Source organism: Candidatus Arsenophonus triatominarum, assembly GCF_001640365.1.
GTDB lineage: Bacteria > Pseudomonadota > Gammaproteobacteria > Enterobacterales > Enterobacteriaceae > Arsenophonus > Arsenophonus triatominarum.
In genome coordinates, this window is sequence record NZ_LWMI01000005.1 from 115,344 (window position 1) to 160,303 (window position 44,960).

The following is a 44,960-nucleotide window of genomic DNA, read 5'->3' on the forward strand; positions in this document are numbered from 1 at the left end:
TTTTCAGGCCAAAACAACGGTGACCTTTTGGGGAATAGCCGTGAGTTCGTGGAGTGTCATGTGAAAAACCACTTTCATCAATAAAAACAACAGATTTATCTTTTTTTTCATACTGTTGTCTTTTTTGCTGATGTGCCAGCCTGTCGCTTTCGTTGGTTTTTGGATGGAATAGAGTTTTTTTTATAGGTTAATCCCAGCTTTTTAAGGGATTGCCAAATAGTCTTTTTACAAACACCGAATCGCTCTGCCCGTTCCTTTTGGTAAGCATCTGGATACTGTTCCACATCTTTTGCTAAAGCATTTTTATCGAGCTTCCTCTTACGTGGCGTTGAATTTTTTGGCTCTGGTCGTTTAAGCCAACGTACTAAAGACGCTTTTCCAATACGGAATTGTTTCGCAGTTTCTCGAATTGTTAAACCTTCGGCTTTCCTTACAGATATTACTTTACGTCGAAAATCAATTGTATAACTCATAACACACCTTGTAATCAAAATTAAGTCGCCTAGCTATATGCTTTTATTGTGGTTTAATAAGGCAACTGTTTATTAACCTGAGTTCGGGATAAGCATTATCAATTATGCTTGAAGATATGTTCCTGCCACCAGTATCTTTGGTTTAGATGGAATTAAACAATATGCAACCCGCCCTGCTAATAAATTCACTACAAAGTTAGCTGGAGAGCGGTGCCGCGTATGCGCTATCTGACAAAGATTTTTTAACTCATCAAATACCGTTTCAATGACAGAACGATGACGCAAGATGGCTTTGTCGAAACAAGTCTGTTCAACAGGCTTCATTTTCTTCTTGATATTCGTTATAAGGTTAATTCCCATTGTTTTCAGTTGCTGTTTCAGTGAAGCCGATAAATACCCTTTATCCGCATACAAACAACCAGAAAGATCTTTTATCAGCTCAGGTAATGGTTTCCGATCATCTGTGTTTCCTGGTGTAAGTCGAAAACTGAGTATTTCCCCCAAATGATTGATAATTATAGCTAGGCGACTTAATTTTGATTACAGCATATGTATTAAAAACAGGTCATCGATAGTGCATCCTGTTTCCATCTTTTTACGTTTAGCTTGAGACCATTTATGTTCTATAGGATTTAAATCTGGTGAATACACAGGCAAATATTCTATCTGGTGTCCTGCGTTTATAATTGCCTGTTCAATATTCTTACCTTTGTGAAAGCTAGCGTTGTCCATAAAAATAACAGAATTTTCAGGAAGTTCTGGGAGCAATATTTTTGTGATCCAAACATAAAAAACATCACGATTAATATTGCAATCAAATAATCCGATAGCAAAAAGGGTTGTTCCCAATAAAGCGCCAATAACATTTGTTCTTCCCTTAGCACCCCAGTTTTTCAGGCCAAAACAACGGTGACCTTTTGGGGAATAGCCGTGAGTTCGTGGAGTGTCATGTGAAAAACCACTTTCATCAATAAAAACAACAGATTTATCTTTTTTTTCATACTGTTGTCTTTTTTGCTGATGTGCCAGCCTGTCGCTTTCGTTGGTTTTTGGATGGAATAGAGTTTTTTTTATAGGTTAATCCCAGCTTTTTAAGGGATTGCCAAATAGTCTTTTTACAAACACCGAATCGCTCTGCCCGTTCCTTTTGGTAAGCATCTGGATACTGTTCCACATCTTTTGCTAAAGCATTTTTATCGAGCTTCCTCTTACGTGGCGTTGAATTTTTTGGCTCTGGTCGTTTAAGCCAACGTACTAAAGACGCTTTTCCAATACGGAATTGTTTCGCAGTTTCTCGAATTGTTAAACCTTCGGCTTTCCTTACAGATATTACTTTACGTCGAAAATCAATTGTATAACTCATAACACACCTTGTAATCAAAATTAAGTCGCCTAGCTATAGTGCATCCTGTTTCCATCTTTTTACGTTTAGCTTGAGACCATTTATGTTCTATAGGATTTAAATCTGGTGAATACACAGGCAAATATTCTATCTGGTATCCTGCGTTTATAATTGCCTGTTCAATATTCTTACCTTTGTGAAAGCTAGCGTTGTCCATAAAAATAACAGAATTTTCAGGAAGTTCTGGGAGCAATATTTTTGTGATCCAAACATAAAAAACATCACGGTTAATATTGCAATCAAATAATCCGATAGCAAAAAGGGTTGTTCCCAATAAAGCGCCAATAACATTTGTTCTTCCCTTAGCACCCCAGTTTTTCAGGCCAAAACAACGGTGACCTTTTGGGGAATAGCCGTGAGTTCGTGGAGTGTCATGTGAAAAACCACTTTCATCAATAAAAACAACAGATTTATCTTTTTTTTTCATACTGTTGTCTTTTTTGCTGATGTGCCAGCCTGTCGCTTTCGTTGGTTTTTGGATGGAATAGAGTTTTTTTTATAGGTTAATCCCAGCTTTTTAAGGGATTGCCAAATAGTCTTTTTACAAACACCGAATCGCTCTGCCCGTTCCTTTTGGTAAGCATCTGGATACTGTTCCACATCTTTTGCTAAAGCATTTTTATCGAGCTTCCTCTTACGTGGCGTTGAATTTTTTGGCTCTGGTCGTTTAAGCCAACGTACTAAAGACGCTTTTCCAATACGGAATTGTTTCGCAGTTTCTCGAATTGTTAAACCTTCGGCTTTCCTTACAGATATTACTTTACGTCGAAAATCAATTGTATAACTCATAACACACCTTGTAATCAAAATTAAGTCGCCTAGCTATACATGAAGTTTGAAACCAAAGAACCAACCTGTTGAGGTTTTTCCTCGTTCAGCTATCCCATCGAAGACTTTATGCCGGCGGATCCGTAAGTTATCACACACAGCTATCGGAGTAGAATCGGCAACCGACAGACCCGTGCACTTTCCCTTAATTGACTCAAACAGTGCCGTTAAAGCTAAGGCACTGCGCGGAAGTAACTCTACGCAGCGTGAATATGATGGCAAGTTAGGAAATTCCTTCCTGAGATATAAACGGACATGATAGAGATAAAATACCTTGAATTGGCTGAATCGGAGTTGATGAAACAAAACAACCAGTGTCATCATTTCAGCCAATGAAAGCTGATGGGCAAAACTTGAGTTTGGTGCAAATGCCCCTAGTGAAAGAATTTTAAAAAATATACGCAAAGGCTAACATGATTTCACCCCCTGCAATAAAAGTAGGGCGCAAATGGATGGTAGATCACGAAGCACGATATATTGGAATTGTTGCCAAACCCCAATTAGCAAAAAACTATAACGAAAAACTCCAAAGGATAATTTTAGATGGCAGCCAGACGTCGCTCTCATAAAATGTAGTAGCTCAGACTTAATCTGACAGTTACCGGTTATTTATACAGTACCTGTCAGGTTAAATTTGATTTAAATCTTTCTCTCTCCAAAGTTGTTTTCCATCGTGTAAAGTTGCCATAGGAGTTCGACCGCAACACATTTTTCCTTGATGAGTGCGTTGGTTATTATATTCCGCTAACCATTTATCTAAATCAGCTTGTAATTCATTTAAAGCCCTATAGATTTTCTTACGAAAAGCCACCTGATAGAACTCTTGTAATACAGTTTTATGAAAGCGTTCACAAATCCCATTAGTTTGAGGTGAACGAGCTTTAGTTTTTGTATGATCAATATCATTGATAGCGAGATAAAGTTGATAATCGTGATGTTCAACTTTACCACAATACTCACTGCCTCTGTCCGTCAGTATACGTAACACCGGTAACCCATGCTGGGAATAAAAAGGGAGAACCTTGTCATTTAATAAATCTGCCGCCGTTATCGCGCTTTTTGTTGTGTAAAGCTTACAATAAGCGTGTTGCTTAATAGTGAAATAAGGGTATTTCGGTGATTGAAGTAAATTTTAGGCTGTTCTGAGATGGAAATTCCAAAGACCGGCACTAAGGAGTAAAAAGGTATCATCAATAAAGGGTCTACGATTCCGTAAAATTTGGGTCATACAACCGAGGCGCTTGATACCCGCGATGGCGTGTTCAACCGTAATACGGATGCCCGAGATTATTTTATTTTCTTGTTTTTGTTCAGGCGATAAAGGTCTTTTTCGAGTTCCTTTTTTTGGGATTTGTGTATTAGGATGCTGTTTATCTATACCTTGAAAACCGGTATCGGCCCAGATGGTTACCTCAGGGGGAATATGGCGAATTATATCGACTTTATCGAGTAAGCGTTTATCGTGACAGCGCCCATTTTTTATCATGGGGATAAATCCAATTTTCCTCGTTTCGTCAGTCATAATAAGCCCTTTTCGAGTGGTCTGTCTTTTCTTTCCCGAATACATTTTTTTTCGCCGACGCAGATTCTTAGGCTTTTGGACAGGTCGCTCTGTCCCATCAATAAAGACGTCTTTAACTCCAGGAAAGGCGCGAAAAAATTCCTCAGCAGAGCGAATTTGACGAGCGGGCAAAACACATTCTCGCCCCAAGGTCATCTCTAAAACCGGCAATAATATTTTTACCCAGCGACATACCCGTGTTCTATCTAAACCAAAAAGAAGTCCTTGCAAATCATAGGTCGGATAACATTTTAAATACAATAAAATAAAAAGCAGTTTATCTAATGGGGTTGGGATAAATCCTTTCTGCCCTGCACCCATCTGCCGCTCGTGATCTTTTCGATTCTTTTTCCGATAAATCAAATAACAAGCTGAAAATTCAGCGGCTAAATTTTTCAATTCTTCGACTGATAATCCAATGATTGCTTTACATAAACGATTATCTCGTAACAACCGCTCTTTGTTGATCATTTCAAACCGTTATTTTCTAAGTTAAACCTCTTTTTATTGTCTATAGCGTGACAAAAAATGCAAGTCTCTATTCAGCAACTATTTTAATGAACGACTTTACTGTAAGTATCAATGTAAGTTTGTTGATAAACACGACCAACGCCTTTTAAATGACCGACATAAAAAGTATCTTGTGAACCCAGATAACCTGGATGCGCTGTTTCAATCTCACCACAGGCTTCATCATCTTGCGCTTTCTTTTCTAGAGCACTGATTTGTGATTCTGACAGGATAATTCCTTCTGTTGCGATTTTATCTTCAAGCGCTTTTAGGCGTTTTGTAAAATTTTCGAGATTATGGCGCAGCCAAATAGAGCGAACGCCACTCCCCGAAACAAAAATGCCTTTTTTTCTTAGTTCATTACTACTGCGGTGTTGACCGTGTGCAGGGTATTCAATCGCATACTCGACTACAGCGCTTTCAATCTGTTCATCTACTCTATTTTTTACGTTAGGCACCCGTCGATTTTGATTAATTAAAGCGTCTATCCCACCATCGTTAACAAGTTCCTGGTAGCGATAAAACGTATCTCGGGATACCCCCAAATCTTACAGGCTTTTGAGACGTTATTAAGCTCTTCAGCGAGGTTAAGTAACCCGACTTTATGTTTGTGATAGGATTATTTGTTTGATACATAGAATTACCTTTTATTTAATTATCTAATGATGTTAATTAAAACCGGTAACGCTCTTTTTTAAATCAGAATTGTCGGATTAAGTTAAGACTAATACACATAAAATAACAATTCCTAACTTATATCGTAAATTAGGTAAAAGAAATGGAAAAATCTATTGGCAATACAAGCATCCATTCACTGGAAAGTTTCATAAAAATAGTTGCTGAATAGAGACTTGCATTTTTTGTCACGCTATAGACAATAAAAAGAGGTTTAACTTAGAAAATAACGGTTTGAAATGATCAACAAAGAGCGGTTGTTACGAGATAATCGTTTATGTAAAGCAATCATTGGATTATCAGTCGAAGAATTGAAAAATTTAGCCGCTGAATTTTCAGCTTGTTATTTGATTTATCGGAAAAAGAATCGAAAAGATCACGAGCGGCAGATGGGTGCAGGGCAGAAAGGATTTATCCCAACCCCATTAGATAAACTGCTTTTTATTTTATTGTATTTAAAATGTTATCCGACCTATGATTTGCAAGGACTTCTTTTTGGTTTAGATAGAACACGGGTATGTCGCTGGGTAAAAATATTATTGCCGGTTTTAGAGATGACCTTGGGGCGAGAATGTGTTTTGCCCGCTCGTCAAATTCGCTCTGCTGAGGAATTTTTTCGCGCCTTTCCTGGAGTTAAAGACGTCTTTATTGATGGGACAGAGCGACCTGTCCAAAAGCCTAAGAATCTGCGTCGGCGAAAAAAAATGTATTCGGGAAAGAAAAGACAGACCACTCGAAAAGGGCTTATTATGACTGACGAAACGAGGAAAATTGGATTTATCCCCATGATCAAAAATGGGCGCCGTCACGATAAACGCTTACTCGATAAAGTCGATATAATTCGCCATATTCCCCCTGAGGTAACCATCTGGGCCGATACCGGTTTTCAAGGTATAGATAAACAGCATCCTAATACACAAATCCCAAAAAAAGGAACTCGAAAAAGACCTTTATCGCCTGAACAAAAACAAGAAAATAAAATAATCTCGGGCATCCGTATTACGGTTGAACACGCCATCGCGGGTATCAAGCGCCTCGGTTGTATGACCCAAATTTTACGGAATCGTAGACCCTTTATTGATGATACCTTTTTACTCCTTAGTGCCGGTCTTTGGAATTTCCATCTCAGAACAGCCTAAAATTTACTTCAATCACCGAAATACCCTTATTTCACTATTAAGCAACACGCTTATAGTTTAGGCTCTATGGAAACTGAAGCTAAGCAAATTGCCATCGAAACAAATACAATTATTGCTGAACAACAGACACGTCAATTGCTTTGTATCAATAGTAAACTATAAAGAATTAAAAAAACTACACCTAGTATTACTGTAACAACTTGGATAGATAAATATACACGAGTTTCGCACAGGCATATAAAATTCCAGAAATGGCTTAAAAGCAATGGTTAATTTGCAAGTTACTAAAACGTATGAATTTGTTTAAATTACAATAAGTTGCTTTTAATTTATAAGATTTTGTCTATTCATATATTATGCTGAATTAAACTTAAAAATAGAGCGTTTTTTATTGGTGCGAAACTCGTGTATTATTTAGATTCATCTTGATCCTGCACATTTTACTATCCCTGAATCAGGAATTGACTGGTTAGCTATCAGGGATGGTTACATTTAACTTTCTGTCAAGTAATATAGAAACCTATCTCTCTCCTGACAGGACATAAATATGTTAACAGTTATCCCAATCCTTATTATTGTCGCGCTTATCGTTGTAGTTTCTTCTGTTAAAATTGTGCCCCAAGGCTATCAGTGGACAGTCGAACGTTTTGGGCGCTATACGAAAACATTGATGCCAGGTTTAAACATCGTTGTACCGTTTATGGATCGTGTTGGCCGAAGAATTAATATGATGGAGCAGGTACTCGATATTCCCTCCCAAGAAGTGATTTCCCGTGATAATGCTAATGTTACTATTGATGCTGTCTGTTTTATGCAGGTCATCGACCCAGTGAAAGCCGCTTATGAAGTGAGTAATATGCAATTAGCCATTGTCAATTTAACGATGACTAACTTTCGTACAGTATTAGGCTCAATGGAATTGGATGAAATGTTATCACAACGAGATAGTATCAATAGTCGCTTACTGCATATTGTTGATGAAGCGACCAATCCTTGGGGTGTTAAAATCACTCGTATAGAGATCCGTGATGTTCGTCCGCCGACTGAGCTTATTTCTGCTATGAATGCTCAAATGAAAGCGGAACGAACTAAACGTGCAGATATTCTGGAGGCAGAAGGGGTACGTCAAGCTGCTATTTTACGGGCAGAAGGTGAAAAACAATCCCAGATATTAAAAGCTGAAGGGGAGCGCCAATCTGCATTTTTACAAGCTGAAGCGCGTGAACGAGCAGCAGAGGCTGAAGCCCAGGCGACTAAAATGGTATCCGATGCGATTGCAACCGGTGATATTCAAGCTATTAACTATTTTGTTGCTCAAAAATATACGGATGCGTTGCAGCAAATTGGTTCCGCGACTAACAATAAAGTGATTATGATGCCACTGGAAGCGAGCAATTTAATGGGTGCGATTGGTGGGATTGCCGAACTTATCAGTGAGACTAAAAGTACCAAAGGTAAATAACTATGCTTGAACAGATTGCAGCAAATCCATACGGGTTTTGGCTATCACTTGGTGGCATGCTGTTAATAGCTGAAATGTTAGGTGCAGGCGGTTATCTGTTATGGAGCGGTATTGCTGCTGTTATCGTGGGTATTTTAGTGTGGCTTATCCCCTTCAGTTGGGTATTTCAAGGCCTGCTTTTCTCAGTTTTAACGGTCGTTACTGCATTTGTTTGGTGGTATTGGTTAAATAAAATGAGTAAACCACAGCAAGGGAGGTTAAATCAACGGGATCAACAAATGATTGGCTTACGAGCAACGCTAATCGACCGATTAATAATGGTTATAGTCGTGTGAGCGTTGCAGATGGCGTATTTATTGTAGTATTGAACTGAGTGCAGGTACTGAAGTGGAAGTCATTTCCATTAATGGTAATACACTGAACGTTAAACCAGTCATCAAGTAGCTTAGTCTTTCTTTTTGACTATAAATAAAATTAACTATCGATAAGATAAATTCATGACCGAAGATAAATAAAGAAATTTCATTAGTTGATATTCAAAAAGATATTGAGGAAATAAAAAATCATATAAAACGGAAGAATCTATTATCAGGGTTAATGCTTATCAGTATGATAATCTTCATCGTATTAATGATAAGTCTAGGGTTATCTTTCAAAAAGAATATTGAGGACACGAGTTTCGCACAGGCATATAAAATTCCAGAAATGGCTAAAAGCAATGGTTAATTTGCAAGTTACTAAAACGTATAAATTTTTTAAAATTACAATAAGTTGCTTTTAATTTATAAGATTTTGTCTATTTATATATTATGCTGAATTAAACTTAAAAATAGAGCGTTTTTTTATTGGTGCGAAACTCGTGGAGGATAAATTTAACTTGATTACAACAGAATACAATAAAGTAAAATTTTTAGAGAATAAACTTAAAAAATTTCTTCCTTAGTTACCCATTATAGCTAGGCGACTTAATTTTGATTACAAGGTGTGTTATGAGTTATACAATTGATTTTCGACGTAAAGTAATATCTGTAAGGAAAGCCGAAGGTTTAACAATTCGAGAAACTGCGAAACAATTCCGTATTGGAAAAGCGTCTTTAGTACGTTGGCTTAAACGACCAGAGCCAAAAAATTCAACGCCACGTAAGAGGAAGCTCGATAAAAATGCTTTAGCAAAAGATGTGGAACAGTATCCAGATGCTTACCAAAAAGAACGGGCAGAGCGATTCGGTGTTTGTAAAAAGACTATTTGGCAATCCCTTAAAAAGCTGGGATTAACCTATAAAAAAAACTCTATTCCATCCAAAAACCAACGAAAGCGACAGGCTGGCACATCAGCAAAAAAGACAACAGTATGAAAAAAAAGATAAATCTGTTGTTTTTATTGATGAAAGTGGTTTTTCACATGACACTCCACGAACTCACGGCTATTCCCCAAAAGGTCACCGTTGTTTTGGCCTGAAAAACTGGGGTGCTAAGGGAAGAACAAATGTTATTGGCGCTTTATTGGGAACAACCCTTTTTGCTATCGGATTATTTGATTGCAATATTAATCGTGATGTTTTTTATGTTTGGATCACAAAAATATTGCTCCCAGAACTTCCTGAAAATTCTGTTATTTTTATGGACAACGCTAGCTTTCACAAAGGTAAGAATATTGAACAGGCAATTATAAACGCAGGACACCAGATAGAATATTTGCCTGTGTATTCACCAGATTTAAATCCTATAGAACATAAATGGTCTCAAGCTAAACGTAAAAAGATGGAAACAGGATGCACTATCGATGACCTGTTTTTAATACATATGCTGTAATCAAAATTAAGTCGCCTAGCTATACCAATACCTATTTAAATTCGCTAAGCGACTTAAGCAATATCGTTTAGCGATATTTTCCAGACATCACCACAAACGATTAACTCATAGCCGAAATAGCAAGATATTCATCATACATAAACGTTAATATTTATTTAACATAACTGTTTATTATTTAATCGCTATTATATATTTTCAAAATTTTGGGGTATGTGTCGGAAAACGGTTACAATGGTTACAAAAATAAAAATCTACTATAATGAATTGATATTATTAGATGTTATGAAAAAATCAAACGGTTACAAAACGTTTAAAGATAAAAACATAACTTATTGATTTGTAATGATGTAACTTTTTCACGCTATTTTGTAACCCTGTTGTAACCACTTTAAGGTTACAAATAAATAGTATTTTAATCATATAGTTAAGTGTTTTTTTGCGCATTGTAACTGTTGTAACCGTTTTCCGACGCATACCCTTTTTTTTTAGAGAAAAATAATTTAACATTTCGTTAAAATGTTAAATTCTAATAGGGCTTTTCTTTTGTTTTTTAAGGTCTTTATTTTTTACACGAATTTCGCACCAATAAAAAAACGCTCTATTTTTAAGTTTAATTCAGCATAATATATAAATAGACAAAATCTTATAAATTAAAAGCAACTTATTGTAATTTTAAAAAATTTATACGTTTTAGTAATTTGCAAATTAACCATTGCTTTTAGCCATTTCTGGAATTTTATATTCCTGTGCGAAACTCGTGTTTTATAAAAAATAAGTGCATGGATTTGCACAAAAACGCACAAATTTTTGCCCCTCTAAAATCACCGGAAAGGCCAGTACTGGTCTAATCTGAATAGCGTTGTGCAACTGCACAAAAAACGACACCTTTAACGGGCAGGCGCGGCGGGGCTACCACTGCGATTTTTCATGTTTTTCCAAACCGATCTCGAAAATAAAAAGGATGACCAATTTGTAATTTCCACTCTGTACATTAAATTCAGGTGATTACCTGATAAAAAATAAAACAAAAATGATAAATAAATAAATAATTGATTAGATAAAAAAATATATTTTTTAATAATTTATACACAAGAAAAACTTGAAATAACTAAGAAGAAATAAATTAATTAACCGATTCTCACATAAATGTATTCATTATAACAATCTATTATCTTTTACCGATTATTGTCATCTTAAAAACGCAAAATTGGTGATATTCTGGATGTGGAATGCGTGTAGGATAAAAAAATAAATTAGATAATTTTTTAATAAAAAACCAAGGGAATAAAAATGTCTTATATCAAAACTAATATAGATCATTACGCCAAATTTATGGAAAGTAATTTAGGTATCAATGATATGGATGTTAAAAAAGCAACATCGCCTACTACAATACTGGAACATATTATTGATTTCATTACATTCGGAGGAGTAAGAAAAGAACTTACTAAACAATATAACGAGTTCTGTTCAAAAATTGTCGATACTCTCGAACAATCTAATGGTTTAGATCGATACGAAATTCCAAAAAAGCTGAAATTTAATTTTTTAGGTAAAGACGTTACTTTTTCAAACGAGAATGATAATGTGTCTATCAACGTTCAAGGTAAAGCAGCTGAAAAAGGAATTGATGAAAAATTCTTTAATAATTTTTGTACGATTCAGTTATTAATGAAACGTGAAGGTTTGTCTAAAAATCAAGCTTGGTTAACAAATGATGGAAATATTTGTTTAGCAAACGCTGACCTTTCTAACAGAGATTTATCAGGAATTGATTTAAGGGGTGCGCAATTGCATGATGTAAACTTATCTAACTCAGATTTAAGTTTTTCAAATCTAAAGGGTGCACAATTACAATTCACCAAACTCGATTCCGTATGTTACGATAAACAAGCAGAACGAAATACGTATATGAGCAATCTCTGTGATTATCTAAAAACTACTTATCAAATAGATAGTGAAGGTAAAAGAAACTCTAAAAGTGACGGTTTATTTAGGGTTGCAGCTAACCATACTGACTTTCTTAATGCCAAAAAGGCTTTCAATGAAGGAAACATTAATTTTGAAAACCACTCAGTACGTTCGATAGGAAAAATTCTTTCAGATGAATGTAAAAGAATAAGCCCAATCGATGACGCGATGTTAGTAGAAATGGAAAGCGGACAAGAAGAATTTTTATCTATTTTTAATAAAAAGGTTCAATCAATGATCCCTGAAGAAAGGAAAATGTTTGAAATGATTCTTGGTTTATATGCGGATGCTTACGATTCAGCTGAAGACGATAAAACCAGTCGTTTTAATAAATATTTGATATTAACCGGATCGATTTATCCATCCTTATTTTGGGGCGCTGAACAAATTCTCGACATTGAAAAGATAAATAAACGAAAAGAATTTTCCAAAGAAATAATAACATCATTCAAGCAATTAAATGATGTTGAATTACCTGTTTTACACGATAACCGTAATATTCATAGTGAATCAGTAGAAGAAAAGAAAGCAGCCAATGAAGTTGATCCATCACACGCAAGGACAAGAAGCGGCGAGTTTGTTAAAGCCAGAAAAGCATTTTTTGAAAATCTTACAGCAACAAATATAAATAATTTAAAGCAACCCATTTCAACGGGTGCGTTAAGAGATGTTACAACTTTACGAAAGTTTTTTGAAAATAACCCATTAAACTGATGAGATTTTAGAAGTCTAATGTAAGAAAAGATAGACTTCAGGTTATCCCAAACCGGGTGGATAAAAAATCATTCAGCAATCAACGGGGCTTTCAGAGATGCAGCTAAAAGCCCCTTACTCAAAGAGTAGGCGTTAATTTTCTTCGCGATTCAGAGCGTAAGGAGAAAATTGAATCACTTCTTCGCCGAGCCATTCATTAAGTTGCTGCATTTTGTGCTGTAACGGATGTAGTTCGTTGCGGATAAACACATTAGCCGCTTTTTGTACGTCCCCAAATTCCCCGACGTTTTGCGGCATAATGCCCATTAACTGTGGGGGCACACGGTGAGCGGCTAACGTTTTTAATATTTAAAAATTCATCTTTCGCGGCGGCTTCTGATAAAGGAATGGTTTGAATGCCATCCTTTTTGCCGTTTGGGGCATATAAAAACAGATTACGAAAATTTCCCATCCCTTTACGGCTTTTTAACTGTTCGCTGATGTTGTCGATATCCTGTAAATTTTGCGCCGCATCGCTGATATAGAGAATATAGCCGGCATGGGAGCCGTTGAGATAATACTTACGGCGAAAAAGGGTCGCCGATTCATTAAGCATGTTGCTCAATAGTGAAATAAAGTTGCTTAAAATAAAAACAAGTTAGATACATCTAAAAAATACAAAAATAGTTTATTTTTTAATCTTATATGGGTTATTTTTAATGCAAAAATTGATGATTTTATCATCATCGGCTGGTTTTTTTGTAAGTCATAATTAATTTTGCTATTGAGCAACAGGCTTATTGAGTAAAATGGCAGTCATGGCGGCCAGATATTCGGGTAGGCCGTAGATTTCCTGATTGATATCCGGCTCAAGCAAATGAAAAACCTGCCCCCTTTGAAAAGTAAACGGCACACTGTCAAAACCTGCGTGCAAAAGGCAATAAGTGGCTAAATCCTCACCGCGCCGTGTGAGTTTAGCGGGGATGGATTTTAACTCAATCGTTTTATTTAACCCATTTTTTCGCCGTTCCAGATACGCATTGCCAAAAATCAGAAAATCCAGTGCAAAACGGTCAAAGTCCTGACGGCTTAGCAGTTTGTGTGGCACAAAAGTACTACTTAAAATATTGCGTTTAACATAAATGGCACTATGATAGGCAGCAGCCCGAAAAAGTCGCGATAAGCCTTCAAAACTTATCGGCGGCTCGTAGTAATTGTCGATAAGTGAACATTCCAGGTAATCAAAAATCTCGCGTCGGTCAAGGACGGGCACCGTGTCACCAAAGGTAAAGGCATCTACTGACGGTTTTTGGGGGGCGGTGAGCGTGCGTTTTTTCGTTTTTCGCATATTAAAATAGCTCGATAATGGGTTTGTGTTGCTGGCCATCACCGGTTAACGGTTCATGGTACACAGCGCATGCATGGTTGCCCAGGCTAAATCGGCGAGGCTGGCATCTTCACTGCGGTCTGCTTCATAGGTGGGACGGTTACCACTGGCGGTCGTTGCGCGCCTAATCGCCATAAAGGCACGGGTAATATCCTGCGCCCCCGCATCATATTCCAATCGGTGATGACTGATGATATCATAGGCTTTTAACACCAACGCATTTTTCAGCGCTGGGTTATAGATAAATTTTTTGACCTGGGGGAAAAATCGCGCACGTATTGCAGGACACCGTGGCCGATGCCAGTTGCATCCAGCCCGATATAGTCGACCTGATAACGGGTGGTCAGTTGTTGGATAGCCGCCGCCTGAACGCGAAAGTCCAGGCCGCGCCATTGAAAATATTCCAGAATGTGAAATTTCCCACCAGGTGTGGTGGGTGGGGCAATGACGACACACCCTGCGTTGTCACCGTGCTGGGAGCCTTTGGCCGGGTTGTAGCCTATCCAGACGCTTTGTGTACCATAAGGCCGTGACATTAAGGGACTGAGATCCTGCCACACGTCCCAGCTATCCACCTGACAGGCTTGCATCAGTGAAAACGAAAACAGCGAGTCGATATCGTCAACAAATTCACACATCAACAGGTTTTGATATTCATCGGGACTGTAGCGCTTTTTTAACCCTTCACGGTCAAACAGGTTACAGCCGCCGTCAGTAGCATCGTCTGACGTCACGATTTGTCGCCAATGGCCATCCTCACCATAGCGCCCCTTCGCCAACGCCTGGTGGCTGATGGCGATATCAATCTGGTCTTTTTTCGACCTTCCCCTGTTAAACAATTTGCCAGACCAAAACGGGTAAGCACTGTGCGTCAGGCTCGACGGGGTTGAAAAGTAGGTCTGGAGCCATTTTTTCTGCATCGCCATGCCCGAAGCAACTTTACGTAACTCCTGGAATTTCGGGATCCAGAAGTATTCATCCAGATAAAGATTGCCGTGATAACTCTGGGCAGTCCGGGCATTGGTACCAAGAAAATAAAGCGTGGCGCCATTAGCTAACACGATAGGATCGCCTTTTAAAGCAACATCCACTTCCTGAGCCATTTTGATAATGTAATCCTTAAAAACATGCGCCTGGGATTTACTGGCCGATAAAAAGACCTGATTGTGTCCGGTGGTTAACGCATCCATCAATGCCTCGCGGGCAAAAAACCAGGTTGCGCCTATCTGGCGCGATTTTAAAATATTGCGTATCGAATACGTTAATCCCGCCTGATACCAGTGCTTTTGGTAATCAAAAAGATGTTGGTGAAAATGTTGTAAAAGCGCCTCTATTTGGTCATCGCTAAACGCATTCTTTTCTGAGGAGGAACGGTTATTTTTTTTATCACGTCGGCTTTCCGTACCGCCTTGTTGGTATTGTTCAATCCGACACTGGCGCTCCATTTGCCGATAAAGCAGGTCAATCTCCTTAAAATCTTTACCATCTTTGTGCGCTTTACCAATTAACTGACAAAGCCGCGCCTCCAGGCTCATTTGACGGCCTGCGTGGCATTTTGCGCATTCCACTGGTCTCGACGTTTCCAGCTATGCACGGTAGAGAAATTTTGCCCCAACATATGCGCAATCTGACTCGGGCTGTAGCCTTCTATAGCTAGGCGACTTAATTTTGATTACAGCATATGTATTAAAAACAGGTCATCGATAGTGCATCCTGTTTCCATCTTTTTACGTTTAGCTTGAGACCATTTATGTTCTATAGGATTTAAATCTGGTGAATACACAGGCAAATATTCTATCTGGTGTCCTGCGTTTATAATTGCCTGTTCAATATTCTTACCTTTGTGAAAGCTAGCGTTGTTCATAAAAATAACAGAATTTTCAGGAAGTTCTGGGAGCAATATTTTTGTGATCCAAACATAAAAAACATCACGATTAATATTGCAATCAAATAATCCGATAGCAAAAAGGGTTGTTCCCAATAAAGCGCCAATATAGCTAGGCGACTTAATTTTGATTACAAGGTGTGTTATGAGTTATACAATTGATTTTCGACGTAAAGTAATATCTGTAAGGAAAGCCGAAGGTTTAACAATTCGAGAAACTGCGAAACAATTCCGTATTGGAAAAGCGTCTTTAGTACGTTGGCTTAAACGACCAGAGCCAAAAAATTCAACGCCACGTAAGAGGAAGCTCGATAAAAATGCTTTAGCAAAAGATGTGGAACAGTATCCAGATGCTTACCAAAAGGAACGGGCAGAGCGATTCGGTGTTTGTAAAAAGACTATTTGGCAATCCCTTAAAAAGCTGGGATTAACCTATAAAAAAAACTCTATTCCATCCAAAAACCAACGAAAGCGACAGGCTGGCACATCAGCAAAAAAGACAACAGTATGAAAAAAAAGATAAATCTGTTGTTTTTATTGATGAAAGTGGTTTTTCACATGACACTCCACGAACTCACGGCTATTCCCCAAAAGGTCACCGTTGTTTTGGCCTGAAAAACTGGGGTGCTAAGGGAAGAACAAATGTTATTGGCGCTTTATTGGGAACAACCCTGTTTGCTATCGGATTATTTGATTGCAATATTAATCGTGATGTTTTTTATGTTTGGATCACAAAAATATTGCTCCCAGAACTTCCTGAAAATTCTGTTATTTTTATGGACAACGCTAGCTTTCACAAAGGTAAGAATATTGAACAGGCAATTATAAACGCAGGACACCAGATAGAATATTTGCCTGTGTATTCACCAGATTTAAATCCTATAGAACATAAATGGTCTCAAGCTAAACGTAAAAAGATGGAAACAGGATGCACTATCGATGACCTGTTTTTAATACATATGCTGTAATCAAAATTAAGTCGCCTAGCTATAAAGCCAGTTGTCGGGCGCGGTGTCGTAAAAAGGGATTTTCATTTTTCATGCAGGTAGCATAACGAAGATTGCCCACGGCCTGCCTGGCTTAAAATTTGTTTGACGGCTCAAACAATCACCCCGCCTTGTTTCCCTCTCTTATCTTTTTGATGCTATGCCCATGATGTCAACAAACTCTACCCTGGCGGGAGCCTGTGTAATGAAAAAAACGAAACCTATTCGTATCTGTGTGGAAGGTGCCACCACCGACGGGCGAAAAGTCCAGCGAGAATGGCTAACCGATACACGAGTTTCGCACCAATAAAAAAACGCTCTATTTTTAAGTTTAATTCAGCATAATATATAAATAGAAAAAACCTTATAAATAAAAAACAACTTATTGTAATTTAAACAAATTTATACGTTTTAGTAACTTGCAAATTAACCATTGCTTTTAAGCCATTTCTGGAATTTTATATGCCTGTGCGAAACTCGTGCGATATTGAAAAAAACTATGACCCGGACACTTTCGGGGCACGGATCAACCTTGAACATTTAAAATCCCCCTGGATGCCCTGTTTTGGCGATGTGCTTTCGGTCTATACCGAAGAAATCAAAGAAGGGGAATTAGCTGGCAAGCTCGGACTTTACGGGGTGTTATCGCCCACCGATGAATTGATTACCATGAATAAACAACGGCAAAAAGTTTACACCCCGGTCGAAATTGATACGGCTTTCGCCGATACAGGGAAAGCCTATCTCGTCGGCCTCGCGGTGAAGGATAATCCAGCCAGTCTTGGCAGCAGTATGCTGGAATTCAGTCACGGTAAGCCTCATTGTCTCGCTGATCGCAAATTATCCCCCCATAGCGTTTTTACCACCGCTGAAGAAACCCTGCTCGAATTTATCGACGAAACGACCGCGGTTCCCAACCCGTCATTAAGTCTACTTGAAAAAGTTAAAGCCTTATTTGGACGAGAGCGCAATGAGCAAACGCAGACCTTTAGTGATATTCAGCAGGCGAAGAGTGAACAGCAAATTGCCGACTTAGGTGCCGCGTTAACCGTGCTAAAAAATTTGAGTGCAGAAAAGCACCAACAACTGAAGACGGAACTGACGACATTAACGGCAACCCTAGCACAAGAAGAAACACCGACGCGCCCTGCTTCACTGGGTCGAATACGCGATACCGATACTCTGACCAACTGCTAACGAGAAGACGATGAGAAAAGAAACCAAATTTAAATTCGATCAGTACTTAAGCCGCTTGGGGGAAATTTATCACGTTTCGCCGCAAGATTTTGCAGGGAAAGTGAATATCGAACCGTCCAAAGTGCAGGTACTGGAGAGTCAAATCCAGCAAAGTGCCGGTTTTTTGCAAAAAATTAACCTGGTACCGGTGGTTGAACAGCAAGGTCAGGTGATTGGTCTCGGGATTGGCTCAACGGTGGCGGGAACCACGGATACCAGTAGCAAAAGTCGTGAAACGATTGACCCGACGGCGCTGAACGCCATTGACTATTATTGCTATCAAACCAATTTCGATACCGCCATCAGCTATGCCAAGCTCGATGTGTGGGCCAAATTTAACGATTTTCAGCGCTGTATCCGCGATGCGATTGTTCGCCGTCAGGCGCTTGACCGCATTATGATAGGTTTTAACGGCATCAAGCGGGAAAAAACCTCAGACCTTATCCAAAATGCCAAATTGCAGGATGTGAATATCGGTTGGTTGCAAAAAATTCGCAACGATGCACCGCCCCATGTGATGGCCAACATCACTGATAGTCAAGGCAAAGTGGCCTCAAACACCATCCGCATTGGCGAAAAAGGCGATTACAAAAATTTGGATGCGCTGGTGATGGACACCGTTGAACGGGTGATTGATGAAGTGTATCAGGATGATACTGATTTAGTAATTATTTGTGGTCGATCGCTGCTTGCCGATAAATATTTTCCGATTGTTAACAAAGAACAGGCTAATAGCGAAATGCTGGCCGCCGATGTGATTGTCAGTCAAAAACGCCTCGGTGGATTACCGGCCATCCGCGCCCCTTTCTTCCCCGACAAATCCTTGCTTATCACCCGTTTGGATAATTTATCCATTTACTATCAGCAAGACACCCGCCGCCAACAAATCAAAGACACCCCAGAGCGTGACCGTATTGAAAATTATGAGTTGGTCAATGAAGCCTATGTGGTGGAAGATTATCGCGGTGTGGCACTGGTCGAAAATATTGAAATCTTACCCGAAGAGAAAGCCCAGACCGCCGTTGCGGGTGGTAATGGGCAAAGCGGACAAGCGGGCAGCGGTCAGGCTAATCAAGGCGGTGGCTAATGCTAACCCCCTGGCAATGTCACCAGCAGCTCTTGTTGGGTGAGAAACCTGAGGGCGCGCATCCATTATGGGATGCGGCCACACAGCAAGTTCAGTTGATGTTTCAGCAGGACAAACGTCAGTTAAAGCGTATTCAGTCAACCGAACGAAAAGCCGAATATAAAAAACCGTGTTACCCCGTTATGCCCCCTGGGTTAGCGGGGTATTGGAAAACGGCGACGGCCATCAGGACGACACGCTGATGATGGTGATGCTCTGGCGCATTGATGCCGGTGAGATTGAAGGCGCCCTGGCTATCGCCGAATATGCGTTGGCGCACGGGCTTTTAATGCCCACTGGACATACTCGCACTACCGGTTGCGCCATTGCGGAGGAAATGGCGGCAGCGGCAAAACTCGCTTACCAGCAGAGCCAGCCGCTTGAATTGTCGCCTTTACAGCAAACCGTCACCTTAACGGATGAGGAAGATATGCCCGATGTGGTCAGAGCTGAATTGTATAAATGGGTGGGTTTTTGTCAGCGCGATAATGGTTTGCTAGAAACCGCACTCGACACCTTAAAACGCGCTTTGAGGCTTTTCCAAGATGGTCGCCTATGGCGACGACTTGTCATTGCTTGTTAGTACTGGTATAACCCGATACCTATTGTCTCAATCTTTTGGTCCCTTTTATGTCACCGCGTTTTAGTCATGTTTTTCAATTTGGTCAACGCTGGCTCAATTGGCTCAATTGGCTTAATCGCCAACTCCCTGATACTGTCCGCACTGTTGTGATGGAAACCATGGTAAAGCGGCACTTCGCTTATGGGGTGGTCAATTTTGCGCTGTCCTGACCCTCAATGTAATTCTGAGAAACGGGTTAAATTTACCTGCAAAAGTCGAAGCTGCCCCCATTGTGGCGTCAAAGCTTGCCTACAATGGATTAACAATACGCTAGCTTGGTTACCCGAAGCTCCTTGGCAGCACATCACTTCTACCATGCCTTGTGAATATTGGCCTATTATTCGCGCCAACCGTTGGTTTCTCGGTGAAATGAATCGATTAGCGCTGATGTGATATAGCTAGGCGACTTAATTTTGATCACAAGGTGTGTTATGAGTTATACAATTGATTTTCGACGTAAAGTAATATCTGTAAGGAAAGCCGAAGGTTTAACAATTCGAGAAACTGCGAAACAATTCCGTATTGGAAAAGCGTCTTTAGTACGTTGGCTTAAACGACCAGAGCCAAAAAATTCAACGCCACGTAAGAGGAAGCTCGATAAAAATGCTTTAGCAAAAGATGTGGAACAGTATCCAGATGCTTACCAAAAGGAACGGGCAGAGCGATTCGGTGTTTGTAAAAAGACTATTTGGCAATCCCTTAAAAAGCTGGGATTAACCTATAAAAAAAACTCTATTCCATCCAAAAACCAACGAAAGCGACAGGCTGGCACATCAGCAAAAAAGACAACAGTATGAAAAAAAAGATAAATCTGTTGTTTTTATTGATGAAAGTGGTTTTTCACATGACACTCCACGAACTCACGGCTATTCCCCAAAAGGTCACCGTTGTTTTGGCCTGAAAAACTGGGGTGCTAAGGGAAGAACAAATGTTATTGGCGCTTTATTGGGAACAACCCTTTTTGCTATCGGATTATTTGATTGCAATATTAATCGTGATGTTTTTTATGTTTGGATCACAAAAATATTGCTCCCAGAACTTCCTGAAAATTCTGTTATTTTTATGGACAACGCTAGCTTTCACAAAGGTAAGAATATTGAACAGGCAATTATAAACGCAGGACACCAGATAGAATATTTGCCTGTGTATTCACCAGATTTAAATCCTATAGAACATAAATGGTCTCAAGCTAAACGTAAAAAGATGGAAACAGGATGCACTATCGATGACCTGTTTTTAATACATATGCTGTAATCAAAATTAAGTCGCCTAGCTATATTAACCATCTGCCGTGACCTCAATATCACCCAGGGCGTTTTCACTGCCATCCATACCTGGGGACGAGACCAAAAATGGCATCCGCATATTCATTTTTCAACCACAGCCGGCGGGGTGACTAAAAAGAATACCTGGCGGGATATCAGCTTTTATCGCGAAAACATTATGACAATGTGGCGATATCGGATAACGGCATTATTGAGAAAACATTATTACACGCTCACCATTCCCGATGAGCTTAAAGCTGAAGAAAGAAGTAAAGCATCATGGAATCAATTACTTCACACTCACTACAAGCGCGGGTGGAATATTAATCTTTCTGATATTTTTTCCAATATTACCCATGTCACCCTTTATCTCGGATTTTATCTAAACTCCCTGTCTTGCTTAGTCGCTTAAAACATCATTCCGGCGAAGATAACACACGTTACGCTATAAGAGCCACCGCACGAAAAAACAGGAAGACCTGGTCATGACATCCGATGAATTTATTACACGGTTTGCGTCTCATGTGCCGAGGGTGTTCATAATTCTGTGTCAGGGGATTTTATATTTTGATTATACCATCTAGGCGCCCTTTAAAATAGATGGACAATTGAGCAATGGTTAACGCCCAGTTACTAATCGGCATAGTCCATTTGTTGGATACCTGATTGATGCCAATATAGAGTAATTTTAATAAGCTGTTTTCATTAGGAAAAGCCCCTTTGGTTTTAGTTAATTTCCCAAACTGCCGATGAACCGCCTCTACTGCATTGGTCGTATAAATGGGTTTTCTAATGGTTTTAGGGTATCGAAAATAAGCACTGAGCAACTCCCATTTACTTCGCCAGGATTCTAGCACTATCGGGTATTTTTCATCCCATTTCGTTTCCAGTTCATCAAGGGCAAGCTCAGCAGCCGCTTTAGTATCTGCACGATAAACCGGGTTAAAATCAGCCATAAAGGCTTTTTGGTCTTTACTGGCAATATAACGTAAGCTATTGCGAATTTGATGAACTACGCATAGCTGAACTTCTGTCTGCGGGAAAATACTGGCTATCGCTTCTGGAAACCCTTTTAATCTGTCAACACAAGCGATTAAAATATCTTGTATACCACGGTTATGTAAGTCAGTCAGAACGCTCAGCCAATTATGTGCTCCTTCTGTTTCAGACATATAGAGTCCTAACAATTCCTTATGCCCATCGGTGGTTAGTCTAAGTACTGTGTAGATTGCCTTATTGATATAGTGACCATCATGTTTTATCTTGTAATGAATGGCATCGAGCCAGACAAAAGGATAGAGCGCCTCCAGAGGGCGTTGTTGCCAGGCTTTTAATTCAGGGAGTAATTTGTCAGTAATATGCGTAATAGCTCCATCTGATATTTCCAGTCCATATAATTCTGCAACATGTTTTTGAATATCACGATAACTCATGCCTAATGCAAATAACGATAGGATTTTGTTATCAATATCCCCTCTGATAATTTTGTCTGATTTTTCTTAATGAGCTGAGGCTCAAAAGCACCTGACCTGTCTCTGGGCGTTTTCAGTTCAAATTGACCTGATGTCGATTTAACCGTTTTTCGAGTATAGCCATTTTTACGCGTATCGATTGACGTTGTCGATAGGTAGTGTTCTATTTCTGCCTGCAGGGCAGCTTCGGTCAGCTGTTTTATGAGTGGTGTGAGCATTCCATCCGTACCGAGTAAATTTTTACCTGATTGTAATTGCTTCAACGCTTCATCAAAATTAAATGATTGATTTCTCATATGTCATACCTCTTTTTTTTGAGTTTAAGATATGACACAGATTTTTGAACACTACCCATGTACCAGAAAAATGGTTTCACATGATCCGCTATAGCTAGGCGACTTAATTTTGATTACAGCATATGTATTAAAAACAGGTCATCGATAGTGCATCCTGTTTCCATCTTTTTACGTTTAGCTTGAGACCATTTATGTTCTATAGGATTTAAATCTGGTGAATACACAGGCAAATATTCTATCTGGTGTCCTGCGTTTATAATTGCCTGTTCAATATTCTTACCTTTGTGAAAGCTAGCGTTGTCCATAAAAATAACAGAATTTTCAGGAAGTTCTGGGAGCAATATTTTTGTGATCCAAACATAAAAAACATCACGATTAATATTGCAATCAAATAATCCGATAGCAAAAAGGGTTGTTCCCAATAAAGCGCCAATAACATTTGTTCTTCCCTTAGCACCCCAGTTTTTCAGGCCAAAACAACGGTGACCTTTTGGGGAATAGCCGTGAGTTCGTGGAGTGTCATGTGAAAAACCACTTTCATCAATAAAAACAACAGATTTATCTTTTTTTTCATACTGTTGTCTTTTTTGCTGATGTGCCAGCCTGTCGCTTTCGTTGGTTTTTGGATGGAATAGAGTTTTTTTTATAGGTTAATCCCAGCTTTTTAAGGGATTGCCAAATAGTCTTTTTACAAACACCGAATCGCTCTGCCCGTTCCTTTTGGTAAGCATCTGGATACTGTTCCACATCTTTTGCTAAAGCATTTTTATCGAGCTTCCTCTTACGTGGCGTTGAATTTTTTGGCTCTGGTCGTTTAAGCCAACGTACTAAAGACGCTTTTCCAATACGGAATTGTTTCGCAGTTTCTCGAATTGTTAAACCTTCGGCTTTCCTTACAGATATTACTTTACGTCGAAAATCAATTGTATAACTCATAACACACCTTGTAATCAAAATTAAGTCGCCTAGCTATATTACGGCTTTTTAAGTCCATCAGCACGGATGCGAAAAATGTTAACGGAGGTTGTTTATCCTTTAGCCCAGCAAGATAAAAAACCCGCTAAAAAAGTCACCTGGCGAAACATGTATCAACACGTCTTTAAAGTCGATCCACTTGCTTGTCTCTTATGTGGGAAAAAATTACTTTTCGCAGGAATGAATTTTGGATTGAATCGTAAAGAACTTATGGCACGTCACCATGATCTGGCTTGTTTGCGGTGGCGATAAAAACTCACGACAGGGTAGATCTATCCTTTTGTTCAAAATTGATTAACAATTAATCGTTTTTTAACCATCTATTCCGTTCCTTATCTCAACCTTCAACATAATTTTGGCAAAATTTAGAAGAAAATAAAAAGGATTTCATCATGGCGCAGGTTAATGAATAACCATTTCGGGTATTAATTTCTTATACATCAAGGCGTTGGCGTCAAAGGAGAGATTAAAAAGCTGGAAAAAGCGCTCAACACCGCTTTACCAAAAACATGAGTTGTGCCCACGCACCCGGGCGGCACAGTGAAAGACCGCGTTATGTTCTCTGTCCACCGCCCGAACTATTGAGATGATGATATGGATTTTATTTCGCCGGAAAAACCGCCCAGGTGGCCGATGACTCTTTCTGGCCTGCCGTGTCACCGAAAACTTACCGCGCCAAAATGCGTGAAAATGGTGGCACCATCACCGCTTCGCACCTCAAGGATGCACTCACCCATGCCATGATTGAAGTGGCGTGCGAACTGCGGGACTGGCAAATCCAGAAAAAACGTGAAGGATTTGATCAGTTATCTGACATTCCTGCCATGTATATTAATGACGACAGTGCGCTTTGCCTGCTGTATGAACGCGCGGTGTTTGGCTTGGCCAAGGCTAACTTATCGGAACGGTTTCGGGATATCGACACGCAAGCATTAGGCCATAAAAAAGCCGATAGTCTATCGCCCACAATTGATGATTACCGACGCGATGCCCTCTGGGCGATAGCCCGGCGTCATAACGTGGTGGCGCTGATATGAAGGTACTGAGTCAACAAAACGAGAGTTTGGATGAAATTTGTTTTCGCTACTATGACACCTGCATTGGCACCGTTGAGTGCGTGCTTGAGGTTAATCCCTGACTTTGCAACCACGCTGCCAGATTGCCGATGGGCATTGAAATTCGATTACCGGAAATTAACGCGGCCACGTCAAATCGTCCGCAGATTGTCCTGTGGGACTAAACAGGATATGGATATCCTGAAAAAGGGGGAGTTATGCGTATGTTTGAAAAGTATTCAACCCCCAGGGTTTACGTGTGGAGCGTTCTGACCAGTGTCATGGGATTTTTTACGCTTGATCAATGGGTTGGCCTGATAGGTATCGTCTGCACGGTCATCACCTGTGTGGTCAACTGGTATTACAAACGCAAAGAGTACCGGCTAAAAGCGCGTGACATTAAAGGGATGCCATGATGATGATACCGAAAAAAATAGGGATGGCAACGGGCGGTAGTGCGTTGTTTTTGGCCTCAAGCATGATAACCCATTTTGAAGGATTGAGATTCAAGCCCTATTTTGACGGGGGCGGTGTGCTTTCGGTTTGTTATGGGCACACAGGTAACGATATTGCGCGCAATCGGACGTACACGCAAGAAGAGTGTGATAAGTGGCTTAATGACGATTTAAACGCGGTTAAACGTTACGTTGACCCATTGATTAAGGTCAGTATCAATGCACTCACACAGGCAGCACTTTACTCATTTGCTTATAACCACGAGTTTCGCACCAATAAAAAACGCTCTATTTTTAAGTTTAATTCAGCATAATATATAAATAGACAAAATCTTATAAATTAAAAACAACTTATTGTAATTTAAACAAATTTATACATTTTAGTAACGTGCAAATTAACCATTGCTTTTAAGCCATTTCTGGAATTTTATATTCCTGTGCGAAACTCGTGACCATGAAAAAAACACCCAATACCCTACAATAAACCTGGAGAACCCATCTGCGCGGTGAAACGCCCATTAGCCAGGTGACGCTTCGAAAACCGCAAGTCGGCGATCTGCGGGGAGTCCAGTTAAGTCCGCTGATGCAGATGGATGTCGATGCCGTAATGAAAGTCTTACCCCGCATTATGCCCCCGAGCCTGAAGGAACAGGAAATGCGACACATGAGTCCGGGCGATTTTTTCAATCTCGCCAATGAGCTTGGGCTTTTTTTGTTGCCGAAATCGGTGACGGCCGACTTCCCGACACGTTAACCGTCGAAGCACTGGAAGCCGATATTGCAGTCATTTTTCACTGGCCACCCTCTGAAACCCGCCAACTGTCATTGGCGGTGTTGCTGATGTGGCGGCATCAAGCGTATTTACGAAGTGGGTCGCATGAGTAAAGAGTTACGTTTACAGGTCATTTTAAGTGCTATCGATAGGCTAAGTGGCCCTTTTGAAAAAGCCAAAACAGCCAATACCCGACTGGCGAAACAGCTTAAAAGCACGCGTGAACGCTTAACGCAACTTAATCAGGGAGCCAAAGACTGACCCAATTGCAGACACTGGGCGGCAAAATCAATACGCTGGAAAAAGCCCGCCTGAAAGGCAAAATGATGGGGCTTGAGATGGCGGGTCTACCCAACCCCACTCAAAAACAAACGGCTGCGCTGGAAAAACAGTGGGCCAATGTGGCGAAACTCGAGCGTCAATATCAGGGCTTTCTCACCCAAAATCAAAAAATCCGGGCGTCGTTTGATAAAATGGGGTTATCCGTTAATCACGCTGACCAGGCCACCGTCCATATCCGACAAGAAACACAGAAATATACGCAAGCGTTAAAAAGTCAGGAAGGCCAGCTTGCCAAAATTTCAGCACGCGAAAAACACCTCACCACCGCCAGAAACCGTTATCAATAGCGCATGAACCGCCGAAGCAATCTACTGTCTCACGGGGCGGGCATGGTCGCCACCGGTACCGCCACGGCCATGGCGGTCAAACCGACCCTCAATGAAGCGGCGATTTATCAAAAAAAAGCGATTTCCTTTAAAGCGCTTGGTGGTGGGGAGGCGATGCTGGCGGACGCCGAAAATTTTGCCAAAGGTATGCATATTTTTGGTAACAGTACCACCGAAAACCTGAAAGTGATTAAAGAGGCTTACTCAGTATTACGCGATTATCATGAAACCGAACTGGTCTCGCCGACGTTGCTTAACCTGCAATTCGCCACTAAATTTATGTCGTCGCATGGTGTCAGTGAATCTGCTGCCCAGACGCTACGCGACCAGTCACCCTCTGTGCTCAAAATTGCCGAGTTACGTAATGAAATCAACACCCCAGCGCAATTTAAACGCTCCGTTGATATGACGGCAAAATCGATGACCGCCAGTGGTGGAATGGTCTTGCCGGAAGATTACTTGGCGATGCTAAAAACAGGTGGCACCGCCGTCAAACAGATGAACACCGATGCGTTCTATTTTAGTCTATCACATCTTATCCAGCAATTAGGCGGTGACCGAACCGGCACCTCATTAAACAGTGCTTATCAAAATCTGGTGAAAAGCAAAACGCCCCAAGGTGCCATGGAAAACCTGATCGGGCTAGGTCTCTTGAAAAAAGAGTCAGTCAAATACGTCAAAACAGGGCACGTCACCAAGATGACACGAGTTTCGCACTGGCATATAAAATTCCAGAAATGGCTTAAAAGCAATGGTTAATTTGCACGTTACTAAAACGTATAAATTTGTTTAAATTACAATAAGTTGCTTTTAATTTATAAGATTTTGTCTATTTATATATTATGCTGAATTAAACTTAAAAATAGAGCGTTTTTTTATTGGTGCGAAACTCGTGAACTATATTAAAAATTAACAAAAACAACTCAGAATATATTATCAATGATTCTGGTAAAAAGGTTTCAATAGAAAAAATATCAAAAGGATTTACAAAATTAAGGGATAAAACAAATTTAACATGGGAAGGTACGCCGCCATCATTTCATGAAATCCGAAGTTTATCTGCAAGATTATATACAGAAAGAAATGGCAGTGAATTTGCTCAAAAATTATTAGGCCATAAACCAGCGGAAATGACAGCTAAATATCAGGATGATAGAAATAATGGATGGATTGAAGTATAATTCATAGTGAATTATAGTGATAAAATAAATGTAATTTATTGATATATAATAAAAAATATTATAGCATCTTTGGAGATAGAAGATGGAGCACAATGAACAGCGAATGCTTTACCAGTGGTTAACTACCGGTTTGGCAAAAGGTAATTGTCGCATTCAGCTTGCTTATGTTGAAGGGGATGGTCAGTGGTGGTCGTGGTTGTCCAATGATTCGGCAGGTATTTGGTGTGACCACTCTAATTGGCAGCAGGCGCTGCAAACCTATAGTGGTAGTGCTGATCCAACGCTTGTTACTGAAGATTTATTTCCTTGCATTAGCGCAGCCTGGTTTGCATTGCTTGGCGAAACAGTTAATGCAAAATTGAGCCAACAGCCGATTAATTACTGGTTGCCTAAGGGCATTTATCCCGTTATTACGGTAGACGAATGTCAGTTTGCGGTGGTCAATATTGGATCAGAAAAGTGGCAGGCAGCTTTCGCCGATTGGATGCCATTTCAAGCTCCGCCTGTGCAAGTGACGGTTAAATTGTTAGCCGGTTTTATTGCTGATTGTGAAAATATTCGTCATAAGTATGGTTATTGGTTAGCTGATGATGTGGATGTTCGGCAAGGCGAAGCATTATTATGGTGGCATGAACCATTGGCTATCGTGACATTAACCGATGTTAATCAATTATGGGTAAAAGAAATCCGACCGACGGTTACATTTAACCAAATACCCTATTTAGCTCAGATTGCCACTATTGATTTGCCATTAGCACAACTTTATACCCTTATTGCCGCCGAAAATTTGACTGGTAAGGTGATGTTAGAGACACGAGTATGCTTATTGCGTAACGAACAACGCGTTGCTTGGGGAGAGTTATTAACTGCTCGAACTGGGATGGCATTTCACTGTCTTGAACTTGAAAAATAGTTTTACTGTTTTTTCTTGCCTCTTTTTTTAATGCAATAATATTAAAAATATTTAGCCTAGACAAAAGAGGTAGAAAAAACAGTGAGTGTCATCAAACTAGATATGATCATGTTTATGATGACATGCAATGCATTTGATTTTATCAGATAAATACAGCAGGATTAACGATACGATTACCACGCCAATAAGGTATAAATAGCCAGTGGCTTTGTCATGCCAGTCGAATAAAAACATGCAGTAGAATGAAATCGATGATATTAACAGAAAAGCGATTATCATCAATAAGTATGACACAATCAGCGATAGGCATTTTTTCATATAACCTCCTATTAGATTAGATGACAATATTATTTAAACATCTATCTTTCATTAATATGATCCTAACTATAGATGAGATTATTAACGGATCGTATAAAAAATTTAAATTTTTCATTATATTTAACCTGATAGTTACCGGTTATTTATACAGTACCTGTCAGGTTAAATTTGATTTAAATCTTTCTCTCTCCAAAATTGTTTTCCATCGTGTAAAGTTGCCATAGGAGAGTTCGACCGCAACACATTTTTCCTTGATGAGTGCGTTGGTTATTATATTCCGCTAACCATTTATCTAAATCAGGTTGTAATTCATCTAAAGCCCTATAGATTTTCTTACGAAAAGCCACCTGATAGAACTCTTGTAATACAGTTTTACTGAAAGCCTTCACAAATCCCATTAGTTTGAGATGAACGAGCTTTAGTTTTTGTATGATCAATATCATTGATAGCGAGATAAAGTTGATAATCGTGATGTTCAACTTTACCACAATACTCACTGCCTCTGTCCGTCAGTATACGTAACACCGGTAACCCATGCTGGGAATAAAAAGGGAGAACCTTGTCATTTAATAAATCTGCCGCCGTTATCGCGCTTTTTGTTGTGTAAAGCTTACAATGAACAACTTTACTGTAAGTATCAATGTAAGTTTGTTGATAAACACGACCAACGCCTTTTAAATGACCGACATAAAAAGTATCTTGTGAACCCAGATAACCTGGATGCGCTGTTTCAATCTCACCACAGGCTTCATCATCTTGCGCTTTCTTTTCTAGAGCACTGATTTGTGATTCTGACAGGATAATTCCTTTTGTTGCGATTTTATCTTCAAGCGCTTTTAGGCGTTTTGTAAAATTTTCGAGATTATGGCGCAGCCAAATAGAGCGAACGCCACTCCCCGAAACAAAAATGCCTTTTTTTCTTAGTTCATTACTACTGCGGTGTTGACCGTGTGCAGGGTATTCAATCGCATACTCGACTACAGCGCTTTCAATCTGTTCATCTACTCTATTTTTTACGTTAGGCACCCGTCGATTTTGATTAATTAAAGCGTCTATCCCACCGTCGTTAACAAGTTCCTGGTAGCGATAAAACGTATCTCGGGATACCCCCATAATCTTACAGGCTTTTGAGACGTTATTAAGCTCTTCAGCGAGGTTAAGTAACCCGTGTAGTGGCATACTAAATTTGGCCACCTAAGTTGAGGTGATATGCTTACCTCATAATTTTTATAGGTGCCGAAATGAGTAAAATAATTACTGCTGAATTTAAATGTGAAACCGCCAAATTAGTCCTTGACCAAAATTACACCTACCAGGAAGCCGCGAAAGGCATGAACGTCAGTTTTTCAGCGATTAGCCGGTGGGTAAGAGCCCTTCGTTTAGAACGTCAAGGGAAAACATCGCCTGGTCTGCCATTAACACCTGAACAAATTGAGTTCAGAGAAATGAAGAAAAAAATCCACCGGCTGGAAATGGAGAATGACATCTTAAAAAAAAATAGTTGCTGAATAGAGACTTGCATTTTTTGTCACGCTATAGACAATAAAAAGAGGTTTAACTTAGAAAATAACGGTTTGAAATGATCAACAAAGAGCGGTTGTTACGAGATAATCGTTTATGTAAAGCAATCATTGGATTATCAGTCGAAGAATTGAAAAATTTAGCCGCTGAATTTTCAGCTTGTTATTTGATTTATCGGAAAAAGAATCGAAAAGATCACGAGCGGCAGATGGGTGCAGGGCAGAAAGGATTTATCCCAACCCCATTAGATAAACTGCTTTTTATTTTATTGTATTTAAAATGTTATCCGACCTATGATTTGCAAGGACTTCTTTTTGGTTTAGATAGAACACGGGTATGTCGCTGGGTAAAAATATTATTGCCGGTTTTAGAGATGACCTTGGGGCGAGAATGTGTTTTGCCCGCTCGTCAAATTCGCTCTGCTGAGGAATTTTTTCGCGCCTTTCCTGGAGTTAAAGACGTCTTTATTGATGGGACAGAGCGACCTGTCCAAAAGCCTAAGAATCTGCGTCGGCGAAAAAAAATGTATTCGGGAAAGAAAAGACAGACCACTCGAAAAGGGCTTATTATGACTGACGAAACGAGGAAAATTGGATTTATCCCCATGATCAAAAATGGGCGCCGTCACGATAAACGCTTACTCGATAAAGTCGATATAATTCGCCATATTCCCCCTGAGGTAACCATCTGGGCCGATACCGGTTTTCAAGGTATAGATAAACAGCATCCTAATACACAAATCCCAAAAAAAGGAACTCGAAAAAGACCTTTATCGCCTGAACAAAAACAAGAAAATAAAATAATCTCGGGCATCCGTATTACGGTTGAACACGCCATCGCGGGTATCAAGCGCCTCGGTTGTATGACCCAAATTTTACGGAATCGTAGACCCTTTATTGATGATACCTTTTTACTCCTTAGTGCCGGTCTTTGGAATTTCCATCTCAGAACAGCCTAAAATTTACTTCAATCACCGAAATACCCTTATTTCACTATTAAGCAACACGCTTAAAGGCTACTGCGCTCTTAATGTCCGACTCACTGAAAAATTTTCGGTAGTTGAAAAGCTAAGAGTGCTTTATCCGGTGAAAACTTTGTGTCGTATTTTTAATGTTCACCGAAGCAGTTATCGCTATTGGTGTCGGCCTAAGGAGCCAGATATTGAGCGGACGATAAAACGTAGCCTAGTCAGCGAAGCGTGGAACGTTAGTGGCGGCTTATCGCCACGATGGTTACCAATACACACAACGTGAAACTTGGGCGGTGGTTAGCGGGTAAGTTGATGAAAGAATTAATCATCGTCAGTTGCCAAGAGCGAAAACATAAATACAACCGCGGTGGAAATGAACGTATTGATATTCCAAATCTGCTCAATAGGCAGTTCGCTGTTACAAAGCCTGACCAGGTTTGGTGCGGCGATGTAACCTATATTTGTACAGGCTCACGATGGGCCTATCTGGCTGTGGTATTGGATTTGTTTGCCCGAAAACCGGTGGGCTGGGCAATGTCATTTGCACCAGACTCAGAATTAACCGCCAAAGCACTACAAATGGCTTGGGAACTATGTGGGCATCCCAAACAGGTGATGTTCCATAGTGATCAGGGAAGTCATTATACCAGTCGTCAGTATAGGCAGGCATTGTGGCATTATCAGATGACCCAAAGTATCAGTCGCAGAGGGAATTGTTGGGATAATAGTCCGATGGAACGATTCTTCCGTAGTCTGAAGACCGAATGGGTGCCAACGACTGGCTACCAAAGCTTTAGTGCTGCTCAGTCAGCCATTATTCGCTACATAACCCACTACTATAGCGATATAAGACCTCACTGGTATAACGGTGGATTAACGCCAAACGAATTAGAGCGACTGTTCCGTGAACAGTCAGGTAGGGTGGCCAATTTTAGTTGACCACTACACCGACTTTATGTTTGATGATAGGATTATAGCTAGGCGACTTAATTTTGATTACAGCATATGTATTAAAAACAGGTCATCGATAGTGCATCCTGTTTCCATCTTTTTACGTTTAGCTTGAGACCATTTATGTTCTATAGGATTTAAATCTGGTGAATACACAGGCAAATATTCTATCTGGTGTCCTGCGTTTATAATTGCCTGTTCAATATTCTTACCTTTGTGAAAGCTAGCGTTGTCCATAAAAATAACAGAATTTTCAGGAAGTTCTGGGAGCAATATTTTTGTGATCCAAACATAAAAAACATCACGATTAATATTGCAATCAAATAATCCGATAGCAAAAAGGGTTGTTCCCAATAAAGCGCCAATAACATTTGTTCTTCCCTTAGCACCCCAGTTTTTCAGGCCAAAACAACGGTGACCTTTTGGGGAATAGCCGTGAGTTCGTGGAGTGTCATGTGAAAAACCACTTTCATCAATAAAAACAACAGATTTATCTTTTTTTTCATACTGTTGTCTTTTTTGCTGATGTGCCAGCCTGTCGCTTTCGTTGGTTTTTGGATGGAATAGAGTTTTTTTTATAGGTTAATCCCAGCTTTTTAAGGGATTGCCAAATAGTCTTTTTACAAACACCGAATCGCTCTGCCCGTTCCTTTTGGTAAGCATCTGGATACTGTTCCACATCTTTTGCTAAAGCATTTTTATCGAGCTTCCTCTTACGTGGCGTTGAATTTTTTGGCTCTGGTCGTTTAAGCCAACGTACTAAAGACGCTTTTCCAATACGGAATTGTTTCGCAGTTTCTCGAATTGTTAAACCTTCGGCTTTCCTTACAGATATTACTTTACGTCGAAAATCAATTGTATAACTCATAACACACCTTGTAATCAAAATTAAGTCGCCTAGCTATATTTGTTTGATACATAGAATTACCTTTTATTTCACGAGTTTCGCACCAATAAAAAACGCTCTATTTTTAAGTTTAATTCAGCATAATATATAAATAGACAAAATCTTATAAATTAAAAGCAACTTATTATAATTTAAACAAATTTATACGTTTTAGTAACTTGCAAATTAACTATTGCTTTTAAGCCATTTCTGGAATTTTATATGCCTGTGCGAAACTCGTGTATTTAATTATCTAATGATGTTAATTAAAACCGGTAACGCTCTTTTTTAAATCAGAATTGTCAGATTAAGTTAAGACTAATATAAGTTATTTCTTGTACTTTAGGGTTCTGTTTTCTCTGATTTTTACTAATTTTTTTCAGGTATTTTCTTTCACTTTCAATACGTTGTGCTTCTGTTTTACGGTAAGCGCATACCCGTACGGTATATTGTACGCCCTCTGAGCTCATGATCGCTTGCCATTCTCCATATTCTCCCTTTGCCAGATTGCGAAGGTGCTTGAATTGTTCAAACTTATTTCCTTCTAGGTCAAGCAACGGAAGCCCTAGTAAATTCATTCTTACCACTACATCCGCTGCCTGCTCAATAATATGCTTTATTTCCGCACGATGGTTGAATCCTCTATCAACTATGACGATACTTCCTTTCTGTACACTAAACCTCTTCAATGTTTCACCCTCACTGATCGGTGTAATCAGTGACTGGTAACAGTTCAATGTTCGGATATCCATTGCATAGTGAATTCTCCTCTCAGGGGAACGGCTTCAGGGTTCTTTTACCACAGATCCATCTACAGCAATAAGTGGACGATGGCTTATGGATTCAGGAATATCAAAATTCTCTGATGTTTGCTTTACGAGACCTTCGGTCATCCATTGGAACCACGCACCGCATTTATCAATACGTTTTAGAAGCGCAACATCTGAGATATTGACTAAGCCTGCAGCAGCTGCTCGAGCGACAGTTTCACGCATTGAGCAATCATTACAAAAATAAATCAGCAACACCCTGAGCAAAAGAAAAGAGCAGAACTAATAAATTGACGTCCAAATTTCAATGCACCGCATTCTCGAGCTTTATCTTGCCAACCATCAGGCAGGAGCATCGTTATTTTTTCCCAGTCGTCAAACGCCAAATTTGTAGTAGATGTCATTTTCATCATCTCTTCTCAACCATGAGAAGCAATTATAATACATCGTGATGATTTTTTGGTTAGCGCTTATGGGGCAATTACCGGTGCATTATCGATGTATTTTCATGTAACACTGATGGCGCCGCATGGTGGGCTGTTTGTTATGTCGATCCCTGGGGCGGTACAACCAATTATTGCTTATCTGTTAGCAATTATCAGTGGGACTTTAATCAGCGCAATATTATATTCGTACTTAAAAAGATCAGAAGTCGACGCTTCATTGAATAAAAAAATACTCAACTACGCGAGTTTAGCACCAATAAAAAAACGCTCTATTTTTAAGTTTAATTCAGCATAATATATAAATAGACAAAATCTTATGAATTAAAAGCAACTTATTGTAATTTAAATAAATTTATACGTTTTAGTAACTTGCAAATTAACCATTGCTTTTAAGCCATTTCTGGAATTTTATATGCCTGTGCGAAACTCGTGAACTAATTATTTTGTCATTAACAAAAAATATATTGTTAATGACAAAGATAATCATTAATCGATATTCAAATTAAACAGAGAATATTGTAGTATCAATCTTACTTACCGGTTCAGGCTCTGTATTAATTTTAATGCCAAATGTCTTAAAATAAATAGATGTTCTGACTGCTAACTAAATAGAGATCTCATTTATTTGATATTGATTGTCACTAGCAGCCAATTTACCATTCAAACAGCCACTCACTAACATATGTACATGAGTTAAATTTTTATTTACTCATAAGTCACTAAATTTAGTAAAAATAATCCTATTCTATCAGCCACGAGTTTCGCAATCTCCAAAAAAGAAGTATAAATTTAAAAACAAGAAAAAATTAAGGTGTTTATATTTTGTCCGGTTATCCATGCATTAAAAATATCTATAAAACATTCTTACAAGTAAGCAGTGTAAGATACTCTGGTTTGGCGTTATCAGAAGTAAGCCCATCGCCTTTATCTCATGACACTATTAGTCGATGGCTAAAAAGTAGATGTTTTCGACCTAAAGACCTATGACGATTAGTTCAACCTTCTATAGATAAAAAAAGCCCTTGGGTACTAATAGCTGACGATACACTAATTGCCAAAACACGTAGTAAAAAAATAGAGATGGTCCATTATCAATATTCAGGTAATGTACATGATGTTATTGCTGGCATAGGTTTAGTTAATTTACGTTGGCATAATCTAACAACTGTTGAATCAATTCCTATTGATTATCGTATTTATGATAAAGATTCTGATGGAAAAACAAAAAACACGCACTTTTCCGAAATGCTCGCTCTTGCTAAAAAAAGAGGGATTATACCAGAAGCGGTAGTGATGGATGCTTGGTATTCTAGCCTGGATAATCTGAAATCAATTCGCTCTCATGGTTGGGGTTGGGTCAGGGTAACCACGCTGAGGAAAAACAGGATTGTTAACCATAACAAACAACTGAACAAGTTAGACATCTCAGAAGAAGGAACTCCAATACACTTACGAGGCTACGGTTGGGTGACTGTTTTCAAATTTACAACCAAAAACGGCCGTATTGATTACAGAGTAACAAACAAAGACAATCCCACCCGTCAATACGTCAAATCTATCATGGATGCTCGTTGGTCTGTTGAAGTTTATCATCGAGAAGTTAAACAAAATTGTGGTATTGAACGCTGTCAGGCTCGCACGAGCCGAGCGCAAAGAAATCATATTTTTCTAGCTATTTCTGCTTGGTTTGAACAACATAGACGTCGTATATTTGAAAAAATAACCCTTTATCAACAAAATTGGAACGTAATCAAAAATGCTATTACTGAGCACATCCGTGTTTTATTAGCGTACCCAAATTAGTTTTGTGCGAAACTCGTGTCAGCAATTAAATCATACCTGAGTTCGGGATAAGAAATAAACACGAGTTTCGCACAGGCATATAAAATTCCAGAAATGGCTTAAAAGCAATGGTTAATTTGCAAGTTACTAAAACGTATAAATTTGTTTAAATTACAATAAGTTGCTTTTAATTCATAAGATTTTGTCTATTTATATATTATGCTGAATTAAACTTAAAAATAGAGCGTTTTTTTATTGGTGCGAAACTCGTGATAAAGTGAAAGTCTGCTATTCAAATAGTTGAATGCGCATATTTCGTTAAAATACTCTAACAATCTGGTTAAAGAGTAGAGCATTGTTAAACAATTATGGAAAATCTTACTGAACTTTATTGCCTGATGGATGATTTTTGTAAAGACTTCGAGCCAAAAATGCATGAAATTTTGCTGAATAACGGTAGCAAGCGTCGTAGACGGTCTACTCAGCTTTCATTGGCTGAAATGATGACACTGGTTGTTTTGTTTCATCAACTCCGATTCAGACAATTCAAGGAATTTTATCTCTATCATGTCCGTTTATATCTCAGGAAGGAATTTCCTAACTTGCCATCATATTCACGCTGCGTAGAGTTACTTCCGCGCAGTGCCTTAGCTTTAACGGCACTGTTTGAGTCAATTAAGGGAAAGTGCACGGGTCTGTCGGTTGCCGATTCTACTCCGATAGCTGTGTGTGATAACTTACGGATCCGCCGGCATAAAGTCTTCGATGGGATAGCTGAACGAGGAAAAACCTCAACAGGTTGGTTTTTTGGTTTCAAACTTCATGTAATTATCAATCATTTGGGGGAAATACTCAGTTTTCGACTTACACCAGGAAACACAGATGATCGGAAACCATTACCTGAGCTGATAAAAGATCTTTCTGGTTGTTTGTATGCGGATAAAGGGTATTATCGGCTTCACTGAAACAGCAACTGAAAACAATGGGAATTAACCTTATAACGAATATCAAGAAGAAAATGAAGCCTGTTGAACAGACTTGTTTCGACAAAGCCATCTTGCGTCATCGTTCTGTCATTGAAACGGTATTTGATGAGTTAAAAAATCTTTGTCAGATAGCGCATACGCGGCGCCGCTCTCCTGCTAACTTTGTAGTGAATTTATTAGCCGGGCTGGTTGCATATTGTTTAATTCCATCTAAACCAAAGATACCTGTGGCAGGAACATCTCTTCAAGCATAATTGATAATGCTTATCCCGAACTCAGGTTAATATAGATAGATTATATTATTTTCTTATTGCTGACGAAAATAGCCAATTAAAGAGAAAAAACGCAATGAAAACAGAAGAATTTATGACATATCTAAATGCATTTTGGTTAGAGTTTAATTTACATCCAATATGGTTATTTACAATATTATTTAGCGTCGCCATGAGCAAATCTACCGTTGTTTTATCTTCTTTTCTTCCGCCTGCATCCGTTATGTTATTAACGGGTATTACTGCCAGTCTGCCAAAACTGAATATTAGTTTAGTTTGGTTGGCCATTACTTTAGGTGCAACCTCAGGTTCAATAATTTCCTACTATTTGGGTAATCAAATAACTACTAGAAAATTATTTAGTCGATTTTTCAATCGCTATCAGTCAACTATTGATAATGCCCATAACAAGTTGCAAAACCAAGGGATGACGGTGTTGTTTACCTCACGTTTTATTGCAATATTGAGATACATGATCCCATTAGTCGCCGGCATGTTATTAATGAATAGGACTAAAGTATACAGTATCTGCTTATTATCAGCGGCAATATGGGCAGCTGTATTTATTTTAATTGTTAAAGGCGCATTTACTATTATGGCACCAGAAACACTTATGTAAAATAAACGAAGTTATTTAAGATAATAAAAACAAAAAGTTAAGAATTTTTATAATATTTCGATTAAAAACCAGCTAATTTTTCTCCATTCATATTTCAAACAATCATATCTTTTACTTTATAATCAGATAAAAACAATATTTCCTTATTTTTCTCGGTTAAAATTTAATTTTGTTAAATCTTAACTAAACAACTTTAAGAAAAAATTGTAATCAAGATAACACGAGTTTCGCACCAATAAAAAACGCTCTATTTTTAAGTTTAATTCAGCATAATATATAAATAGACAAAATCTTATAAATTAATTGCAACTTATTGTAATTTAAAAAATTTATACGTTTTAGTAACTTGCAAATTAACCATTGCTTTTAAGCCATTTCTGGAATTTTATATGCCTGTGCGAAACTCGTGGATAAGTAAATTTATAATCGCTGGCGTTCAACATTGTTGACGTGAAATACAATAAACGATCTCGTTATGGCGAGGCTACCTAACAAACAAAAGTTACTGCCGTACTTGCATAGAGACAGGCTTGTATTGGTAAAACAGGTATGATCGAATCAAGGTCTTACAAAAGTAACTTTCCGCTTGGAATACGTTGTTAGAAGCTAAAACCTAAACGTTGGGATCCATTTCCCACGTTAGTTCGCCCCGGTGAGAAATATTAACACCTATAGGGGACTGTTATATGGCTTTACCTATCCAACAAAATACATTTAAACCTCGCTATTATGTAGACCAGACAAACGCGACTGCGGCTTCATATATGACCCAGAATTATATAACTCTACCAGAACATATTTCTGTCGCTGAAGCAAAAAAAGTTTTTCTGGAAAAACTTGAGGATAATAGTATTACTAACCAAATTTTCATTACCACTAATGATAAATTAATGGGTATTTTATCAGTGAAATCACTATTAAAATACCCTAACGAAAGTGATAGTATCAACCAACTCATGCAACCTAATTTTTTCTTTGTTGCTCCTGGCGATAAACGCACTGAATTAGCAAAATCGTTGCATGACTGTGGTTTTGATCTAGTACCAGTGTTAGATAAAGGATTATTAGTTGGTGCACTTAGCGAACGAGAAATTGATCGCATATTGGAAGATGATGCAACCGAAGATGCTCAACTGCAAGGTAGTAGTTTACCGTTAGATAAACCCTATCTTCAAATGACTCCTTTTGCTTTATGGAAAAAACGTAGTGTTTGGTTACTTTTACTGTTTATTGCGGAAGCTTATACCAGTACAGTCATTAAATCATTTAAAGATCAATTAGAGGCTGTAATTGCTTTAGCCTTCTTTATTCCACTATTGGTGGGAACAGGTGGGAACAGCGGTACTCAGATCTCATCAACAATTGTACGTTCAATGGCAATTGGAGAGCTTTCAATTAGTCACATATGGCAGATCTTGCGTAAAGAAATGTCAACTGCGGTACTAATCGCCATCACATTGGGAGCAGCTGGGATCCTGCGTGCTAGTTTTATGAATATCGGTTGGGATATTTGTATTGTTATCAGTCTGTCACTAGTCTGTATTACTCTCTGGTCAGCAATTGTCTCTTCTGTTATTCCATTATTACTGAAAAGATGTGGTATTGATCCGGCGGTAGTTTCTGCACCATTTATCACAACACTTGTTGATGGTACTGGTCTGATTATTTACTTCGAAATTGCCAAGGTTGTCCTCAATATATAATAAACAACAGGCTCGGTTAGTTACCGAGCCTTTACTATTATTAAAATCTAAATATTTGCCGATAAAAATTAGCGTAAAAATAACATCCTGTTATTCCGTGGCTTATTCTAAAATTGTGATAGTTTTTTTAAGATATCAATATTCCATAATAATTTAATGACATCGAAGTAAATTTCTATCTATTTTTTCATCAACATGCTGCTAATTAAAAACGTGTATACTGCAATGTTTTTACATTTTAATTTGCTAAATTGGTATCACTTTAATGAAATACCATTTAAAAACGAGCAAACCGGATAAAACCTAAATTAATGCTCAACAGCAAATAAAAAAGTTTGCTACTTCTCATCAACTCCGTTTGAATATCTATCTGAATTTTCCTGCATGCATGAAATAAAATTTTCAATTAAGGAAAATATTTATGAATAAAATTAACAGGCAAAATCTAAAGTTCTTTATTTCACGAGTTTCGCACAGGCATATAAAATTCCAGAAATGGCTTAAAAGCAATGGTTAATTTGCAAATTACTAAAACGTATAAATTTATTTAAATTACTATAAGTTGCTTTTAATTTATAAGATTTTGTCTATTTATATATTATGCTGAATTAAACTTAAAAATAGAGCGTTTTTTTATTGGTGCGAAACTCGTGTACTTTTGGCTTAGCGCTGCTCACTACGATGGGTATTTTAGGAGTTGATACTTATTTACCGTCTATCCCAGACATCGCAGCAGAATTTAACACGAGTTTCGCACAGATATATAAAGTTCTAAAAATAGCTAAAATAACGTTTTATCTGAAAAATACTCAATAATATAAAATATATATCTATTTCAATAAATTATGTATTAATTGGCAATTTTTGCGAATTATATATTATGTCGAATTGAACTTAAAAATAACTTGTTTATTTGTCGGTGCGAAACTCGTGTTTAATAAAAGTCTATCATCAACCCAACTTTCAATTATGGTCTACACATTGGCAATCGGATTAGGAAAATTAATCTTTGGCCCGCTTTTAGATGCTATCAGTCGCAGCAAAATTATGTTAACTGGTGTGGCTATCTATGCAACCGCCACCTTTATGTTAACACAAACAGATAATCTACCTGCTTTTCTTGTTATTCGTGTTATTCAAGGATTAAGTATTTCAATCACGTTAGTCACCTCAGTCAGTGCGGTGCGTGATGTTTCGCGAGGTACAGTTGCCGCTCTGCTATATAGTACACGAATTTCGCACAGGCATATAAAATTCCAGAAATGACTTAAAAGCAATGGTTAATTTGCAAGTTACTAAAACGTATAAATTTGTTTAAATTACTATAAGTTGCTTTTAATTTATAAGATTTTGTCTATTTATATATTATGCTGAATTAAACTTAAAAATAGAGCGTTTTTTTATTGGTGCGAAACTCGTGTAGTATTATCATTACCATTGAAGGCTTTGTGCCTATTGCATCACCATTAATTGGTGGTTTCATCAATGATTTATGGGGGTGGCGTAGTATATTTGGCTTATTTTTTATCTACGCCCTAATCACGATTGTCTATGTTTTTTTTGCTTTTCCTGAAACATTAAAAGTAAAAAACGGACAACTTTTTCCTGGCACAAAACCTGCCATATATATCAACATATCGCCTGCCAACCTAAATTCTATTTATCCTGTTTGTCGCTCGGTTCATCTTTTTCATTAATTTATTGTTATGTTACTGCCGCGCCTTTTATTTTTACGCTCAAATTTGGTGCCAGCGCCTCAATATTCGGTGTCTACTCTGCTATTATTGGCCTCTTTTTACTGGCGGGCGCATTTTTATCAAGTAAATTACTACGGAAATTTAGCGCCACAAAAATTTTATCCATTTGGCTAAGATCACTGCAAATATTGATAATTCTATTTATTCCAATATTTATCTACCAAAATAATACCATCACTTTTTTTGCATTCTTTGCCATCATTATGTGTAATAGCTCAGACTTGAGTTGCTGTTTTCTCAGTTAACTTCACGAGTTTCGCACCAATAAAAAAACGCTCTATTTTTAAGTTTAATTCAGCATAATATATAAATAGACAAAATCTTATAAATTAAAAGCAACTTATAGTAATTTAAACAAATTTATACGTTTTAGTAACTTGCAAATTAACCATTGCTTTTAAGTCATTTCTGGAATTTTATATGCCTGTGCGAAACTCGTGAACTTGTCTGAGCTATTTTTTACTTTGTGAGGTTGATAATATTCAGCTTTAGTTAATGCATTATCCATTTCTTGTGCTGTTCTTTTTAAGGTGGCACTCGTTAAGGTGTGATAAATACGTTTACCGGCAAATTTCGTTAAATCAACTTCAATATTCGTAGCAGCAATAATAAAATCGGCGTCATTGATCTCTGCTGAGCTAATTTCATTGCTGTTCCTACCGAACCATGTGTTTCTACTTTGATTTGCCAGCCGCGCTTTTTAGCTTCAATTTCTAAGGCTTCTGCTGCCATAAAAGTATGAGCTACTCCAGTAGGACAAGCAGTCACGGCTAAAACACGCTGATTTTTTGCCGCCGCTGGTTTGGTAAAATTGACATTGTTCACAATAATCGCTTCTTTTTTGGCTATAGAGAGAATTTTTTCTGACTTACATATTGTCTGTGCTTCATCAGTAAAAAAACTTTTTTACCAGTTAATTGGCGTTCATCAGATATATTTTCACCAATAACAATAATTAGTTCCGCTTCTGCAATATTATCCGTTAATTTTAAGGATTGTTGTTGTATCTGTTGACATAATATTTGCTTAGCAAGATAGGTTCTTTGTGGCATTTGGGGTGAATGGACAATAGCAATTGTTTTCATCAGGATATTCCTTATATTTGAAATGGGATCAGCTCAACACGGTTCATCATTTTTGTCAGTTGTTGTCGATCCATGCCCCCTAACATTACCTTGGCTGACTGATATGGCACTGATAGCGGTTGCCAAACGCAATGTATGCTCACTTGTTTGTCGCATCAGTAAGCCATAGATTAAATCGCCTGCACCAACTGTACTAACAACCTGGCATTTTTGTGGCGTGGCTAACCAGGCGCCGGACGAGTTGACCCACATTGCACCTTCTTCACTGTCACCGATCATGCAAAACTGATCCACTTGGTATTATTCGTACATTTTTGTACGGGTAATTTATGTTATAGCTAGGCGACTTAATTTTGATTACAGCATATGTATTAAAAACAGGTCATCGATAGTGCATCCTGTTTCCATCTTTTTACGTTTAGCTTGAGACCATTTATGTTCTATAGGATTTAAATCTGGTGAATACACAGGCAAATATTCTATCTGGTGTCCTGCGTTTATAATTGCCTGTTCAATATTCTTACCTTTGTGAAAGCTAGCGTTGTCCATAAAAATAACAGAATTTTCAGGAAGTTCTGGGAGCAATATTTTTGTGATCCAAACATAAAAAACATCACGGTTAATATTGCAATCAAATAATCCGATAGCAAAAAGGGTTGTTCCCAATAAAGCGCCAATAACATTTGTTCTTCCCTTAGCACCCCAGTTTTTCAGGCCAAAACAACGGTGACCTTTTGGGGAATAGCCGTGAGTTCGTGGAGTGTCATGTGAAAAACCACTTTCATCAATAAAAACAACAGATTTATCTTTTTTTTTCATACTGTTGTCTTTTTTGCTGATGTGCCAGCCTGTCGCTTTCGTTGGTTTTTGGATGGAATAGAGTTTTTTTTATAGGTTAATCCCAGCTTTTTAAGGGATTGCCAAATAGTCTTTTTACAAACACCGAATCGCTCTGCCCGTTCCTTTTGGTAAGCATCTGGATACTGTTCCACATCTTTTGCTAAAGCATTTTTATCGAGCTTCCTCTTACGTGGCGTTGAATTTTTTGGCTCTGGTCGTTTAAGCCAACGTACTAAAGACGCTTTTCCAATACGGAATTGTTTCGCAGTTTCTCGAATTGTTAAACCTTCGGCTTTCCTTACAGATATTACTTTACGTCGAAAATCAATTGTATAACTCATAACACACCTTGTAATCAAAATTAAGTCGCCTAGCTATATCACGCTGATACTTTGCTTTTTACAGCTTGCCATCCGTCTTTTCTGTCGAAATTCCGTCCGTGCGCAATTAACAAAAGAGGAATAAAGTGATGAATACGTTAGCGCAGAAACTCATCATCAAACATCCACCCCTTAATGTGGTGAGTACAAAAAGCAGCGCCATTTTGCCTGTTGAACAAAATGCGTCAATCGTTAAAAAAACAGCCATGCATGGCTTGCAACTGATAATGAATGTCAGTCTTTATTTTCCATTGACGTTTGTCTGGCTCACGGTCGCTTTTGTGTTAAGCGGAAATTTGTCAATGACTTATCCCTTTGAACCCGAGGCGATGTTTTTGACGTTCAACCTTCTATAGACAAAAAAAGCCCTTGCGTACTAATTGCCGATGATACATTGATTGCCAAAACACGTAGTAAAAAAATAGAGATGGTCCATTATCAATATTCAGGTAATGAACATGATGTTATTGCTGGCATAGGTTTAGTTAATTTACGTTGGCATAATCTAACAACTGTTGAATCAATTCCTATTGATTATCGTATTTATGATAAAGATTCTGATGGAAAAAAAACACGCACTTTTCCGAAATGCTCGCTCTTGCTAAAAAAAGAGGGATCAAGCCTGAAGCGGTAGTGATGGATGCTTGGTATTCTAGCCTGGATAATCTGAAGTCAATTCGCTCTCATGGTTGGGTCTGGATAACCACGCTGAGGAAAAACAGGATTGTTAACCATAACAAACAACTGAACAAGTTAGACATCTCAGAAGAAGGAACTCCAATACACTTAAGAGGCTACGGTTGGGTGACTGTTTTCAAATTTACAGCCAAAAACGGCCGTATTGATTACATAAA

The 44,960-nt window shown here is 38.6% G+C and carries 52 protein-coding genes, 19 pseudogenes and 1 riboswitch (1 of these 72 only partly in view); of the genes and pseudogenes, 43 read left to right on the forward strand and 28 right to left on the reverse strand.

The window, feature by feature from the left end; genetic code table 11:
• From AYJ55_RS24600 to AYJ55_RS24605, 8 genes and pseudogenes are all read right to left on the reverse strand, one after another.
• A protein-coding gene (locus tag AYJ55_RS24600; protein ID WP_342668133.1) for a transposase crosses the window boundary here: on the reverse strand, positions 1–184 show its start. The gene continues 257 nt to the left of window position 1, outside the view; only the first 184 of its 441 coding nucleotides appear in the window; it begins with the start codon at positions 182–184; its stop codon lies beyond the left edge, outside the window.
• Positions 108–473, reverse strand: coding sequence for an IS630 transposase-related protein (locus AYJ55_RS02170; protein ID WP_063653415.1), 366 nt, complete (start codon positions 471–473; stop codon positions 108–110). The genes AYJ55_RS24600 and AYJ55_RS02170 overlap by 77 nt, the downstream gene beginning before the upstream one ends.
• Before the next feature lie 102 nt (positions 474–575).
• Positions 576–1,001, reverse strand: a pseudogene (locus AYJ55_RS02175) (IS982 family transposase); the annotation flags it as partial.
• A 12-nt stretch (positions 1,002–1,013) separates the two neighbouring features.
• The gene (locus AYJ55_RS02180) at positions 1,014–1,547 is read right to left on the reverse strand and encodes an IS630 family transposase (RefSeq protein ID WP_162505291.1); all 534 of its coding nucleotides are present in this window, start codon (positions 1,545–1,547) and stop codon (positions 1,014–1,016) included.
• Entirely contained in the window at positions 1,471–1,836 is a 366-nt protein-coding gene (locus tag AYJ55_RS02185; protein ID WP_063653415.1) for an IS630 transposase-related protein, read from the reverse strand. Before AYJ55_RS02185 ends, AYJ55_RS02180 begins: the two co-directional genes overlap by 77 nt.
• Complete coding sequence (locus AYJ55_RS02190) at positions 1,820–2,302, reverse strand: IS630 family transposase (RefSeq protein ID WP_063653984.1); 483 nt, start codon at positions 2,300–2,302, stop codon at positions 1,820–1,822. Before AYJ55_RS02190 ends, AYJ55_RS02185 begins: the two co-directional genes overlap by 17 nt.
• The gene (locus AYJ55_RS02195) at positions 2,299–2,664 is read right to left on the reverse strand and encodes an IS630 transposase-related protein (protein WP_063653415.1); all 366 of its coding nucleotides are present in this window, start codon (positions 2,662–2,664) and stop codon (positions 2,299–2,301) included. Before AYJ55_RS02195 ends, AYJ55_RS02190 begins: the two co-directional genes overlap by 4 nt.
• A gap of 39 nt (positions 2,665–2,703) precedes the next feature.
• Positions 2,704–3,042: pseudogene (locus AYJ55_RS24605) on the reverse strand (transposase); the annotation flags it as partial.
• Positions 3,043–3,088: 46 nt separating this feature from the next.
• On the opposite strand from AYJ55_RS24605, the pseudogene AYJ55_RS32470 reads away from it, so the two are divergent.
• Positions 3,089–3,272 (forward strand): annotated as a pseudogene (locus tag AYJ55_RS32470) (excisionase).
• A gap of 59 nt (positions 3,273–3,331) precedes the next feature.
• Here AYJ55_RS32470 and AYJ55_RS02205 read toward each other — a convergent pair.
• The 3 genes and pseudogenes from AYJ55_RS02205 to AYJ55_RS02215 all read right to left on the reverse strand — a co-directional run.
• Positions 3,332–3,787: pseudogene (locus tag AYJ55_RS02205) on the reverse strand (integrase core domain-containing protein); the annotation flags it as partial.
• 48 nt (positions 3,788–3,835) lie between these two features.
• Complete coding sequence (locus AYJ55_RS02210) at positions 3,836–4,735, reverse strand: transposase family protein (protein ID WP_063653985.1); 900 nt, start codon at positions 4,733–4,735, stop codon at positions 3,836–3,838.
• Positions 4,736–4,827: 92 nt separating this feature from the next.
• Positions 4,828–5,410, reverse strand: a pseudogene (locus AYJ55_RS02215) (helix-turn-helix domain-containing protein); the annotation flags it as partial.
• A gap of 102 nt (positions 5,411–5,512) precedes the next feature.
• On the opposite strand from AYJ55_RS02215, the pseudogene AYJ55_RS24610 reads away from it, so the two are divergent.
• From AYJ55_RS24610 to AYJ55_RS02250, 8 genes and pseudogenes are all read left to right on the forward strand, one after another.
• Positions 5,513–5,602: pseudogene (locus AYJ55_RS24610) on the forward strand (phage integrase Arm DNA-binding domain-containing protein); the annotation flags it as partial.
• Positions 5,603–5,688: 86 nt separating this feature from the next.
• Positions 5,689–6,588 (forward strand): transposase family protein, encoded by a 900-nt coding sequence (locus AYJ55_RS02220; protein ID WP_063653812.1) that lies wholly within the window; start codon positions 5,689–5,691, stop codon positions 6,586–6,588.
• Between the two features lie 36 nt (positions 6,589–6,624).
• Positions 6,625–6,750 (forward strand): phage integrase Arm DNA-binding domain-containing protein, encoded by a 126-nt coding sequence (locus AYJ55_RS24615; protein ID WP_425393770.1) that lies wholly within the window; start codon positions 6,625–6,627, stop codon positions 6,748–6,750.
• A gap of 385 nt (positions 6,751–7,135) precedes the next feature.
• The gene (locus AYJ55_RS02225; RefSeq protein WP_063653989.1) at positions 7,136–8,050 is read left to right on the forward strand and encodes an SPFH domain-containing protein; all 915 of its coding nucleotides are present in this window, start codon (positions 7,136–7,138) and stop codon (positions 8,048–8,050) included.
• Positions 8,051–8,052: 2 nt separating this feature from the next.
• Positions 8,053–8,494, forward strand: a pseudogene (locus AYJ55_RS02230) (NfeD family protein).
• Between the two features lie 545 nt (positions 8,495–9,039).
• Positions 9,040–9,405, forward strand: coding sequence for an IS630 transposase-related protein (locus AYJ55_RS02235; protein WP_063653415.1), 366 nt, complete (start codon positions 9,040–9,042; stop codon positions 9,403–9,405).
• On the forward strand, positions 9,374–9,862 hold the full coding sequence (locus AYJ55_RS02240; protein WP_063653499.1) for an IS630 family transposase: 489 nt from the start codon (positions 9,374–9,376) through the stop codon (positions 9,860–9,862). Before AYJ55_RS02235 ends, AYJ55_RS02240 begins: the two co-directional genes overlap by 32 nt.
• A gap of 1,290 nt (positions 9,863–11,152) precedes the next feature.
• Positions 11,153–12,547 carry a pentapeptide repeat-containing protein gene (locus AYJ55_RS02250; RefSeq protein ID WP_063653993.1) on the forward strand — a complete coding sequence of 465 codons (1,395 nt, stop codon included), beginning with the start codon at positions 11,153–11,155 and terminating at the stop codon, positions 12,545–12,547.
• 132 nt (positions 12,548–12,679) lie between these two features.
• Here AYJ55_RS02250 and AYJ55_RS02255 read toward each other — a convergent pair.
• The 4 genes and pseudogenes from AYJ55_RS02255 to AYJ55_RS02270 form a co-directional block, all read right to left on the reverse strand.
• Positions 12,680–13,139 (reverse strand): annotated as a pseudogene (locus tag AYJ55_RS02255) (phage portal protein); the annotation flags it as partial.
• 168 nt (positions 13,140–13,307) lie between these two features.
• Positions 13,308–13,874 (reverse strand): phage portal family protein, encoded by a 567-nt coding sequence (locus AYJ55_RS02260; protein WP_063653995.1) that lies wholly within the window; start codon positions 13,872–13,874, stop codon positions 13,308–13,310.
• Position 13,875: 1 nt separating this feature from the next.
• Positions 13,876–15,564 (reverse strand): annotated as a pseudogene (locus AYJ55_RS32475) (terminase large subunit domain-containing protein).
• A 21-nt stretch (positions 15,565–15,585) separates the two neighbouring features.
• Complete coding sequence (locus tag AYJ55_RS02270; protein WP_162505245.1) at positions 15,586–15,945, reverse strand: transposase; 360 nt, start codon at positions 15,943–15,945, stop codon at positions 15,586–15,588.
• On the opposite strand from AYJ55_RS02270, the gene AYJ55_RS02275 reads away from it, so the two are divergent.
• The 10 genes and pseudogenes from AYJ55_RS02275 to AYJ55_RS35415 form a co-directional block, all read left to right on the forward strand.
• Positions 15,944–16,309, forward strand: coding sequence for an IS630 transposase-related protein (locus AYJ55_RS02275; RefSeq protein ID WP_063653415.1), 366 nt, complete (start codon positions 15,944–15,946; stop codon positions 16,307–16,309). The two genes, AYJ55_RS02270 and AYJ55_RS02275, sit on opposite strands and share 2 nt — an antisense overlap.
• A complete protein-coding gene (locus tag AYJ55_RS02280; protein ID WP_063653499.1) occupies positions 16,278–16,766 on the forward strand; it encodes an IS630 family transposase in 489 nt (162 codons plus the stop codon). Before AYJ55_RS02275 ends, AYJ55_RS02280 begins: the two co-directional genes overlap by 32 nt.
• Before the next feature lie 480 nt (positions 16,767–17,246).
• Positions 17,247–17,981: a GPO family capsid scaffolding protein gene (locus AYJ55_RS02285; RefSeq protein WP_063653999.1), complete on the forward strand. Its 735-nt coding sequence runs from the start codon at positions 17,247–17,249 to the stop codon at positions 17,979–17,981.
• Positions 17,982–17,991: 10 nt separating this feature from the next.
• Complete coding sequence (locus tag AYJ55_RS02290) at positions 17,992–19,107, forward strand: phage major capsid protein, P2 family (protein WP_063654001.1); 1,116 nt, start codon at positions 17,992–17,994, stop codon at positions 19,105–19,107.
• A 169-nt stretch (positions 19,108–19,276) separates the two neighbouring features.
• Positions 19,277–19,729 carry a phage terminase small subunit gene (gpM, locus tag AYJ55_RS02300; RefSeq protein WP_074167865.1) on the forward strand — a complete coding sequence of 151 codons (453 nt, stop codon included), beginning with the start codon at positions 19,277–19,279 and terminating at the stop codon, positions 19,727–19,729.
• A gap of 180 nt (positions 19,730–19,909) precedes the next feature.
• Positions 19,910–20,161, forward strand: a complete 252-nt coding sequence (locus AYJ55_RS35410; RefSeq protein WP_074167866.1) for a transposase zinc-binding domain-containing protein — start codon at positions 19,910–19,912, stop codon at positions 20,159–20,161.
• A 38-nt stretch (positions 20,162–20,199) separates the two neighbouring features.
• The gene (locus AYJ55_RS02310) at positions 20,200–20,565 is read left to right on the forward strand and encodes an IS630 transposase-related protein (RefSeq protein WP_063653415.1); all 366 of its coding nucleotides are present in this window, start codon (positions 20,200–20,202) and stop codon (positions 20,563–20,565) included.
• Positions 20,534–21,022 carry an IS630 family transposase gene (locus AYJ55_RS02315; RefSeq protein ID WP_063653499.1) on the forward strand — a complete coding sequence of 163 codons (489 nt, stop codon included), beginning with the start codon at positions 20,534–20,536 and terminating at the stop codon, positions 21,020–21,022. Before AYJ55_RS02310 ends, AYJ55_RS02315 begins: the two co-directional genes overlap by 32 nt.
• Before the next feature lie 48 nt (positions 21,023–21,070).
• A complete protein-coding gene (locus tag AYJ55_RS34370) occupies positions 21,071–21,445 on the forward strand; it encodes a transposase (protein ID WP_281181073.1) in 375 nt (124 codons plus the stop codon).
• A gap of 37 nt (positions 21,446–21,482) precedes the next feature.
• A pseudogene (locus AYJ55_RS35415) lies at positions 21,483–21,617 on the forward strand (hypothetical protein); the annotation flags it as partial.
• On the opposite strand, the pseudogene AYJ55_RS02320 reads toward AYJ55_RS35415, so the two are convergent.
• The 3 genes and pseudogenes from AYJ55_RS02320 to AYJ55_RS02330 all read right to left on the reverse strand — a co-directional run bounded on the left by AYJ55_RS02320 (position 21,594) and on the right by AYJ55_RS02330 (position 23,737).
• Positions 21,594–22,801 (reverse strand): annotated as a pseudogene (locus tag AYJ55_RS02320) (IS256 family transposase). The pseudogenes AYJ55_RS35415 and AYJ55_RS02320 sit on opposite strands and share 24 nt — an antisense overlap.
• 113 nt (positions 22,802–22,914) lie before the next feature.
• The gene (locus tag AYJ55_RS02325; RefSeq protein WP_162505291.1) at positions 22,915–23,448 is read right to left on the reverse strand and encodes an IS630 family transposase; all 534 of its coding nucleotides are present in this window, start codon (positions 23,446–23,448) and stop codon (positions 22,915–22,917) included.
• A complete protein-coding gene (locus tag AYJ55_RS02330; RefSeq protein ID WP_063653415.1) occupies positions 23,372–23,737 on the reverse strand; it encodes an IS630 transposase-related protein in 366 nt (121 codons plus the stop codon). Before AYJ55_RS02330 ends, AYJ55_RS02325 begins: the two co-directional genes overlap by 77 nt.
• Before the next feature lie 66 nt (positions 23,738–23,803).
• Here AYJ55_RS02330 and AYJ55_RS02335 point away from each other — a divergent pair, with 66 nt between their 5' ends.
• From AYJ55_RS02335 to AYJ55_RS02370, 12 genes are all read left to right on the forward strand, one after another.
• Entirely contained in the window at positions 23,804–24,028 is a 225-nt protein-coding gene (locus tag AYJ55_RS02335; RefSeq protein ID WP_063654008.1) for a hypothetical protein, read from the forward strand.
• Between the two features lie 374 nt (positions 24,029–24,402).
• Positions 24,403–24,813 (forward strand): head completion/stabilization protein, encoded by a 411-nt coding sequence (locus AYJ55_RS02340; RefSeq protein ID WP_063654010.1) that lies wholly within the window; start codon positions 24,403–24,405, stop codon positions 24,811–24,813.
• The gene (locus tag AYJ55_RS32485; RefSeq protein WP_245677243.1) at positions 24,810–24,914 is read left to right on the forward strand and encodes a tail protein X; all 105 of its coding nucleotides are present in this window, start codon (positions 24,810–24,812) and stop codon (positions 24,912–24,914) included. The genes AYJ55_RS02340 and AYJ55_RS32485 overlap by 4 nt, the downstream gene beginning before the upstream one ends.
• A gap of 135 nt (positions 24,915–25,049) precedes the next feature.
• Positions 25,050–25,247, forward strand: coding sequence for a phage holin family protein (locus AYJ55_RS02345; RefSeq protein WP_063654012.1), 198 nt, complete (start codon positions 25,050–25,052; stop codon positions 25,245–25,247).
• Entirely contained in the window at positions 25,247–25,600 is a 354-nt protein-coding gene (locus AYJ55_RS02350) for a glycoside hydrolase family protein (RefSeq protein ID WP_063654013.1), read from the forward strand. Before AYJ55_RS02345 ends, AYJ55_RS02350 begins: the two co-directional genes overlap by 1 nt.
• 212 nt (positions 25,601–25,812) lie before the next feature.
• A complete protein-coding gene (locus tag AYJ55_RS02355) occupies positions 25,813–26,040 on the forward strand; it encodes a phage tail assembly protein (RefSeq protein WP_425393765.1) in 228 nt (75 codons plus the stop codon).
• 23 nt (positions 26,041–26,063) lie between these two features.
• Positions 26,064–26,171 (forward strand): GpE family phage tail protein, encoded by a 108-nt coding sequence (locus AYJ55_RS34375; RefSeq protein ID WP_281181074.1) that lies wholly within the window; start codon positions 26,064–26,066, stop codon positions 26,169–26,171.
• Positions 26,164–26,319, forward strand: coding sequence for a hypothetical protein (locus AYJ55_RS30450; protein ID WP_187153156.1), 156 nt, complete (start codon positions 26,164–26,166; stop codon positions 26,317–26,319). The genes AYJ55_RS34375 and AYJ55_RS30450 overlap by 8 nt, the downstream gene beginning before the upstream one ends.
• Positions 26,320–26,324: 5 nt before the next feature.
• Positions 26,325–26,687: a hypothetical protein gene (locus tag AYJ55_RS02360; protein ID WP_063654017.1), complete on the forward strand. Its 363-nt coding sequence runs from the start codon at positions 26,325–26,327 to the stop codon at positions 26,685–26,687.
• A 42-nt stretch (positions 26,688–26,729) separates the two neighbouring features.
• A complete protein-coding gene (locus AYJ55_RS02365; protein WP_063654019.1) occupies positions 26,730–27,485 on the forward strand; it encodes a hypothetical protein in 756 nt (251 codons plus the stop codon).
• A gap of 149 nt (positions 27,486–27,634) precedes the next feature.
• Positions 27,635–27,907, forward strand: coding sequence for a tyrosine-type recombinase/integrase (locus tag AYJ55_RS24650; RefSeq protein WP_281181075.1), 273 nt, complete (start codon positions 27,635–27,637; stop codon positions 27,905–27,907).
• 82 nt (positions 27,908–27,989) lie between these two features.
• Positions 27,990–28,820: a hypothetical protein gene (locus AYJ55_RS02370; protein WP_063654021.1), complete on the forward strand. Its 831-nt coding sequence runs from the start codon at positions 27,990–27,992 to the stop codon at positions 28,818–28,820.
• 480 nt (positions 28,821–29,300) lie between these two features.
• Here AYJ55_RS02370 and AYJ55_RS02375 read toward each other — a convergent pair.
• A pseudogene (locus AYJ55_RS02375) lies at positions 29,301–30,317 on the reverse strand (IS481 family transposase).
• A 62-nt stretch (positions 30,318–30,379) separates the two neighbouring features.
• On the opposite strand from AYJ55_RS02375, the pseudogene AYJ55_RS02380 reads away from it, so the two are divergent.
• The 3 genes and pseudogenes from AYJ55_RS02380 to AYJ55_RS02390 form a co-directional block, all read left to right on the forward strand.
• A pseudogene (locus AYJ55_RS02380) lies at positions 30,380–30,634 on the forward strand (transposase); the annotation flags it as partial.
• A gap of 83 nt (positions 30,635–30,717) precedes the next feature.
• Positions 30,718–31,617, forward strand: coding sequence for a transposase family protein (locus AYJ55_RS02385; RefSeq protein ID WP_063653812.1), 900 nt, complete (start codon positions 30,718–30,720; stop codon positions 31,615–31,617).
• Positions 31,618–31,669: 52 nt separating this feature from the next.
• A pseudogene (locus AYJ55_RS02390) lies at positions 31,670–32,568 on the forward strand (IS3 family transposase); the annotation flags it as partial.
• A gap of 57 nt (positions 32,569–32,625) precedes the next feature.
• On the opposite strand, the gene AYJ55_RS02395 reads toward AYJ55_RS02390, so the two are convergent.
• The 4 genes from AYJ55_RS02395 to AYJ55_RS02410 form a co-directional block, all read right to left on the reverse strand.
• Positions 32,626–33,159, reverse strand: coding sequence for an IS630 family transposase (locus AYJ55_RS02395; protein WP_162505291.1), 534 nt, complete (start codon positions 33,157–33,159; stop codon positions 32,626–32,628).
• Complete coding sequence (locus AYJ55_RS02400; RefSeq protein WP_063653415.1) at positions 33,083–33,448, reverse strand: IS630 transposase-related protein; 366 nt, start codon at positions 33,446–33,448, stop codon at positions 33,083–33,085. Before AYJ55_RS02400 ends, AYJ55_RS02395 begins: the two co-directional genes overlap by 77 nt.
• Before the next feature lie 320 nt (positions 33,449–33,768).
• Entirely contained in the window at positions 33,769–34,155 is a 387-nt protein-coding gene (locus AYJ55_RS02405) for a hypothetical protein (protein WP_063654027.1), read from the reverse strand.
• Between the two features lie 96 nt (positions 34,156–34,251).
• Positions 34,252–34,491 carry a hypothetical protein gene (locus tag AYJ55_RS02410; protein ID WP_162505250.1) on the reverse strand — a complete coding sequence of 80 codons (240 nt, stop codon included), beginning with the start codon at positions 34,489–34,491 and terminating at the stop codon, positions 34,252–34,254.
• Between the two features lie 219 nt (positions 34,492–34,710).
• Between AYJ55_RS02410 and AYJ55_RS30455 the strand changes: the two are divergent.
• The 7 genes and pseudogenes from AYJ55_RS30455 to AYJ55_RS02445 all read left to right on the forward strand — a co-directional run.
• Positions 34,711–34,977: pseudogene (locus tag AYJ55_RS30455) on the forward strand (hypothetical protein); the annotation flags it as partial.
• Positions 34,978–35,504: 527 nt separating this feature from the next.
• Positions 35,505–36,485, forward strand: a pseudogene (locus tag AYJ55_RS02420) (IS701 family transposase).
• Positions 36,486–36,832: 347 nt separating this feature from the next.
• Positions 36,833–37,704: pseudogene (locus AYJ55_RS02425) on the forward strand (IS982 family transposase).
• Between the two features lie 94 nt (positions 37,705–37,798).
• Entirely contained in the window at positions 37,799–38,341 is a 543-nt protein-coding gene (locus AYJ55_RS02430) for a DedA family protein (protein ID WP_245677244.1), read from the forward strand.
• 462 nt (positions 38,342–38,803) lie between these two features.
• Positions 38,804–38,973: riboswitch (M-box (ykoK) riboswitch) on the forward strand.
• A 132-nt stretch (positions 38,974–39,105) separates the two neighbouring features.
• Positions 39,106–40,044, forward strand: a complete 939-nt coding sequence (locus AYJ55_RS02435; RefSeq protein ID WP_063654056.1) for a magnesium transporter — start codon at positions 39,106–39,108, stop codon at positions 40,042–40,044.
• A 930-nt stretch (positions 40,045–40,974) separates the two neighbouring features.
• The gene (locus AYJ55_RS02440) at positions 40,975–41,310 is read left to right on the forward strand and encodes an MFS transporter (protein ID WP_063654032.1); all 336 of its coding nucleotides are present in this window, start codon (positions 40,975–40,977) and stop codon (positions 41,308–41,310) included.
• A gap of 140 nt (positions 41,311–41,450) precedes the next feature.
• Positions 41,451–41,741 (forward strand): hypothetical protein, encoded by a 291-nt coding sequence (locus AYJ55_RS02445; protein WP_063654034.1) that lies wholly within the window; start codon positions 41,451–41,453, stop codon positions 41,739–41,741.
• Positions 41,742–42,377: 636 nt separating this feature from the next.
• Here the strand turns inward: AYJ55_RS02445 and AYJ55_RS32495 are convergent.
• The 5 genes and pseudogenes from AYJ55_RS32495 to AYJ55_RS02470 all read right to left on the reverse strand — a co-directional run bounded on the left by AYJ55_RS32495 (position 42,378) and on the right by AYJ55_RS02470 (position 44,067).
• Positions 42,378–42,626: a PTS fructose transporter subunit IIB gene (locus AYJ55_RS32495; RefSeq protein ID WP_063654036.1), complete on the reverse strand. Its 249-nt coding sequence runs from the start codon at positions 42,624–42,626 to the stop codon at positions 42,378–42,380.
• 20 nt (positions 42,627–42,646) lie between these two features.
• Positions 42,647–42,886: a hypothetical protein gene (locus AYJ55_RS02455; RefSeq protein WP_063654037.1), complete on the reverse strand. Its 240-nt coding sequence runs from the start codon at positions 42,884–42,886 to the stop codon at positions 42,647–42,649.
• A gap of 11 nt (positions 42,887–42,897) precedes the next feature.
• Positions 42,898–43,147, reverse strand: a pseudogene (locus tag AYJ55_RS02460) (PfkB family carbohydrate kinase); the annotation flags it as partial.
• A 96-nt stretch (positions 43,148–43,243) separates the two neighbouring features.
• The gene (locus tag AYJ55_RS02465) at positions 43,244–43,705 is read right to left on the reverse strand and encodes an IS630 family transposase (RefSeq protein WP_063654041.1); all 462 of its coding nucleotides are present in this window, start codon (positions 43,703–43,705) and stop codon (positions 43,244–43,246) included.
• The gene (locus tag AYJ55_RS02470; protein ID WP_063653415.1) at positions 43,702–44,067 is read right to left on the reverse strand and encodes an IS630 transposase-related protein; all 366 of its coding nucleotides are present in this window, start codon (positions 44,065–44,067) and stop codon (positions 43,702–43,704) included. The genes AYJ55_RS02465 and AYJ55_RS02470 overlap by 4 nt, the downstream gene beginning before the upstream one ends.
• 125 nt (positions 44,068–44,192) lie before the next feature.
• On the opposite strand from AYJ55_RS02470, the gene AYJ55_RS02475 reads away from it, so the two are divergent.
• Together AYJ55_RS02475 and AYJ55_RS35420 are read left to right on the forward strand one after the other, a co-directional pair.
• Complete coding sequence (locus tag AYJ55_RS02475; RefSeq protein WP_162505252.1) at positions 44,193–44,462, forward strand: hypothetical protein; 270 nt, start codon at positions 44,193–44,195, stop codon at positions 44,460–44,462.
• Positions 44,447–44,960: pseudogene (locus AYJ55_RS35420) on the forward strand (transposase); the annotation flags it as partial. The gene AYJ55_RS02475 and the pseudogene AYJ55_RS35420, both read left to right, overlap by 16 nt.

What these genes read in the sequence shown, in the direction of transcription:
- AYJ55_RS02250 (WP_063653993.1), top strand. Translation starts at nt 11,153, where the DNA reads ATGTCTTATATCAAAACTAATATAGATCATTACGCCAAATTTATGGAA.
- AYJ55_RS02330 (WP_063653415.1), bottom strand. Translation starts at nt 23,737, where the DNA reads ATGAGTTATACAATTGATTTTCGACGTAAAGTAATATCTGTAAGGAAA.
- AYJ55_RS02235 (WP_063653415.1), top strand. Translation starts at nt 9,040, where the DNA reads ATGAGTTATACAATTGATTTTCGACGTAAAGTAATATCTGTAAGGAAA.
- AYJ55_RS02185 (WP_063653415.1), bottom strand. Translation starts at nt 1,836, where the DNA reads ATGAGTTATACAATTGATTTTCGACGTAAAGTAATATCTGTAAGGAAA.
- AYJ55_RS02345 (WP_063654012.1), top strand. Translation starts at nt 25,050, where the DNA reads ATGCGTATGTTTGAAAAGTATTCAACCCCCAGGGTTTACGTGTGGAGC.
- AYJ55_RS02225 (WP_063653989.1), top strand. Translation starts at nt 7,136, where the DNA reads ATGTTAACAGTTATCCCAATCCTTATTATTGTCGCGCTTATCGTTGTA.
- AYJ55_RS30450 (WP_187153156.1), top strand. Translation starts at nt 26,164, where the DNA reads ATGAGTAAAGAGTTACGTTTACAGGTCATTTTAAGTGCTATCGATAGG.
- AYJ55_RS02400 (WP_063653415.1), bottom strand. Translation starts at nt 33,448, where the DNA reads ATGAGTTATACAATTGATTTTCGACGTAAAGTAATATCTGTAAGGAAA.
- AYJ55_RS02470 (WP_063653415.1), bottom strand. Translation starts at nt 44,067, where the DNA reads ATGAGTTATACAATTGATTTTCGACGTAAAGTAATATCTGTAAGGAAA.
- AYJ55_RS02455 (WP_063654037.1), bottom strand. Translation starts at nt 42,886, where the DNA reads ATGAAAACAATTGCTATTGTCCATTCACCCCAAATGCCACAAAGAACC.
- AYJ55_RS02260 (WP_063653995.1), bottom strand. Translation starts at nt 13,874, where the DNA reads ATGCGAAAAACGAAAAAACGCACGCTCACCGCCCCCCAAAAACCGTCA.
- AYJ55_RS02430 (WP_245677244.1), top strand. Translation starts at nt 37,799, where the DNA reads ATGAAAACAGAAGAATTTATGACATATCTAAATGCATTTTGGTTAGAG.
- AYJ55_RS02350 (WP_063654013.1), top strand. Translation starts at nt 25,247, where the DNA reads ATGATGATACCGAAAAAAATAGGGATGGCAACGGGCGGTAGTGCGTTG.
- AYJ55_RS02335 (WP_063654008.1), top strand. Translation starts at nt 23,804, where the DNA reads ATGCGAAAAATGTTAACGGAGGTTGTTTATCCTTTAGCCCAGCAAGAT.
- AYJ55_RS02190 (WP_063653984.1), bottom strand. Translation starts at nt 2,302, where the DNA reads ATGAAAAAAAAAGATAAATCTGTTGTTTTTATTGATGAAAGTGGTTTT.
- AYJ55_RS02290 (WP_063654001.1), top strand. Translation starts at nt 17,992, where the DNA reads ATGAGAAAAGAAACCAAATTTAAATTCGATCAGTACTTAAGCCGCTTG.
- AYJ55_RS02370 (WP_063654021.1), top strand. Translation starts at nt 27,990, where the DNA reads ATGGAGCACAATGAACAGCGAATGCTTTACCAGTGGTTAACTACCGGT.
- AYJ55_RS02195 (WP_063653415.1), bottom strand. Translation starts at nt 2,664, where the DNA reads ATGAGTTATACAATTGATTTTCGACGTAAAGTAATATCTGTAAGGAAA.
- AYJ55_RS02285 (WP_063653999.1), top strand. Translation starts at nt 17,247, where the DNA reads ATGCCTGTGCGAAACTCGTGCGATATTGAAAAAAACTATGACCCGGAC.
- AYJ55_RS02465 (WP_063654041.1), bottom strand. Translation starts at nt 43,705, where the DNA reads ATGAAAAAAAAAGATAAATCTGTTGTTTTTATTGATGAAAGTGGTTTT.
- AYJ55_RS02365 (WP_063654019.1), top strand. Translation starts at nt 26,730, where the DNA reads ATGGTCGCCACCGGTACCGCCACGGCCATGGCGGTCAAACCGACCCTC.
- AYJ55_RS02220 (WP_063653812.1), top strand. Translation starts at nt 5,689, where the DNA reads ATGATCAACAAAGAGCGGTTGTTACGAGATAATCGTTTATGTAAAGCA.
- AYJ55_RS02210 (WP_063653985.1), bottom strand. Translation starts at nt 4,735, where the DNA reads ATGATCAACAAAGAGCGGTTGTTACGAGATAATCGTTTATGTAAAGCA.
- AYJ55_RS02385 (WP_063653812.1), top strand. Translation starts at nt 30,718, where the DNA reads ATGATCAACAAAGAGCGGTTGTTACGAGATAATCGTTTATGTAAAGCA.
- AYJ55_RS02170 (WP_063653415.1), bottom strand. Translation starts at nt 473, where the DNA reads ATGAGTTATACAATTGATTTTCGACGTAAAGTAATATCTGTAAGGAAA.
- AYJ55_RS32485 (WP_245677243.1), top strand. Translation starts at nt 24,810, where the DNA reads ATGAAGGTACTGAGTCAACAAAACGAGAGTTTGGATGAAATTTGTTTT.
- AYJ55_RS02435 (WP_063654056.1), top strand. Translation starts at nt 39,106, where the DNA reads ATGACCCAGAATTATATAACTCTACCAGAACATATTTCTGTCGCTGAA.
- AYJ55_RS02310 (WP_063653415.1), top strand. Translation starts at nt 20,200, where the DNA reads ATGAGTTATACAATTGATTTTCGACGTAAAGTAATATCTGTAAGGAAA.
- AYJ55_RS02275 (WP_063653415.1), top strand. Translation starts at nt 15,944, where the DNA reads ATGAGTTATACAATTGATTTTCGACGTAAAGTAATATCTGTAAGGAAA.
- AYJ55_RS35410 (WP_074167866.1), top strand. Translation starts at nt 19,910, where the DNA reads ATGGGGTGGTCAATTTTGCGCTGTCCTGACCCTCAATGTAATTCTGAG.